Here is a 57,108-nt window from a genome sequence, read left to right as displayed (position 1 = left end):
GCGCTGTCCCAGCACCTGCAAGTCCAGCGTCAATACGAGCGCGCCGCACTTGGCCGCCTTGGCGCGGTCGATCAGGCGGTTGATGAATTCGCGGTCTTTCATCACGTACAGCTGGAACCAGAACGGTTTCGTCGTGTTCGCCGCCACGTCCTCGATCGAGCAGATGCTCATGGTCGACAGGGTGAACGGCACGCCGAATTTTTCAGCGGCCTGGGCCGCGAGAATTTCGCCATCCGCATGCTGCATGCCCGTCAAGCCCGTGGGCGACAGGGCCACCGGCATGGAAACGGCCTGTCCGACCATGGTCGAAGCCAGGCTGCGGTTTTCCAGGTTGACGGCCACGCGCTGGCGGAACTTGATCTTGGCGAAATCGCTGTTGTTGGCGCGGTACGTCGATTCCGTCCAGGAACCGGAATCGGCGTAGTCGTAAAACATGCGCGGCACCCGTTTCTGGGCCAGCACGCGCAAGTCTTCGATGCAGGTGATGATACTCATGCGTTTCCTCGGTCGATGGCAAGTCGAACCATGATCGTGCATTTACCCGCAATTGTCTATCCGGCAGGCAAGACTGGCGGACAGAACGTGGCTTACCAGTCGCGCGCGCCAAGGATCCGCTCGCCCAGCGCAGTCAAACGCGCCTGCGGATAGCACAGCTTTTCCTTTTCCTCGGGGTCGCCGGGAAACGCATAACCTTGTGGCGCGCTGCGCTCGCGCCAGCTTTGCACCCGCCAGTCGCGCAAGGCCTGGTTGTCTTGCTGGGCTGGCGTGAAGGAAATATATTGCGCCAGGCGCACCTGGTCCGTGGACGTGTTCGGGCGGATGCCGTGCGCCAGCAGGCTGTTGAAGATCAACAGTTCTCCCTTCTTCATGGCGATGAATTGCATCGGGTACGGCACCGTCGCCAGGTCCGGCTGCCACGGATTGCGGTCGAGCGGCACCGTCTTGCGCCACGCGAGCAAATTGTTGAACAGTTCCGGATAGCATTGAAAACCGCCGCTCTCGGGCGAGGTGTCGGACAGGGCCAGCACGCCCTGCACGTTGACGGGCAGCGGGTCGAGCGTGGTGTCCGCATCCCAGTGGATGAAACCGCTAAACTTGCGTTTGCCATGGTTCGGCGTGTTCAGGTTGGCGCGGTCGATGGTCACCCACAAATCCTGACGGTCCCAGATGTCGACGAAGGCGTCATAGACGCGTTGGGTCTGGCGGTTGTCCCACAGGGTCTGGTGGTGATAGGCCTCGACCATGCCGGAGCCGTTGAGTTCCTTCATCGCATGGTCGCGCAACTGGTCCCGGTTCCAGGTGGCGGGATCATGCTGGTCGAGTCCCTGGAACTCCCACAGGAAATCTGTTGTGCGCCGCACTTGCTCGGGCGACACGGCATCTTTGACGATGACGTAGCCGTAGGTTTGCCAGTGTAAAAAATCGCTGTCGGACAGCACGCGCAGGGGCAGCTGTTTCTCGATGTCGCGCAACTGGGTTTGCTCTGTATAGGCCACGGACGGGTTGCCGGGACGGTCTTCGCCGTATTGATATTTGTCTTGCATCGCTGTCTCCTGTGTTGGTGTGAGACAGATTGTGCGATGGCACGGCCCCGTAAAATGCGCGCCGGGTGGCCAATACTGATACTATCCTGACTATTCCTACGCTTCAAACGTCACAATGACGCCTTTATTCGAACAAGTCACGATACCGACGGGCCACTCCTGGGGCTTGCTGTGGCGCGAACTCGACACCATTCCCTTCATCTGGCATTACCACCCGCAGTTCGAACTGACCCTCACAGTGAATGCCCGGGGACAACGCTACATCGGCGACCACCTGGGCGACTTCGAGCCGGGCGACCTGGTGCTGCTGGGGCCGAATTTGCCGCATACGTGGTCGGCCAGCGAGCGCATCGACGGCGCGCAGCCGATGCTGGCCGTCGTCGTATGGTTTTCGCTGGAATGGGTGGAACGGCTGGCGGCCTGTTTTCCCGAGTTGCACGGCTTGCGGCAACTGGCGGCCCGCGCCGGTCCCGCCCTGCATTTTTCAGCGGACATGAGCGCGCGCAGCGCAGATAAACTGCTGCAACTGAACGCCCTGCCCGTACCGCAGCGCTTGCCGCTGCTGCTCGACGTGCTGCTGGATCTGGCCGGCGATACGGGCGCGCGGCCGCTGGCCTCGATGGCGCAGGCGCCGCTGCCCGATGGGCAGCACAAGCGCATGGCCAGCGTGTTTGATTTCATGCACGCGCATTTCCGGGAAGAGATCGCACTGGAAACCCTGGCGCCGAAGGCGGCACTGTCGCTGGGCGCGTTTCACCGCTGTTTCAAGCGCCACGCGCATTGCACGCCGGGCGAGTACCTGGCGCGGCTGCGCATCGGCCGCGCCTGCCAACAGCTGATCGAGAGCAATCTCGCCATCGCCGTCATCGCGCAAGAGGCGGGCTACCGCAACCTCGCGCATTTCAACCGCCAGTTCCGCGCCGCCAGGCACGTCACGCCGCGCGCGTTTCGCCGGCAATACCGGCACGGCGCCACGGGCGCAACATAAATCCATTCGGAAACGAAAAAGGGGATCAGATTTTATAATCTGACCCCCGATATTCTGGTGCGGCTGGCAGGAATTGAACCCACGACCCCTTGGTTCGTAGCCAAGTACTCTATCCAGCTGAGCTACAGCCGCCTAAGACAAGATTATAGCAGGGCTTTGCGGAATGGCAAAGGGCGTGGCGGCACTATTTCACAATTGACGCCCTCCCCTGTTTTTCAGCGGCCGACCCACCCCGCTCACTTGCATCTTTCATCACATTTATTTTCTGACTGCGGCGCAAAACCGACAGGTTTATTTCTTCTTAGACATTATCAATGCATCCATGAAAAATCAATTGCAATTCATGGAAAATTTTGAGAATGTTTACTGGCAGTAATTCCAAAAAAAATACCAAGGGGATGTCATGAAAAAGAATTTGCATCAATTATTGCCGCTGGCTGCCGCCTGCGCCGCCACCTTCCTTCTTGCCGCCTGTGGCGGCGGCGGCACCCCCGCCGACCCGGCGCCGCCCATTCCTCCCGTCGTACCGGCACCGGCAACGACGGTCAGCGGCACGGCCGCCGTCGGCGCGCCCGTCGCGGGCAGCGTCGTGGCCATCGATAGCAAGGGCAAAGTGTCGGTGGCGGTCAACACCGGCGCCGGTGGCGCCTTTACGGTCGACGTGGCCGGCATGACGGCGCCGTTTTTCCTCAGCATCACCGGCACGTCCGGCGGCAAGCAAGTGACGCTCAACTCCATCGCCACCGCGGCGGGGCAAACCGTCAACATCACGCCGCTGACCGACCTGATCGTCTCCACGGCGTCGGGCCAGCCCGGCGGCACGGCCCTGGCCGCCGTCTGCGCCCCCGTCGCCAATACGGTCTCGGCCGCCTGCACCACGGCGCTGGCCACGGCGGCGACCCAGCAACGGCTCGATGCGGCCGTGGCCGCCGTCGTCGCCATGATCAAACCGATCAATACCGGCAATACCAATCCGTTGACGGGCGCCTTTGTTGCCAACGGCACGGGCATGGACGCCGTGCTGGACCAGATCCTCGTCGCGCCCGCGGAAGCGCAAGGCGCCATGGCGACGGTCACCCTGATCGCCACCAACAGCGCGCTGGGCAGCGTGACCTTGCCCGCCGCCGTCGGCGGCGCGTCGACGATACCGGCGGCGACGCCACCATCGGACGCCGACCTGGTCAAGGCGACGGCCGCAGCCAGTGTCTTGCCGGAAATCCGCGCCTGCATGGCCTCGCTCAGCGCGCTGTATCCGAAGACGGGCTTCGTCGTGCCGTCGACGACGGCTGTGTCGCCGTTCATCGACAGTTCGTTCAGCATGGGGGCGGCGGTGGGCAAGGCGGAAATCCTGGCCGCCCTGACCAGCCCGGACCAGGCCGCCCATGCGGGGCTGACGATCGAAGCACTGGGCTTGGCCAGCGTCAGCATGCAGCCTTTGAGCACGGATGAAATTGCCACGCTGACGTCCTCGTCCAGCACTTCGACGACGCGTGTTGCCGACTTCATCGGCAATCGCCTGGGCGCCGGGGCGACGGCCATCGCCTTCACCGCAGGCAAGCCGAGCAGCGCATGGGTGCAGTTGCGCATCGGCGGCGACGCGGGCATGCTCAACTGGAAACTGCTCAAGACCAGCGACACCAGCGGCTGCGCCGGCGGCTGGAAACTGGCCGGCAGCGGCCACCTGGACATGCACATGAATGCGCGCATCCAGCGCAGCGTCGATACTGCGGGCACGGCCAGCTTTGCGCGCGAATGGGCCGCGCACGTCGAGCTCGACACCGTGCTGCAGGAAAATCCGGCCATCAACAAGATCGATGTGCGGGGACCGGGCCTGACGACGTTCGGCGACTTCCAGATACCGGGCACGGCCGGCAGCAAATTGCAGCTGATCCTGCCGGCGACCGGCTACACGCACATGCGGGTGGCCGACAGCAATGGCGCCGCCAGTACTTTCTACCATAACGCGGAAGCCATTCAAAGCTGCAAGGACCTGGCTGGCCTGCCCGCCAACACGCCGGGCCTGGGCGCCGGCACGGCTTGCATCGACGAGACGAAAGTCGCGCCTGGCAAGGTGTATGTCTGGACCCTGAAAACGCCGAATGGCCCCGTCAGCGCCTTCCCGTTCCAGATCAATGCCGTGCCGCTGTCGAAAGCCTTTGCCAGGGCCAACCAGGCCAGCCTGTTCGCCACGCTCACCGGCATCACGCCGGCGAAACTGTCGTCCCTCCCCGCCTCTACCCTGCTCGACGGCGTGGTGACCTTCAACTACACGCAGTCCGCCACCTACGGTTCCAAAATGGATAATTGCGGCCTGTCCCTGTTCAATGGCGCCACGCCGGTGCTGAACGCGGAACAAAATGCAGTTGGACAAGAAACCTCGTGCACCTTCACGACCTCGGGGCTAAATTCCCTGGCATCGAATGTGGCGGACCCGGCGCAGACGGGTGCCTCGCTGTTCAAGTTCACGGGCCCCGTGACGAATGGCGGACTGTGGCTGACCACCATCGTCCTGGGCAACCAGGCGTCGTCGGGCCAGCCGTATCCGAATTGACGCCCCTTTGGCAGACTGAAACACGCCGCGCTGCTGGCGGCGTGTTTCAAGCGACCGTTTGGCCGAACGAAAAAAAACCCGGAAAGTTACCTTTCCGGGTTTTTTCTTTACTGCTGATACTGGTGCGGCTGGCAGGAATTGAACCCACGACCCCTTGGTTCGTAGCCAAGTACTCTATCCAGCTGAGCTACAGCCGCAAACTCTGACACACTTCGCCGGACGGCGCGAAGCTTGAAACTTTCATCAAAACGAAGCGAACTCCGTTTTGGCAATACTGGTGCGGCTGGCAGGAATTGAACCCACGACCCCTTGGTTCGTAGCCAAGTACTCTATCCAGCTGAGCTACAGCCGCAAAACTTCTACAACAGTCCATGAACAACATGGAGGTGAAACTTGTTACAACAAAACCAGGCAAAGTCTGATTTTCAGTATTCTGGTGCGGCTGGCAGGAATTGAACCCACGACCCCTTGGTTCGTAGCCAAGTACTCTATCCAGCTGAGCTACAGCCGCGCAGGCAAACATTATAGCGTATTCATTTCGCTTTGAAAAGTTCGATTTTTCAATCGCTTAGCTGATTTTTGCAGAATACCGCCCCGCACCATCAGCCACCTTTTCACTGCCGAAAAGCCTACGCCTTTCATCGATGGACACAGCTGCTTTCACAGTGGCACCCAGCGCATCGAGAAGTTGCTGTCTCGAAAGAAGCGGGATTATAGGGACTGCCTTCCCGCCTGTCCAGTGCTATCTGCAGGCGGCACGCAAGCGTGCGGTGGCGCCGCGCCGCTTGGGGCTACAATACCAGTCAGACAGGGGCGCTTGTGTCTCCTCTCATGCATGACGGCAGGCAATTCCATCATGACCCATTTAACTGAGCTTAGCGACGGCGGCCCGGCGGGGCAACAGCCCGCGCGGCAGACTCACCGTTGCAGGATTTCCGATGGCTAAGCATGACCGCAAGCAAGATCTGCTCCCCCCATCAGCGCCGCTGAGCCTATCCGACGAGCGCCTGGCCAACTTGCTGGAGGGTATTACCGACGGCTTTTGCCTGCTCGACCACGACTGGACCATCCGCTACATCAATACGCGCGGCGCCGACATGCTCGCACCGCAGCGTGCGCCCGGCGGCGAGCTGGCGGGCAGCAGCCTGTGGCAAGCCTGCCCCCACTTGCAGGGCACGGAACTGGAAGTGCAGTACCGGCGCAGCATGGCGCAGCAGCACAGCTGCAGTTTCGAGCTGCTGTATCCGCCGCCGGGGCGCTGGCTGGAAGTGCGCATCTTCCCGTCCAGCGAAGGCTTGACCACGTATATCCAGGACATCAGCCAGCGCAAGGCGGCAGAGGAAAGCTTGCGCCACAGCGAAGAAGACTTGCGCGCGCTGGCCAACTCCATCCCGCAACTGGCCTGGATCGCCAGCTTCGACGGCACCATCGCCTGGTACAACCAGCGCTGGCACGACTACACGGGCACCAGCGCCGAACAGATGGCGGGCGACGGCTGGAGCATCGCCTATGACGCGCGCTACCTGCCGCCCATGTTGCAAGCCTGGAAGACCGCCTTGCGCGATGGCACGCCGTTCGAAATGGAGTTCCCCATCCGCGGCGCGGACGGCCAGTACCGCTGGTTCCTGACGCGCGCCAATCCCGTGCGCGACCGGGGCGGCCAACTGCTGCGCTGGTTTGGCACGAGCACCGACGTCGACCAGGTCAAGCGCGCGCAGGAAGCCTTGCGCGACGAGACGCGCGTGCTGGAATTGCTCAACAACACAGGCGCGGCCCTGGCCAGCACCCTGGACTTGCCGGCCCTGCTGCAGGAAACCGTCGATGCGGCCACGCGCATCAGCGGCGCGCGCTTCGGCGTCTTTTATTATGACGAGGCGGGCGAGGCCCTCCCCTCGGCGCGCGCCGTCAACGGCCTCAGCCTGCGCCAGGCCGACACCGTCGCCGCGGAACTGCGCCAGGGACCGGCCATGCGCGAGAACGACCTGCTGGCCGCACCCGACGCCAGCGCCGATGGCGCGCCGCCGTTGCGCAGCTGCCTGAGCCTGCCCGTCAGTTCGCGCTCGGGCCTGTTGCTGGGGCGCTTGCTGCTCGGCCATCCGCAGGCGGGCATGTTCAGCGCGCGCAGCGAACGCATCGTCTCGGCCATCGCCGCGCAGGCCGCCGTCGCGCTCGACAATACGCGCCTGTACGCGGCCGCCACGCGCGCCGCCGAAGAGCGCAAGGTGCTGCTCGACAGCGAACGCGAGGCGCGCGCCGAAGCCGAGCGCACGAACCAGCTGAAAGACGATTTTCTCGCCACCCTGTCGCATGAACTGCGCACGCCGCTGTCGGCCATCCTGGGCTGGGCCCAGGTGCTGCGGCGCGGCACGCGCGACCAGGCCGACCTGCACCGCGGCCTGCAAAGCATCGAACGCAATGCGCGCGCACAGGCGCAACTGATCGAGGACTTGCTCGACATGAGCCGCATCACCTCCGACAAGGTGTTGCTCGACCTGCAGCCCCTCGCGCCCGCCAGCGTCATCGCCTCGGCCATCGAAACCCTGCGCCCGGCGGCCGACGCCAAGCACATCGCCATCCACAGCAGCATCGCCAGCGATGCGGGCAGCATCATGGGCGACCCCGGCCGTATCCAGCAAGTGATCTGGAACCTGCTGTCGAATGCCCTGAAGTTCACGCCGCAAGGGGGGCGGGTCGATATCGGCGTGCGCCGCGAGGCGAGCCGCCTGGCCATCACGGTGGCCGACAACGGCGTGGGCATCAAGAAAGACTTCCTGCCCCACGTCTTCGACCGCTTCCGCCAGGCCGACGCCTCCACCACGCGCCGGCACGGCGGCCTGGGGCTGGGACTGGCGATCGTCAAGCACCTGGTGGAACAGCATGGCGGCACGGTCACGGCCAGCAGCGCCGGCGACATGCAGGGCGCCAGCTTTACCGTGCGCCTGCCCCTGGGCGCGCCCGCCGCCGCGCGCCAGGCGGGCGGCGCCCCGTCCGCCAGCCCCGACTTGCGCGGCGTCAGGGTGCTGCTGGTCGATGACGAAGCCGATGCGCGCGAACTGACGGAACGCATCCTGCGCGACCACCACGCCGAAGTGCATGGCGCCGCCAGCGTGGCACAGGCGCTGCAACTGCTGGAGCAGGTGCGCCCGCATGTGCTGGTCAGCGACATCGGCATGCCCGATGCCGACGGTTTCGACCTGCTGGCGCAAATCCGCGCGCACGCTTCCCCTGACGCCGCCCGCCTGCCCGTGCTGGCGCTGACGGCATTCGCGCAACCGCAGGATCGCCAGCGGGCGCTGGCCAGCGGCTTCCAGGCCTGGGTCTCGAAACCGCTGGACCCGGCAGAGCTGCTGACGACCGTGGCGCAACTGGCCGCGACGCCCGTCACGGCCCCACTCTTGAAAAGATAATGCAAAGAAATACACACTGCAGAATAAAATGACTATTTTCGTGGGTTGGCCTTCCTACTTTCAGACGCGGCACTGTCCTACAAGCAACTAAGCTGAAATTTGCTACACTGAAATGCAGAAGCACCCCCTGCACGGCAGGCAGGAGACAGGCAGCCTTGGCTGCCATCAGTGGCAGAAGCGAGTTCAAGCGCTGTTGTGCGCCGTATCATGTTGCAAGGCGCTACTATCTTTCCCACCGCCGTCAGCCGATCATCAGCGGTAGAAGCCAGCGTTGCATAGACCGTATTAACCGAGACCCTACATGCCCAGCCAAGATGAGATTTTGAAAGCCAAAATTTTGGTCGTCGACGATTCGCCCGACAATGTCGACCTGATGCTGGAAATCCTGCGCGATGCGGGCTATACCAATGTCACGGCCACCATGCGTCCGGCCCAGGTCTGCCCCCTGCACCGGGAGCATTGCTACGACCTGATCTTGCTGGACCTGCAAATGCCGGAATTGAATGGCTTCCAGGTCATGAAAGGCTTGAAGGAAATCGAGCACGGCGGCTACCTGCCCGTGCTGGCCCTGACGGCGCAGCCGAGTTTCAAGATCGCCGCCCTGGAAGCGGGGGCGCGCGACTTCATCAGCAAACCGTTCGACCTGATGGAAGTGCACAAGCGCATCCACAACATGCTGGAAGTGCGCCTGCTGTACAAGGAACTGGCGCAATACAGCAAGCAGCAGCAGGAACTGGCGCTGCACGACCCGCTGACGGGCTTGCCGAACCGGCGCCTGCTGGAAGACCGCATCGAACACACGCTGCAGCAATCGGCCCGCAGCCGCGGCAAGTCGGCCATCCTGTACCTGGACCTGGATGGCTTCAAGGCCATCAACGACAGTTACGGCCACGGCTATGGCGATGACATCCTGAAAATGGTGGCGGCCCGCCTGGTGGGCGCATCGCGCAAGGAAGACACGGTGGCGCGCATCGGCGGCGACGAATTCGTCATCGTGCTGGGCAACCTGGCCGGCAAGGGCGATGCGCGCGAACCGGCCGCCAAGCTGATCGAAGTCATTTCCGAACCGTATTTCATCAACGACCTGACCTTGCGCCTGTCGACCAGCATCGGCATCGCCATCTACCCGGACGACGCCAGCACCGTCGAATCCCTGCTGGGCGCGGCCGACACGGCCCTGTATGAAGCCAAGCGCGCCGGCAAGAACCGCTTTTGCTGTTCGCCCCACGAAGTGATCGCGTCGCAGGTCAACATGCAAAAGAGCAGCATCCCCTCGATCGCCTGAACGTACTTTCCGCGCGGCACATAAAAAAACCGGCTGGACATCATGTCCAGCCGGTTTTTTATTACAGAGACACTTTATTTCTTGCTAGCCGTCACTTCATGCTGGCCCGCATGCTGGTGGTCCGTTTGCGCATTCACGGTGTCCGGCGCCACTTCGATGCGCGTGATGCCCGCATCGACGGAGATCGGGTCGCTGGCGGGGAAAGTCATTTCGACGGCATCGTCGAGCAACTCTTCCTTGGCCCGCTCTTCGCCGCTCATGCCCTCTTCATCGGCCAGGATGGCCAGCGCGCTGGCCCATTTGACGAAATTGAGGTTGGACAGTTCGCGCACGGTGGTCACGCCGAACGCCTGCTGCAAGGCCTTGGCATCCTTGGCGCTGACGCCGCGCAGGGCGCTGATGGGGGCGTTGACGATGTCGCGGAAGCTTTTGTCGAGGTATTCCTTGTCGACGATGGTTTCGATATTCATGGCATGTCCTTTCGTTTCGGTAAACGGGCCGGTGCTGCGCCCTGCGCCGCGGAGCGGCTATGTTGCATGGGGAGAATGCATGCCCCCACTATGGCAGCGCGCGGCGCCCCGGTATGTGCGCAGCCGTACGCAACGGCGGGAACGGTGCCCCTGGCGCCAACGATAATCTTGCCTATGATATAAAAATGATGGGAGGAGATTAAAATTGCCGAAAAGACAGAAATTTTCCATCCATGCGCCCTGCGATGAAATCCTCATGTATCATCCACCACTTGAATTTGGTCCACCTTTCACCATTCACGGGGCGCTATGTCCGCACAAACAGATCCGAACAAGGAAGCGGCCCAGGCCGATGCGGAACGCGCCGCCGATCTCAGCGAGTTGCTCGGTCATGTCAACACCAGCTGGGACAATGAACGGCGCGCCCTGTCGCGCCAGCTGCACGACAGCCTCGGCTCCTCGCTGACGGCGCTGACCATGCACTTGTCGCTGCTGACGCAAAAAATGCCGCAGGAAGCGGCCTTGCTCGACCGTGCGGCAACCATGAAGCAATTGCTGCTGAATGTGATCGAAACCAACCGGCAAATGCAGATGAAACTGTGGAATGACAAGCTGGAGTTTCTCGGCGTCAATGTCGCGCTGGGCGAACTGGCCGCGCAATTTGCCGACCAGCACAAGATCACCGTGCGCTGCAGCCTGCCCGACGATGAATTGATTTGCCCCCGCAACGTGGGCGTGGCCCTGTTGCGCACGCTGGAAGAAGCGCTCGGCAACATCGCCACGCACGCCAACGCCACAGAGGTGGACATCATCATCGACGACAACGACGAAGCACTGATGATGACCGTCAAGGATAACGGCGTGGGGCTGCCGGCCAGCGAACCCGTCGAAATGAACAAGCACGGCCTGCGCGCCGTGCGCGAGCGCGTGCATTACCTCGGCGGCAGCCTGAGCCTGACGGCCAATCCGCAAGGCGGCACGGCCCTGACCGTCGTCTTGCCGCGCATTAGCCCGAAAGAATAGTCCCTGCCAGGCCGCATAGTGCCAGGACACCGCCGGGCGCCCTGCCCCGCTGAACGATACGACGACAGGAGACCGCATGCAACGACTGATCCCCACCCTGCTGGCAGCGTTGCTGGCCACGAGCGCCGTCCAGGCCGCCAACAACACCGTGCCGCCGCCGGAAACCGTGGACAAGCTGGCCTGGCTGGCCGGCTGCTGGAACGTCGACGGCGCCGAACCCGGCTCCGGGGAACAATGGAGCACGGCCGCCGGCGGCACCCTGCTCGGCACCAGCCGCACCGTCAAGGGCGGCAAGACGACGGCCTTCGAATTCGTGCAGATCCGCCTGACGGAACCGGGGCAACTGGCCTACATCGTGCAGCCGTCGGGCCAGCCGCCCGTGATCTTCAACCTGCTGCGCCAGGACAAGCCGAATGAATTCATCTTCGCCAACCTGGACAATGACTTTCCGAGCCGTATCATCTACCGCCACGACAGCGAGCGCATCTTGCATGCCAGCATCACCGGCAGCTTGAAAGGCAAGCTCACCACCATCGATTTCCCCATGACGCGGGGCCGCTGCGAAGCGGCGCCGATTACGCGCAGCAAATAAAAAGGGGCCGCAAGGCCCCTTTCTGCGCTGACATCCACTTAATTAATGCAGCTTCACCTGCGGCGTGCTGCGCTTGATCAGGAAGCGGCCCATGGCCATGACGGCCGTGCGCACGCTGCCCAGCACGGCGTTGTGGTGCATCAGGTGCAGGCTGACATACATCATGCGCGCGACAAAGCCTTCGACGAACCAGCTCAGGCCCTTCAGCGAACCCATCAGGGTGCCCACCGAGGTGGTGCGGCCGAACGACACGAGCGAACCGTAGTCGAGGTACTCGTACGGCTTGCTTTGCGGCGGCTTGCCCTTCGCTTGCAGCAGGAAAGTTTTCAGCAGGTAATCGGCTTGCTGGTGGGCGGCCTGGGCGCGCGGCGGCACCAGCTTGCCGTCCGGCCCCATGCAGGCGGCGCAATCGCCGAGCGCGAAGATATTCGCATGACCCTGCACATTGAGCATGCCCGTCACTTCCAGCTGGCCGGCGCGGTTGGTCGGCAAGCCCAGGGTCGACAGAAATTCCGGCGCGCGGATACCGGCGGCCCACACGCAGATGTCGGCCGCATAGCTGGTGCCGCTGGCCACCGTCACCTTGTCCGCTTCGATCGTGGTGACGCGCGTATCGGTCACCACGCTGATGCCATGTTGATGCAGCAGTTTCGAGGCGGCGATGGAGACGCGCTCGGGCAGCGGCGCCAGGATGCGCGGCGCCCCTTCGAGCAGGGTGATGCGCACATCCTTGATGGCGTTGAGATTCTGAAAACCATACGCCGCATACACGCCGCTCGCTTCGCGCAATTCGGCCGCCAGCTCCACGCCCGTGGCGCCGCCGCCGATGATGACGATATCGACGCCGGGATGGCCCGCGTCGCCCTGGCGCTGCTCGGCCATGGCCAGCAGTTTCAGCAGGGTCAGACGGAAACGTTCGGCGTCTTCCGTGGCATTCAGGGAAATCGTGTTTTCCTTGGCGCCGGGCACGCCGAAGTAATTCGAGGTGCTGCCCACGGCCAGCACCAGCTGGTCATAGCTGACAGTGCGCTGCGGCAAGAGCTGTTCATCCTTGTCGGTGGCGATGGCGCCCACGGTGAGGCTGTTCGTGGCCGCATCGAGCGCGATCAGGGGGCCATAGACATAGGTAAAACCATTGTCATGCGCCAGCATCTGGTACGACAGGCCTTCCTGGTGAATATCCAGGGTGCCGGCCGCCACTTCATGCAGCGACGGCTTCCAGATATGGTACAGCCGGCTGTCGACCAGGATGACCTGGCCGGGGCCGAGCTTACGGCTGAGTTTGCAGGCCAGCTCCAGGCCGCCTGCTCCTCCCCCTACGATTACGATTTTACTGTGCAAAGATCCTCCTGCGTGTTAATCCCTGTGCCCGTTGCCGTTGCCATTGCCGTGACCATTGCCATTGCCTCGGCCCGGCTTGTCATCATGCTTGTCGCGCTTGTCGTCATGCTTGTCATAGTGCTTGTCATGCTTGTCGTCATGACGGCCGCGGTCGCCATAATCGGGACGGCCATGGTCGCCATGCTGCTGGCGGTAACGGGGCGCATATTGGTTGTTATACCAACTATCCTGGACGAAATAGACCTCTTGGTTACAGGCATTATACTTGCGGCAGTGCTTGGACCAGTTTTTCGCATGGCCGGGCGGCACGCGCAAATAGATGGGGCGGGCCGAATAGTATTGCGGGCGCTGCACGATGACGGGCTGCGCGTAGATCAATTGCGGCGCGGGATAGTCACCTATGTCGATGCGTCCGTAAAAGCCGGGCTGGCCGATGGTGACGGAAACTTGGGCAACGGCGGCGGTACCTGCCGACAGCAGGACGGCGGCGAGAATGAGGGTTTTCATGAGGACACTCCTTTTATCAGTTATGCGGCAATTGTAGACCTTGTGCAAGCCACTGTTTGTTCGCAAGGACACATAAGGAATGCCCTCGCAATTTCACCACAGCTTGCCCAAAGGCACTACCAAGCCGCTGAACAGCGACCAGTCCGGCGACGCCGCCGTCAAGCCGCGCGCCATGCCGATGTCGATGGCCAGCCGTGGCGTGGGACTGTAGGTGGCGGCCAGCAAGAGCTGCGCCGTGGCCGGCGCGCCGCGCAAACGCGTGCCCGACACTTCCGCCGTGGCGCCCCAGCGCGCGCTGACGGGCGTGGAAAAGGAGGTTGCCCAGCCCGTTTGCACCCGGCCCGTGCCGGGGTCGGAGGCGCCCAGGCGCGTGGCGTTCAGGTTGGCGTCCATGTGCACGGCGCCCAGGTCACGGCTGAAAATGCCGTTCAGCGACACGTCGCTCTTGCCGCTGCCGATGCTGTCCTTGGCCGTCGGCAACTTCCAGCCCAGTTCCAGGCCCAGCGCCGTGGCGCTGTCGAGCAAAAAGGCGCGCTTGAGCACGACGGTCGTGTCGCCCACGCCCGTCTCGCGCCGGCCCGTGTCATCGCGCGCGCGCACGAATCCCTCGCCTGCGAGCAGCACGCCCCATTCGGGCGTGAACGCCAGTTTAAACGTGTATGGCAGGCTGGCGCGGCGCGTATCGTCCGTTTTGGACAGCAAGCCGCCGGCCTCGAATTCCAGCTGGCCCGGCACGGGCAGCTGGGCGGGACTGGCCACGGAAGGCCGGTAAGGCAGGACGGGATCGTCCTCCTGCGCCTGCGCCAATGGCGCCAGGGACAGCAGGGAAAAACACAGCAACGGCAAGCGGAGAGAAGACATGGAAGACCCGGAAGTGGCAAATGCGCAATGGCGACAGCCTACCACCAAGCCCGGGTGTGCGTGTTGCGCCGATCCTGCCGCGTTCAGGCCAGGCGCCGCACGCCCTGCCTGGCGGCGGGCGCCGGCCGGCGCAGCGGCGTGACGTTGCTGGCCGGCGCCACGGTCAGCTGTTGCGCCTGGGCATGCAGGCGGAACACGCCCACCAGTTCCGTCAGGATCTGCGCCTGGTCTTGCAGCGATTCGGCCGCCGCGGCCGCCTCTTCCACCAGGGCCGCGTTCTGCTGCGTCACCTGGTCCATTTGCAAGACGGCCTCGTTGACTTGCTCGATGCCGGCGCTCTGTTCGGCGCTGGCGGCCGTGATTTCCTGCATGATGTCGGCCACCTGGCGCACGCTGGTGACGACTTCATCCATCGTCTTGCCCGCGTCATGCACGAGCCTGGAGCCGATTTCCACCTGCTCGACGGAGTCGCCGATCAGGGTCTTGATTTCCTTGGCGGCACTGGCCGAGCGCTGCGCCAGGTTGCGCACTTCGGACGCCACGACGGCGAAACCGCGCCCCTCCTCGCCCGCCCTGGCCGCTTCCACGGCCGCGTTCAAGGCGAGGATGTTAGTCTGGAAGGCGATGCTGTCGATGACGCTGATGATGTCGACGATCTTGCGCGAGGAGGCATTGATCGATTCCATCGTCTGCACCACCCGCCCCACCACGGCGCCGCCCTTGCCGGCCACATCGGAAGCGGCGCCGGCCAGCGCATTGGCCTGGCGCGCGTTATCCGCATTCTGCCGCACGGCCGACGTCAGCTGCTCCATCGAGGATGCCGTTTCTTCCAGCGAACTGGCCTGTTCTTCCGTGCGCGACGACAGGTCGAGGTTGCCCTGGGCGATTTCGCTCGAGGCCGTATGGATGGTGTCCGTGCCCGAACGCACCTGGCTGACGATGCCCACCAGCTTGTCGCGCATGGCTTTCATGGCGAACAACAGGCTGGCGTTGTCATGGCTGGCCGTGCGGATATCGACGGTCAGGTCGCCCTCGGCGATGGCGCCCGCGATCTTGACGGCATACGCCGGTTCGCCACCGAGCTGGCGCGTCAGTCCGCGCGTGATCAGCGCGCCCAGCGCCAGGCCGGCCACCATGCTGCCCAGCACCAGCGCGATCATGAAGCTGCGGCTGGCCTGATACACGCCCGATGCCTGCATGGCCGCCGCCTTGGCGCGCTCTTCTTTTTACAGCGACAATTTATCGAGCATGCCGTCGAGTTCGTCCGCATGCTGCCGCGTCTTGTTGAGCAACTCGACCAGTTGCGCGCTGTGCTGGGCCAGCGGCTCGGCCGCGGCCAGCGCCAGCGCCTGCTGCATGGTGGCGATATAGTCCACTTCGACGGCGGCAAAACGGGCAAACAGTTCCTTGGCGGCCGACGTGACGAACAGCGGCTGGGCCTTGGCCAGGTAGCTTTTATTTAATTCGAGGAATTTGGCGATGTCGGCCTGGCGCGTGGCGCGCTCCTCGGCCGTGGTAGCCAGCAAGAAATTACTACGGGCACGGCCCACCTTGATCAGGGCGATGTTGGCTTCCTTGATATGCGACAGGCCCAGCAATTCGCTGTTGTACATCTGCCCCGCCATGGTGTCGATCTTGCCCATGTTGAAGATGCCGATGCCGGCCACGATGGCCCCCATCAGTGCGACACAAAAAAACGCCGCGATCAGGCGCGTGCCCACCTTCATCTGACTCAACATGATTCCCCCATAGTCCGGCCACCAGTGCTCGAAGAAGCAGCTGAATGTCTTGAATATAGAGAAAATAGCGGGGTAGAAATACGCGCATTGTCACTAAACGATAATAGCTTGATTTATAACAACAAGCACCAGGGCTTGCCGTGCTAGGCAAGCCCTTAATATTAATTTAAAAATAATAATATTATTGAGACATTAATGATCGTGCCTGAGCGGCTTGCGCACCGTCATCTCGACCCCTCCCTTGGCCGCCGGCGCCGGCGGGCCGGCGCGGCGCACCGCTTCCGGCAAGGCGCCCGTCCATTCATACGCCACGCTGCCGGCCGGGTGCTTGTACCAGCCCGGATCGCGGTAATCGCCCGCTTTCTGCTCCTTGCGCACCTTCACCGTGGTAAACATGCCGCCCATGCCGATGGCGCCGAACGGGCCGTCGCCGGCCATCATCGGCAAGGTGTTGTCGGGAATCGGCATCTGCATCTCGCCCATGTCGGCCATGCCCCGTTCGCCCATCACCATGTAGCCGGGTACGAGCTGGTTGATCTTCGCCGCCACGCCCTGGTGGTCGACGCCGATCATGGTGGGTACGTCATGCCCCATGGCATTCATCGTATGGTGCGATTTGTGGCAGTGGAAAGCCCAGTCGCCGAGGTCCGTGGCCGTGAATTCCACGGCGCGCATCTGCCCCACGGCGATATCGGTCGTCACTTCGGGCCAGCGCGATTCGGGGCGCGTCCAGCCGCCATCCGTGCCCGTCACCTCGAATTCATGGCCATGCATATGGATCGGGTGGTTCGTCATGGTCAGGTTGCCCACGCGCACGCGCACCTTGTCGCCCTGGCGCACGACCATCGGGTCGATGCCGGGGAAGACGCGGCTGTTGAAAGTGAACAGATTAAAATCCGTCATGGTCATGATCTTCGGCGTGTAGCTGCCGGGATCGATGTCGTAGTTGCTGAGCAGGAAGACGAAATCGCGGTCCACCTTCATGAAATGCGGGTCTTTCGGGTGCGTCACCCAGAACCCCATCATGCCCATGGCCATCTGCGTCATTTCATCGGCATGCGGGTGATACATGAAGGTGCCGGGGCGCCTGGCAACAAACTCGTACACGAAGGTCTTGCCGGGAGGAATACCTGGCTGGGTCAGGCCCGTGACGCCATCCATGCCGTTGGGCAAACGCTGGCCATGCCAGTGCACGCTCGTGTGTTCCGGCAATTTATTCGTGACAAAGATGCGCACCCTGTCACCCTCCACCACTTCGATGGTGGGACCGGGCGACTGGCCGTTGTAGCCCCACAGGTTCGCTTGCATGCCGGGCGCCAGTTCGCGCACGACGGGTTCGGCCACCAGGTGGAATTCCTTGACGTTGTTGTTCATGCGCCAGGGCAAGGACCAGCCATTCAGGGTGACGACGGGGTTATACGGCCGGCCGTTCGGCGGCGGTGGCGGCGCTTTCGTTTCCGCACCGGCCATGCTGACGGCTTCCGGCAATGACGCCGCCCCCACGCGGCTCACCGCGGCGGCACTCAGGGCGACGGCGCCCGCATTCATGAAAAAGTTTCTACGTGTAATCATCATTATTCCTTGTTGGCAGGACCGCTGCCATTGATGGCGCCTTGCAGCTCAGTTTGCGCGATCCAGAAATCGCGCTGGGTCTCGATGGCGCTGTTCACGCTGGCGACTTGCTCGCGCGCGTCGGCCAGCAGCTCGAACACGCTGGCCAGCATGCCGTTGTAACGCAGCAATACTTCATGCGAAATCGTCTTGCGTAGCGGCACGACTTCATCGCGGTAGTGGCGCGCCAGGTCGTAGGCCGTGCGGTAGCTCGAATACGCCTCGCGCACTTCCGAGCGGGCCCGCACCGCCGTGCCCGCCGTGCGCTGCAGCGACTGCTCGTACAGCGCTTGCGCCCTGGCATTGCGCGCCGCGCCCCAGTCGAACAGCGGCAATTCCAGCGACACTTCATAGCCGTTTTCGCGCGGCGCCTCGCTGCTCTTGTTGGTGTAGCCGACGTCGAGCACGTTAATAAAACCCGTCACCTTGCTCAGGCCCAGCGCGTCGGCCGTGGCATGCGCGTCGAGTTTCGCTCTTTGCACGTCGAGGCGCTGCTCCATCGCCTGCGCCTCGATATTGCCCGCTTCCACCGCCTGGGCCGGCAAGTCGGGCAGACGCGACGGTAAAGTAAAGCTGGCCTGCTTGCCCCACAGGCCCAGCAAGCGCGTCAGGTGCTCACGCGTCACCAATGCCTGGTGCCGCGCGCGGGCCAGGTCGCCGACGGCGTCCGCGTAAAACACTTGCTGGCGCGCCTGGTCGAGGCGGCTCCAGTTGCCCGCCTGCCGCAAGCGCGTGGCCAGTTCGGCGCCCGCCTCGGCCGACAGCAGCGCCCGCTGCATGAACTGTTCCGTCTGCACGGCGGCAACCGCATTGAAATACGCGCGGCGCGTCTCAAGCGCCAGTTGCACGGCACTGCTGGCGGCCTGCAGCTTGGCTTGCTCGAAACGGCCCCGCTCGATGTTGACGCGCAGCGGCATGGTGAGTAGTCCCGCCAGGTCGAAGCTGACGCCGCGGTCGATTTCATTGCCATGGCTGCCGTGCGAGCGGCCGAACGACAGGCCGGGATTGCGCAAGCGCCCCGCCTGCACCAGGTCCGCCTCGGACGCGCCCAGTTCGGCCAGCGCCACTTTCATGCCGTGGTTGTTCATCAGGGCGATGCGCACGGCGCTGTCGGCGTCCAGGGGCTGGGCCAGCAAAGAGGCCAGTTTTTCCTCGCCGCCCTGGTCCGTCAATGCCGCGGGGGCTCCCGTGCGCACGTCGGCCAGCGTGGACACCGTCCGCATGCCGCCATCCTCGCTGAAACTGGCGCAGCCACTGAGCAGCAGGACGGCCGCCAGCGCCAGCGGCGTGAGGCAAGTTGATTTTGTGAAACGGGCCATCTCAATGTCCTTCATGCTGGTGTTGCGGGGACGGCTGGGCGGCCGGTTTGGCATCAGGCTTGGGACCGGGCTTATGCATCGGCATGGTATGGCCCTCCATCTTGTGGCCTTCCATCTTCATCATGCCCATGTGGCCGCCGGCCTTGCCGACTTTGTCGTTGACGGCGCGCCAGGCCTGGTCGGGCGTGGCGTTTTCCTCGGCGGCGGGACGGTAGCCGGCGAAGGCGGAGCGATAGGTGGTGGCCGGCACGGATGCTTGCGCCTCTTGCGGGGCGGACGGGGACTGCGCTGCGGCGGCCAGCGGCAGTACAGCCAGCACGAAGCTGAACAGGTGTTTCATGGTATTCCTTGATTGACAGGGGATAGCGCGGCAGGTGCGCGACTGGAACGCTGGCGCGGCCGCTGCAACGTGCAAGGACGTGCGACGGCCGCACCGCCAGGTTCAACGGGCGGTCAGGCGGAGTGCGTGCTTCTCGGGGGACGTTCGGGACCAGGCGGGATATGCCCGGCGAACAGGGAGTCGGGCGCCAGCGCCGGAGGCGGCGCGCGCAGGGTCAAGGCGTGCAAGGCGGGCATGCCGGGCGGCGCCGTGGCGCCCACGGTACATGCGCCATGGTTGCTGCAATCGTGACCATGCTGGGTGGCGCCGCCATCGTCCATGGCCATGGTCATCGGCTGCTCCTGCATCCGCATGTCGGCCATGTCATGGCACTGGGGCGCCTGCGCTGCCACAACGGTGACCGCTGCCGCCAGCTCGTCCACGCAGCAGCTGCGCATGGCCGACGCAAAGCCCTGCAAGGGCAGCGAGACGGCCAGCAGCCAGAGCAGCGAGCGGGCGAGTGAGCGGAAAAAGGCGCGGTTCATGGCACAACTATAAACCTTCCCACATGAGGAAGGTCAAGCCCCTATTTGCGCACGTAGCCGTGCGTCAGCCAGATGACGTACGCGCCATAATATCCCTGCCCTTCGAACAGGGCCTGGCCATCGGCAAAAGTCACTTTCCGCACTTCATTGATGGTGAAATACGCGCGGCCATCGGCCGCCTCGACGTCGCCCCAATGGCGCGCGCGCGGTGGCAGGTAGCCGCTGGCGCGCCCGATGGCGGCCAGCAGGTCGCCGATCATGAAGTCGACCAACATGTCGACCAGCAGCGGCCGGCGCCCCGCCAGCATGGCCGTGATGTCGGGGTAGCCCGCTTCCTTGAGTTCGGGCAAGTCGCTTTCCTCGTCCTGCAAGTCGTCTTCGCGGCAAGTCTGGATAAAACTGTTGAACGGTTCGTCGAGCAGGCCCGCCAGCGCCGCTTCCGGCACGCTCAGGCGGAACGGGTGCAGCGGCAGCGCGCTGTGCTGGCCATAGTTGAGTTCGCGGCAGCCGAGGAAGGCCAGCGGGTGCCGTTGGCCACCGACCTCGCAGCGGATGCCCGATACCTGCGATACCTGCGCCATCAGCTGCCCATCCCCGCCGCCCGCATCAGCAGGCGCATCACCCACGCGGCCAGGCCCAGGGTGGCCACGCTGGCCAGCCAGATGCCGGCCAGCCATGCCAGTCGTTTCCGCCATGATTGTTGTACCTGTTCAAATTGTTTCATCAGTGATACCCATCTTCCGGGTGGACTTTGCCACGAAACACATAATATGACCACACCGTATACATCAGGATGATGGGGATGATGAACAGCGCCCCCACCAGGGTAAAACCCTGGCTTTGCGGTGGCGACGACGCCTCCCAGATCGATACCGACGGCGGGATGATGTTGGGCCACACGCTGATGCCCAGGCCCGTGTAGCCGAGGAAGACCAGGGCCAGGGTGCACAGGAAAGGCGCCGTCTGCCGCCCGCGCCGCAGGGAGCGCAGCAACAGCCAGCCCACGCCCGCCACCAGCAGCGGCACGGGCAGGAAGCAGAACAGTTGCGGCAGCGCAAACCAGCGCGCGGCGATGGCCGGATCGACCAGGGGCGTCCAGACGCTGATGATGGCGATCACGCCCAGCAGCAGCCACACGAGCGTGCGCGTGATGCGTCCCGCGCGCGCCTGCAGGCCGCCGTCCGTCTTCATGATCAGCCAGGTGCTGCCCAGCAAGGCATACGCCACCACCAGCCCCACACCCGTGAACAGCGAGAACGGCGTGAGCCAGTCCAGCGCGCCGCCCGCATAGCTGCGATTCACCACCGGCATGCCCTGGATGTAGGCGCCCAGGGTCACGCCCTGGAAAAAGGCGGCCGCCACCGAGCCGCCGATAAACGCCTTGTCCCACACATGGCGCTCATGCTCGCGCGCCTTGAAGCGGAACTCGAAGGCCACGCCGCGGAAGATCAGGCCCATCAGCATGAAGCTGAGCGGCAGGTAGCAGGCGCTGAGCACCACGGAATAGGCGAGCGGAAAGGCCGCCAGCATGCCCGCACCGCCCAGCACCAGCCAGGTTTCATTGCCATCCCAGACGGGCGCGACCGTATTCATCATCACGTCGCGCTCGCTCTTCTCCCGGAAAAACGGGTACAGGATGCCGATGCCCAGGTCGAAGCCATCCATCACCACATACATCATGATGCTGAACAGGATAATAATGGCCCACAGTAGTGGCAGATCAATGCCCATGCGAATGTCCTCCTTGTGCCGCAGACAGTGGCCGAGCGGGTGTACGCTCCTGGCCCGGTCCGCCGTGCTCGACGCGCTCGCCCTCATGCGGCTGCGGCCCCACGCGGATCAGGCGCAGCAGGTAGCCGATGCCCGTGCCGAAGACGGCAAAATAAATGACGATGAACAGCAGCAGGGTGATGCCCAGTTGCGTGGCGCCGTGCGCCGAGACGGCGTCTTGCGTGCGCAGCAAGCCGTACACGGTCCACGGCTGACGGCCGATCTCCGTCGTGTACCAGCCGGCCAGCATGGCCACCAGCCCGCTGGGCCCCATCCACAGGGCGCAGCGCAGGAAGAGGCGCGAGCGCCACAGGGTGCCGCGCCAGCGCAGCCACGCACTCCAGATGCCCAGCGCGATCATCAGCATGCCCAGGCCCGCCATCAGGCGAAACGACCAGAACACGACGGCGGAAGGGGGCCGGTCGCGCGGAGCGAAATCCTTCAGCGCGGGGATCGTGCCATTCCAGTCGTGCGCGAGGATCAGGCCACCCAGGCGGGGGATTTCCACCTTGTACAGAGTTTCCTCGCGCGCCATGTCGGGCCAGCCGAACAGGATCAGCGGCGTGCCCTCGTTGCCGGTGTTTTCCCAGTGGCCTTCCATGGCGGCGATCTTCGCCGGCTGGTGCTCCAGCGTGTTCAAGCCGTGCAGGTCGCCGATCACGGCCTGGATGGGCGCGACGATCAGCAGCATCGACAAGCCCATCGTCATCATCTTGCGGATGGCCGCATTGTCATTACCGCGCAGCAAATGCCAGGCGGCCGACGCCACCACCAGCAAGGCCGTGGCGAGAAAGGCGGCCACGCTCATGTGCAGCAGCCGATACGGGAACGATGGGTTGAAGATGACGGCCAGCCAGTCGACGGGCACGATGCGCCCGTCGATGATGGCATGGCCCTGCGGCGTCTGCATCCAGCTGTTCGAGGCGATGATCCAGGTGGCCGAGATCAAGGTGCCCAGCGCCACCATGGCCGTGGCGAACATGTGCAAGCCTGGCCCCACGCGGTGCCAGCCGAACAGCATCACGCCGAGGAAGCCCGCTTCCAGGAAGAAGGCCGTCAGCACTTCATAGGCCAGCAGCGGGCCCGTGATGCTGCCCGCGTAATCGGAAAAGAAACTCCAGTTGGTGCCGAACTGGTAAGCCATGACGAGGCCGGAAACGACGCCCATGCCGAAATTGACGGCGAAAATCTTCGACCAGAAGTGGTACAGGTCGCGGTACACGCCATCCTGCGTGCGCAGCCACGCCGCCTCCAGCACCGTCAGGTAGCTGGCCAGGCCGATGGTGATGGCAGGAAAAATGATGTGGAACGAGATGGTGAAGCCGAACTGGACGCGCGCCAGTTCCAATGCAGTAAGCCCTAACATGTGTTGCCTTCCCGACGTGTGACGTCTGTTTTACCCAGGCCTCCAATCTAGGCTTTACGGGCAAAACATAACAGACTCAGAAATCGGAGAAAACATAGGATCAGTTTGACGTTTGCCGAATGACAAGGTCAATCTGATCCGGCGCAAAAACGCCTCAGACAGGCTCGGCGAGGCCCACGCGGTTGCGTCCATTTTCCTTGGCCACGTACAGGGCCGCGTCGGCCGCCAGCAGCACGGCGTCCGCACCGAGCACCTTGCCCGCCCCCTGTTCCGACGACACGACGCCCAGCGACACCGTGACGGGACCGGCGCCGGGGATCTTGGCGGCGGCCACCCGGGCGCGCAGGCGCTCGGCCACCTGCAGCGCCACGTCGAGGTCGGCCTCGGGCAGCAGCATGATGAATTCATCGCCGCCATTGCGGCACAGCACGTCGGCATCGCGCGAGCAGGCGCGCATCAGTTGCGCCAGGTGCAGGATGACTTCATCGCCCACCGCATGGCCCCACTGGTCGTTGACTTGCTTGAAATGGTCGATGTCGATGGCGATGACGGAAAACGGCCGCGCCTGCGCCTGCCAGGCATCCAGCGCCGCCGCCATGCCGCGCCGGTTCGACAGGCCCGTCAGCGGGTCCGTCTGCACGTCGAATTTCAGCTTGCCGATCTTTTTCTGCAGCAAGGACATTCCCACCAGCAAGGCGCGCTTGATCTGCGCCGCTTCCAGATACCAGGCGCGGATGCCGCCGATGCGCTCGGACATGCCGGGCGCGTCCATGCGGCTGGCGCTTTCGGCCAGCTGCACCAGGGGCCGTGAAATGAGGCGCGCCAGCCACCAGATGAACGGCAGGCTGAGCAAGGCAATGGGCAAGGAATACCACAAGGTGTTGAGCATCAGCTGGTTCAGCGGCGCCAAAGTGGCGGCCGTGGGCCGCTGGGCCACGATGCCCCAGCCCGTTGACGGCAGCACGGCATAGCCGGCCAGCATGTCCGTGCCCCGGCTGTTGACGGTGCTCCCGCTGCCGCTTTCCTGGCGCAGGATGGCGTCGATCACGGTATTCTTGCCGGCCACTTCGCCGACCCGCGAAGGATCGGGGTGGTACAGCAGGCGCCGGCTCTGGTCGACCACATAGAGATACGAACCATCGCGGTAGTAATGCTGTCCCAGCAAGGTGAACAGGATGTTTTTCTGCTTCAGGTAAATCGACCCGCCCACATAGCCCAGATAGCGTCCGCCGTGATCGAACACGGGATGGGAAATGAAGACCACCAGGTTGCCCACCGACGACATATACGGCCGGGTGATCAGCGGGCGGCGTTCGCGCAGCGCCAGGCGCGCCCCTTCCGAGACCAGCTGGCTGTTCTGCAGGGCCAGCGTCTCGGGCGACACGCCCAGCACCTTGCCCTGCGCATCGACGATCAGGACGGAATTGAAGCTGTTGGTCTGCCCGCGCAAGCGTTCAGCTTCCATCTTGAGGGCGGCCGGGTCGGCAAAATGCCGGGGCAACTGGCCGGCGCTGTAGGCCAGTTGCTGGCGCGCCGCCAGCAGGAAGTTTTCCGTGCTGCTGGCCAGCTTCAGCGCATACGCGTAGTTCGCCTCCAGGGTCGTATCGATCAGCAACTGGCGCTGCACCTGATACGTGGCATAAAAGCTGTTACCCAGGGAGAGCACGGCGCTGGCAAACGCCACCAGCACGATCAGACGGCGCAGATTGATGCGCAACAGAGGTTGCGCCACAGGTTGAAGCGGCATGGAAGAGACGGGGCAGCGTAGGATTGCGCCTGAAAAAAAAGCCCATTATACATGTCCATACAGCAACAAAGTGCCATGAACAACGGTTTATTGCCCCAGTTGTCCCCGTCCGACAAGCCTGGGCCATTCAGGCATGCACGGCGTGCTTGCGTACCCAGTCCGCGTAGCGCTGCATCCAGCCCTGGAAGAAACCGAGGCTGGCCGGACCGATGCCGCCATGCTCGTCGAACAGGCCATCCTTGGCCTGGATAAACATCTCTGGCTGGCCCAGCAGTGGCACGTCCAGGTAAGCGAGCACATTGCGCAAATGCTGCTGCGCCAGCGCCGTGCCCGTGGCACCGACGGACACGCCCAGCACGGCGCCCGGCTTGCCGCCCCACACGCTCTGGCCATACGGACGCGAGCCGTGATCGAGGGCGTTTTTCAGCACGCCGGGGATCGAGCGGTTGTATTCGGGAGTGAGAAAGAGCAAGGCTTGCGATGTGGAAATGTCCGATTTGAGGCGCAGCACCTGCTCCGCCTGCGCGCCATCGTCATCCTGGTTGTACAGCGGCAAGTCACCGATGTCGATATGCTTAAAAGAAAACTCGGGCGGCGCCAGCTTGACGATGGCGTCGGCCAGCTTGCGGTTGAAGGAATCCTTGCGCAGGCTGCCGACGATGATTGCGACTTGATATTGGCTCATGAAAATCCCCGATGATGGTTAAGAAAAAGCCCTGAGGTGCGATGCACGTCAGGGCTATCTTGCCACACAATCATCGCTTTCGCGCTGCTTAGCGTGCCAGGCCTCGGTATTCGCGATAGTAGCGCCCGCCCAGGTTCGTCAATACCTCGTAGCCGATGGTATTGGCCATGGCCGCCACGGCGTCGACCGGGTGTTCGGCGCAGATCAGGTCGACCAGGCTACCCGGCGCGACGCGCTCCTGTGCGATGGCGCTGACGTCCAGCGTAATCGAATCCATCGAGATGGCGCCGATCTGCGGCACTTTCACGCCATCGACGATGGCCAGGCCCTGGTTGCTCATGCTGCGCAGCCAGCCATCGGCATAGCCGACGGAAATCGTCGCCACCTGGCGCGGCTCGCTGGCCGTGTAGCGGCGGCTGTAGCCCACATGGTCGCCGGCGGCGATGGTGCGCGTCTGCATGACCTTGCCTTGCAGCCGGACCACGGAGCGCAGCGGATTCGGCTCGCCGCCCTGCGGCCCGATGCCGTACAGGGCCGCACCAGGACGCACCAGATCGAAGTGAAAATCGGGCGACAGGAAAATACCCGAGGAATTGGCCAGGCTGGCGCGGTACTGCGGCAAACGGGCGCGGATGGCGATGAAACGGGCCAGCTGCTCGCCATTCATCGGGTTGGCGCGCTCGTCGGCGCACGCCAGGTGGCTCATGATGTAGCGCACCTTGATGCCGTCGAGAAAGTGGTCATCCAGCAGCCAGGCGTCGATTTCCTGCGGCGACAGGCCCATGCGCGACATGCCCGTATCCACCTGCACGATGGCGTCCAGGGTTTTCCCCAATGCCTTGGCGTGCGCGCGCCAGCCCGCCACCTGCGGCTCGCTGTTGAGCACGGGCGTCAGGCCATGGGCCGTGAATTCGCCTTCCGTATCGACGGGCGGGCCGTGCAGCACGAAGATGGCCGCGTCGGGCGCCACGTGCGGGCGCAGGCTGATGCCCTCTTCCAGGTGGGCGACGAAGAAATGGCGGCAACCCTCTTCATACAGGGCCGCGCCCACTTGCGCGGCACCCAGGCCATACGCGTCGGATTTGACGACGGCGGAACAGGCGGCCGGGTGCGCCTTGTCGCGCAACAAGCGGTAGTTGGCGCGCACGGCATCGAGGTCCACCGTCAGGATGGCGCCGCTACGTTCCTTGGCAGGCATGCTGGCCGCCATCTCAGGCTCCCGCGTATTGCAGTTTGCCGCCGCGCTGCGCGCCGCTGTAGCGGCTGACGGACAGGTCGTCGGCCAAAATCGCCGGCTGTTTCGACGACATCAGGTCGGCCAGCAATTGCGCCGAACCGCAGGACATGGTCCAGCCCAGGGTGCCGTGGCCCGTGTTGAGGAACAGGTTGCGCAGCGGCGTGCGGCCGACGATCGGCGTGCCGTCCGGCGTCATCGGGCGCAAACCTGTCCAGAACGTGGCTTCCGCCGTGTTGCCGCCGCCGGGGAACAGGTCGTTGACGACCATTTCCAGGGTTTCGCGGCGGCGCGGGTTCAGGTTCAGGTTGTAGCCGGCGATTTCCGCCATGCCGCCCACGCGGATGCGGTCGTCGAAACGCGTCACGGCGATCTTGTAGGTTTCATCGAGGATGGTCGACACGGGCGCCTTGGCCGCATTGACGATAGGCACGGTGATCGAATAGCCCTTCAATGGATACACGGGAATGTCGAGCAATGGCTTCATGAAGCCCGTCGAGTAGGAACCGAGGGCCACCACATAGGAATCGGCCTTGACGACTTCCGCGCCGCATTGCACGCCAGCGATTTCATCGCCCTGCGTCAGCAAGGCATCGATGGACACGCCATAGCGGAACTTCACACCCAGCGCCTCGGCCATTTCCGACAGGCGCGTGGTAAACAGCTGGCAATCGCCCGTTTCATCGTTGGGCAGGCGCAAGCCGCCGAACAGCTTGCCCTTGACCGCTTCCAGGGCCGGCTCGGCGCGCGACAGCTCGTTGCGCTGCAACACTTCGTACGGCACGCCCGCATCCTTGAGCACTTCGATATCCTTGGCGGCGTCGTTGTATTGTTTTTCAGTGCGGAACAATTGCATCGTGCCTTGCTGGCGGCCTTCATACGTGATGCCGGCCTCGGCGCGCAGCACCTTGAAGCAGTCGCGGCTGTATTCGGCCAGACGCACCATGCGTTCCTTGTTCACGGCATACGCTTCCGGTGTGCAATTACGCAACATCTGCCACATCCATTTCAGCTGGGCGGCGCTGCCGTCGAGCGAGATGGCCAGCGGCGCGTGGCGCTGCATCATCCACTTCACGGCTTTCAGGGGAATGCCGGGCGCGGCCCATGGCGAAGCGTAGCCGGGCGAGATTTGCCCCGCATTCGCGAAGCTGGTTTCCAGTGCCGGGCCCGGCTGGCGGTCGATGACGGTCACCTCATGTCCTGCCTTGGCCAGATAGTAAGCACTGGTGACGCCGATGACGCCGCTACCCAGAATCACGATACGCATAGTTTCCTCATTATATTTTTTAGGCTATTGCCAGATTAACCGCTATCATATTGGGAAAGAGCCAGTATTTGTTCACGTATAAATCGAGATATTCAGCAATAAATCATGAGAATCCTTAAAGAATCGGCACGTGGCCTCGACAAGCTGGACCGCCACATCCTGCGCATCCTGCAGCAGGATGGCCGCATCTCGATGAAAGACCTGGGCGAACAGGTGGGCCTGTCGATCACGCCCTGCATCGAGCGGGTCAAGCGCATGGAGCGCGACGGCGTCATCACGGGCTACCACGCCAAGGTGAACCCGGCCGCGCTGGGCGCCAAGCTGCTCGTCTTTGTAGAGATTACTCTCAATCAAAAGTCGGCGTCCGCCTTCGAGCAATTCCGCCGCGAAGTGCTGCAGATTCCCGAGGTGCAGGAATGCCATCTGGTATCGGGCGACTTCGATTACCTGATCAAGGCGCGCATCCATGAAATGGCCGAGTACCGCAAACTGCTGGGCGACATGCTGCTGCAGCTGCCGGGCGCCGCGCAATCGAAAAGCTATGTGGTGATGGAAGAAATCAAGGAAACCCTGGCGCTCTCGACCGACGTGCTGCAGAGCCGCTAAAGGTAGCGCCAGGCGGCACCAAAGGCATCATCTTGTGCGCCTTTGTATAATCTTGTAGCACATTCGTGGCGACCCACGCACACTCCCGACATGACATCACGCCCGTCCCCTCTGAGATCGGAAGCAGTGATGCACACTGGGAGTCCCTATGAACACATTGATAAAACTGGCAGCTTCCTGCCTCGCGGGCCTGGCCGTGGCCATGTGCACCGCCAGTGAATACAAGGTCAACCGCGCGCCCGACAATGGCGCCATCTATCAGAACATCAAGGTCGGCAAGACCACTCGCCTCGACCTCGACGCGGCCCTGGGCAACGCCACCGTCGTCAGCTTCGATCCCGGCTATGAAGTCTGGGTCTACAAGAACCAGTTGCAAGCGCCCAGGGTGACACGACTGCTCCCCCTGCTGGGCGAAAAAGGCACGCGCGAAGTGGCCGTCATGTTCGATCAGGCGGGTGTCGTCAAGAAATTCCGCATCCACGAGCCGCGCAAGTAGGTCGCGCAGCGAACGGGCGCCGCCTGCCACGCTGGCTGGCTATACTGGCTGCTGGCTACCGCCGCCCACCGCTCACCTACCCAGCAAGGAGTTCCCATGCGCCTGCCCCTGATTGCTCCGAAAGACCTGACGCCCGAACAGAAGCCGCTGTATGACGATATGCGCAAAGGCATCACCAGCAATTTCAACGACTTCATCGCCGTGCGCGAAGACGGCGCCCTGATGTGGCCATGGAATCCGTGGCTGCACGAACCGGCCATCGGCAAGGCCATCTGGGACCTGACCCTGGCCATGACGGCCAACGCCACGTTGCCCGACAACGTGCGCCAGATTGCCATCCTGGTGGTCGGTGCGCGCTACAACGCCGCCTATGAAATCTACGCCCACATCGCCGTCGCGGAGCGCGAAGGCATGTCGGCCGAGCGCCTGGCCACGCTGGTGGCCGACGTCAAGCCCGGCGACCTCGACAAGCACGAGAGCATCGCCTACGACCTGGCCTACGCGCTCAGCCGCGCCGGCACGCTGCCGGAGCCGGTGTACCGGCTGGAGCTGGCCACCTTTGGCCAGCACGGCACCAACGAGCTGATTTACCTGGTGGGCCTGTACGCGCTGGTCTCGACCACCCTGAACGGCTTCAACGTGCCGGTGCCGGAACGCGACTGAAGGGCCTTGCCCCTGCCCATGTGCCGCGATGGGGAGCGCCGGTGGAAGCGCTCTTGCTCTACACTGGCGTTTTATCCTCTGCAACTTCCATGCAACTACCCGCAAGCCTCGCCCACATCTCGGTCGAACCAGACTGGCAACACACGACTGCGTATCCACCGCTCGGTTTCACCCCGTTCTTTGAAGGCGCACTGGGCAATGGCGACACGTTCGGCCTGTACTGGCCCATCGGGCGCGAAGCGTACGAACCGATCGTCGTCGAAACGTGGCACGACGAGTGGCGCCTCCAGCCGCACTTTTCCAGCCTGGCGGCGTTTTTGCAAGCCTACGCGGCAGCGGAGGACGAGTATGTCGGCACGCCATCGCTGGCCGACGACCCGACTTCGCCGCGCGCCGCCTATCTGGAAGCCAAGGAACAGATCGCGCAGCGCAACCCGGACGCGGCCATCGCGCTGCTGGAAGCGGCGCTGGCCATCGTGCCCGAATATACGGACGCGCTGGTGCTGCTGCATGGCCAGTACGTGCGCGCGGGCAGAATCGGGGAAGCCGTCAAGGTGGCCATCGATGCCATCATTTCACCACCGTCGTTTGGCGGCCCGCCATTCAAGGCCTTGCAATGGCTGCGCACGCAGCCGGTGCCGGACGGGGAACTCGACCCCATCTGGCGCGCCTGCGGGCAATTATCGTTCAACTTTGGCGGCAGCAAGGAAAATGCCGATTATCCCGTGCTGCTGGCCGCCATCGCCACCTATGTGGAGCAGGGCAAGCACCTTCGCGCCTCGCCCCTGATGCAGACGTATGCCGAACTGATGAGCGCGGAAACCATCTCGTTCCAGCAACGCTATGGCTTCGAGCCGGCCGCCTTCATCGCGCGGCAGATCGCCGTCAGTGCGCGGCTCCCGCACGGCAGCCGCGCCCCGGCAGCGCCATCGCTGCCCGGCAAGGACTAGTTGCTGCCGGCACAGCTTGCCCTCCTGGCTGACGACATCAGCGCCACATTATTTGACATATTTGTCATATTTGTTTTTCCCATACTGCCAGCCACACTTGTATCCATAAAGAAACATATACGGCCATTCAGCATTCTCATCCATGAGAACAAGAAAAATTCGGCATCTGGCACAGAAAAATCTCAAATACTATTTGACTAATTTATTGAATATTTGTTTAATTAGGTATATTTAATTTATTTGTTTTTTCGGATGCCGAGGCAAGCCTGACTGACACGTGACGCAAACAGTCAGGCGCCGTTGTGCCGGCGCGCGCGCCGGTCTGAGAACATGGAGATCGCAATGAACCACCGAATGACGGAAGCTGACCAGGCAAAGCAAGGCATGGCGGGTGTTGGCCTGGCGGCCGCGCTGGGCAAGATGCAAGGCCTGTTGCAATTCGATTTGCACGGCCGCGTGAGCAACGCCAACCAGATCGCGCTCGATCTGTTCGGCTATCAGCGCGACGAACTGCTGGGCCAGCCCCACCAGTTGCTATGCACGGTCACGCGCGACCGGCAGCAGGAGGAGCGGGAATTCTGGCGCCTGCTGGCCGAGGGCCAGTCACAGTGCGGCGATTTTCGGCGCGTGGACAGGCAAGGACGGGAACTCTGGATACAGGCGCGCTATGTCCCGCTATCGCACGATGGTGGACAAGCCGACCACGTCATCGTGCTCATCGACGACATCACGGCCAATATGCGCTCGCGCCTGGATTTTTCGGGCAAGATCCAGGCCATTGAGCGGGTCCAGGCCGTGATTGAATTTGATCTGCAGGGCCGCGTGTTGCGCGCCAACGACAACTTTCTGCGCACCTTCGGCTACCAGGAACAGGAACTGCTCGGCCAGCACCACCGCATGTTCTGCACTGCGGAAGATGTGCAGGCCAGCAGCTACCGGCAATTATGGGAAGGCCTGGAACGCGGTCAATTCCAGTCCGGCGAGTTCCGCAGGATTGACAAACTGGGCCGCGAAGTCTGGATACAGGCGTCCTACAACCCCATCCTGGATATCGATGGCCGGCCGCTAAAGGTGATCAAGTTTGCCACCGATATTACCGCCGCCAAGCGCCTCAGCTCCGAGACGGCCGGCAAGATCGATGCCATCGCCCGCTCGCAAGCGGTGATCGAATTCGACATGCGGGGCATCATCCTGACGGCCAACAGCAATTTCCTGCGGGCAGTCGGCTACACGCTGGAAGAAGTACAGGGACAGCACCACAGCATGTTTTGCGATGACATGCTGGTGCAGAGCGAGGCTTACCGTAACTTCTGGGCCGATCTCGGCGAAGGCAAATTCAAGAGCGCCCGTTTTCACCGGCTTGCCAAGCATGGCGCCGCCATCTGGCTGCAGGCTACCTACAATCCGATTCTCGACACCAACGGCCGTGCCTTCAAGGTCGTCAAATTCGCCATGGACATCACGCAGCAAGTCGAGCGCGAACAGACCGTCAGCAGTCGCGTCGCCGGCATCGGCGATGTCATGCAGGAGCTCGCCGGCGCCATCGACAGCATCGGCCAGGGCGCCGCGCATGCGAACACCATCGCACAGCAAACGGAACAGCATGCCCGGCAGGGGCGCGTACTGCTGGGCCAATCCATCGATTCCATCCTGGAGATCCAGAAATCGTCGCAGGACGTACATGAAATCGTCAGCACGATCAGCGATATCGCGATCCAGACCAACCTGCTGGCCTTCAATGCCGCCGTCGAGGCGGCCCGCGCCGGGGAACATGGCCGCGGTTTCGCCATCGTGGCGGATGAAGTACGCAAACTGGCCGAAAAATCCGGCGACGCGGCCCGCAACATCGCGCGCCTGATCGATAGCACCATCAGCCGCGTCGATCAAAGCGGCACCCTGTCGGAACAGGTGCGTCAATCGTTCGAACAGATCCGTGATTCCGTCCATAACACGACACAATCGATCGGCCAGATCGACCAGGCCACGGCGGCCCAGGTCGACTCCAGCAGGCACGTGGCGCAACTGCTGACCGAGCTGCAAGCGACAACCGCCGCGGAGCACTGAGCATGGCGGCCCCGGTAGCGGCGGCACAGGATTACGTGCGGGTAAGGATAGGCGCGCTGCAGGTGGGCATTGCATCTTCCTGTGTACGCCAGGCGCTGGCGCGTCCCGCCGGCGTGCTTCCCGTGCCAGGCGCGACAGGTGCCCTGGCCGGCGTTTTCTCGCATCAGGGCCAGCTGATTCCCCTGATCGACTTGCGCCCCTGGCTCCACATGGCGGCCGATACGCCCTGCGCTTACGTGCTGTTGCTGGTGACGGACGGCCTCCTGGCCGGGCTCGCCGTCGATGCCGTCTCCAGCGCGCAGAAGATTCATCCTGAGCACATTGAGCAGGTGTACCACGACGACGAACCTGACCACTTCTTCCGTTACGTCGCGCGCCCCACTGGCGATGATGAACTGCTGAACTTGCTGGAGCCGCAGCGCCTGATGCTGCGGGCACAAGCCTGGACCCGCACGGCGGATATGCAAGCAGGGGTCGATGCGCCACCCGACCTGGCCCGCACCGGCCCTGCCATATCGCTGGCCCTGTTCGAACTGGCAGGACGCGTGCTGGCACTGCCCTCGACGCTGGTGGCCGAAGTCCTGCCCTGCCCGCCAATGGACACGGCATTCGGCTGGAATGGACCATTGGCCGGGGTAGCCGGCTGGCGCGGTCGCCAGGTGTATGTCCTCAATGGCGCCGTTTTCAGCGGTGCCTTGCCGGTACCGCCAACGCCGCCGCCCCTGCTGGCGGTGCTGGAACGCGACGGCCTCTGCCTGGGGCTACGCATCGACAAGACGCTGGCCGTGCGCGACATCGATTGCAGCCAGCTCCTGCACGGGACGGACGGGCCTTGCAGCCACCCACTGGTGGCCGCCACCATCACGGCGGAATCCGGCCCGCCACAACTGCTGCTCGATGACGCGGCCTTGCTGGCGCTATGTCCACAAACATCGCGGGAAACGCGCGCGCAAGTGCAGGCGCTGGCGCAAGACAGGCGCAGCAGCGATGCCTACATCGTCTGCGATGCGGGCGAAGAACTGGCATTGCCGATGGCCGCCATCGTCACCATCGTGTCCCTGCCTGCCGACATGCACGCCCCCTCGCCCGACGACCCGGCCGCGCCGTCTGGCAGCTTTACCTGGCAAGGACGCACGCTGCCATTGATCGCGCTCGGCCCCCAGGGTGCGCCAACGGCGCGCATTGTCGTCATCGAGCACGCGACACGGCACTTTGGCTTGCTGGTGCGTAATCTCGTCACCCTGGTACCCGCCTACGCGGCGACAAAAACCAGCTTCAGCCAGTTCGGCGGGCAAGCGCAGACGATGATTACACTCGATTCACCGGAAGGAAAAACCAGCTACCGCGTATGGGAACCAGAGGAACTGGCTGGCGTCACAAGCCATGCGCGTTGATCTCAGCGCTCCACGCACGCCTGTTTCTCGCGGAACAGCTTGCGGTACGCCGACGGCGACGTCTGCAAGCTGGCGCGGAAATGCTGGCGCAGCGACAGGGCCGTGCCGAAACCGGCCTCTTGCGCCACAACATCGATCGAGGCCGCGCTTTTTTCCAGCATGCCTTGCGCATGCGCAAGACGCTGGTTCAGCAGCCATTGCTTGAACGACGTGCCCATGGCCTGGCGGAAGTGGCGCGTAAAATTGCGCCGGCTCATGGCGGCCCGTTCGGCCAGCGCGTCGATGCTGTGTGCCTGGTCCAGCCTGGCCGTCACGCCAGCCAGCACCTCGGCAAAGCGCCCTTCGCTGCCGGACACGGGCAGCGGGCGCTCGATGAACTGCGCCTGTCCGCCCTGGCGGTGCGGCGCCACCAGCAGCCGGCGCGCCACGCGGTTGGCCACCTCGGCGCCGGCCAGCTGGCGCAGCAGGTACAGGCAGCAATCGAGACCGGCCGCCACGCCGGCCGACGTCAGCACGCCGCCATCGTCCACGTACAGCACTTCCCGGTCCACCCTGACCTTCGGATAGCGGGCCGCGAGGCGCTCGGCCATGCCCCAGTGCGTGGCGGCGCGCTTGCCATCCAACAAGCCCGCCTGCGCCAGGGGAAACGCGCCCAGGCACAGGCCCACCATGCGCGCGCCGCGCCCGCTGGTCGCCTGCAGCGCCGCGACCAGGGACGGCGCGGCATCGCGGCAATCGTCGTGCCAGGCCGGCATGATGACGATATCGGCGCCCTCCAGCCCTTCCAGTCCACACTCGGGCGTGATGGAAAAGCCGGCCGCCGTGCGCAAGGGCGCGGGATCGGCCGCACAGACGCGCACGTGGAAAGGCGGCAGGTCGGCCTCGTCCGTCTGGGCGCCAAACACGAGGCAAGGCACGGACAAGTGAAATGGCATCATGCCGTCGAAGGCGATCACGGCCACGCTCAAGGGGGAAGAAGAAGGAATAGTAGGCATGGCCCGATTTTATCGTAGATAGGCCTTCGGGCCACTTTTTGTTTGTGCCGCGCGGCTTGAAAATGGCTGTATCGGGGAAGTCCTTCCTCTTTCAACCATTCAGGAGTCACGCATGTCCAACACTACCGCACCACGCCGCGCCCTGCTCGTCATCGATGTACAAAATGAATACTTCACGGGCGACATGCCCATCGAATATCCGTCCGTCGAGATTTCCCTGCCGAACATCGTCACCGCCATGGCCGCCGCCCGCGCCGCCGGCATGCCCGTGATCGTCGTCCAGCACGATGCGCCGGAAGCTTCCCCCATCTTTGCAAAAGGCAGCGACGGCTGGCAGTTGCATCCGCAAGTGGCCGCGTTTGCCGCCGACCACCGCATCAACAAAAGCATGGGCAGCGCGTTTGCGGGCACGGACTTGCGCGCCTGGCTGGAAAACCACAGTATCGATACCCTGACGGTGACCGGCTACATGACGCACAACTGCGACGCCGCCACCATCTACCACGCCGCGCACGACGGCTTGCAAGTCGAATTCCTGCAGGACGCCAGCGGCACCCTGCCCTACGCGAATGCGGGCGGCATGGCCAGCGCCGAGGAAATCCACCGCGTCTTCAGTACCGTGTTCCACTCGAATTTCGCCGCCGTCGCCAGCACGCAAGCGTGGCTCGACGCCGTGCGCGATGGCAAGCCGTTGGAAAAGGACAATATCTATCTGTCGAACCAGCGCGCGCGACAAGCGGCTGGCGCCGCCTGAGTACGGAGATTAAAAGCGCCGATGCCAGTCATCGGCGTCGCAGCGGCCGACGACGAGGGCCATCTGATCCCACCAGCCATTATCGCTGCAGCCGTGGATCGGCAGAACCGGCTGGAATATCAATTTATTATCCGGATAAAAATTTTCTTGCGGTATTCTATTATCATCACAATCAACTAGGAATATGACATGGGCCGACGCTCTGGATTGGAAGGTTTCATCCGTGCCACGAGCAGAGCTATCGCAGCTGCCGAGAGGGAGCAAGCAAGGCAAGCACGAGGCGCAGCCACGATACGGCGGGTTCATGAACGCAACGAACGCATGGCTGCTGCGCAATCGATGCGCGATACAAAGGCGGCAGAAAAGCAGGCAAAGATCGACTATCTGGATTTAAGGCAGCAGGAGGTCGCTGACATGAATGAAGAGATTGAGGATTGCCTCGCTGGTTTGCGCGGAGTGCTGGCCCACACCCTTGATGTTGACGATACGATTAGTTTCGACAGTCTTCGGCCAACAGAAAAATTTGCCCCGTTTGAAATATCTCCCCGTTTATTCAGTACCTCCGCTCCAGACGAAGTTCTGCATCACCCGCCTCCTTCATGGTCAGCACTCATGCCCCATATCGCAAAGCGCCATGAACTTAAAGTAAAAAAATCAGAAGAAAACTACCACAGGCAGTTAATCGCTTTCAGCATCCAGGAAATCGCCAAGAACTTTTTCAAGGATCAGGAACGCCGTGAATACGATGCACGAAAAATGGCCTTCTATGCTGGCCAGGCCGAACGAAATAGTGCAATTGATCAGTTCAAGACAGAGTATTTCTCACACGACCGCGATGCCGTGGTCACCTATTGCGACATGGTGCTATCCAGATCAGAATACCCACTGAACGACTTTCCCCAGGAATTTCGCGTCGCCTACGACGATTTGACTGACACACTGGCTGTCGAATATGAGTTACCCTTGATTTCCATCGTGCCCACGACAAGCGAATTTCGCTACGTCAAAAGCAAGGACAGCATCGAATCAAAGATCCGCAAGCCATCGGAAATTCAGGACATTTACCGGCAGCTGATCGCTGAAATCGCCCTGCGCACCATGCATGAACTGTTTGAAGCGGATCAGGCATCAGCAATCAAAGTACTCGCCTTTACGGGAATTATTGATACCCATGACCCCGCGACGGGCCATGACATCCGAGTACCCGTCATTTCGGTGCGTGCGGCGCGTGACACGTTTATTGCCATTAATTTGCAGCGGGCGGATCCCGTCGCATGCCTGCGTACTTTGGGCGCCCATGTTTCATCCCGTCCCGAGGAACTGCTGGCGGTCAGGCCGATCATCGAATTCAATATGGTCGACAAGCGTTTCATTGTGCAGGACGATGCCTTGAACGAGTTGGAAAATCGCTCAAACCTGCTTGAACTAAGCCCAACCCAATTTGAAGTCCTGGTCGCCAATTTGTTCAGCAAAATGGGACTCGAAACCAAACTCACCCGCAGTTCCCGCGACGGCGGTGTTGACGCTGTAGCGTTTGATATCCGTCCCGTGTTGGGTGGCAAGGTAGTCATTCAAGCCAAGCGATATAAGGATGCGGTTGGCGTGAGCGCCGTTCGCGATCTGTATGGAACCATGTTGAACGAAGGCGCGAGCAAAGGCATATTGGTCACGACCAGTCGTTATGGTCCCGACGCCTATGCCTTTTCATCCAATAAACCGATTGAACTGATAGACGGCTCAGCTTTGCTGTATCTGTTGCGCGAGCACGCCGATGTGAATGCCAGGATTGTCCCGCTGAGCTAGGTTGTAGCTTTACCTGGCTATTCACCGAGCCTGCAGAACTGACACTTGCAGGAGTGAGCGCGTATGATGCCTCCACTACAAGTTTCACCATCAACAATGCGAAAAATCATACTCTTGAGCTTGAGCGCTCTTGCTGTTTTCCTGCTGGCCACGACAGCGCTGGTACTGGCGGGGCTCAACGACAAGCTGGCGCCCGCCGACGTGATCGTCGTGCCCGGCAATACGATCCTGCCCGACGGCACGCCCAGCCCCCGGCTGAAGGCGCGGCTCGATGCGGCGCTGACGCAATTCCAGGCTGGACTGGCACCGCGCATCCTCGTCAGCGGAGCCACGGGCAAGGAAGGCTTCGACGAGGCCGCATCGATGGCCCGCTATCTGCTCAAGCGCGGCGTGCCTGCCAGCGCCATCATTGAGGATCATCAAGGCTGGACCACGGACGCCACGGCCCGCAATGCAGCGGCATTGATGCGCGCGCACGGCTGGAAGTCAGCCATGGTCGCCACGCAATATTTTCACGTGCCCCGCTTCCGGCTGGCTTTGGAGCGGGCCGGCATCACCGTCAGCGGCCAGGTGCACGCGCCCTACTTCGAGCTGCGCGACCTGTATTCCGTGCCGCGCGAAACGGTGGGCTATGCCGTGTATTTCATGCGCCATTGATCCCGGTTCTTACAACGTCTGACAAAACCGTAGCGAGCGGCAGTGATTTGTGGCTAAGAAGCGCAACCGTGCTTAGCACGGGGCCGCCGAGGTGGTGAGCATCGCAGGCCGCAAAGCGCGACGCGCAGTAGGTTTGGTCAGATGTTCTTACTCGCTCCAGTCGCGCGAACGTTCCACGGCGCGCTGCCACTTGTGCAGCCGCGTCAGGCGTTCGTCGGCCGCCATGGCCGGTTCGAAACGGCGCCCCACCTGCCACTGGGCGGCGATTTCTTCTTGCGAGGCCCAGAAGCCCACGGCCAGGCCCGCCAGGTAGGCGGCGCCCAGGGCCGTCGTTTCCGTCACCACGGGGCGCACCACGGGCACGTTCAGAATGTCGGCCTGGAACTGCATCAGCATGTCGTTGCGGGCCGCGCCGCCGTCCACGCGCAGCTCGCTCAAGGCGATGCCCGCGTCGTCCTGCATGGCGGACAGCACGTCCACGTTCTGGTAAGCCACGCCCTCCAATGCCGCGCGCGCGATGTGCGCCTTGCCCGTGCCGCGCGTGATGCCGATCAGGGTGCCGCGCGCATACGGGTCCCAGTACGGCGCGCCGAGTCCCGCGAACGCGGGCACGAAGACCAGGCCGCCCGAATCGGGCACGCTGGTGGCCAGCGCTTCCACTTCGGACGAGTCGCGGATGATGCCCAGCCCATCGCGCATCCACTGCACGGCCGCGCCCGCGATGAAGGCGCTGCCTTCGAGCAAATAATCGGTTTGCTTGGCATCCGCACCCAGGCTCCAGCCCACCGTCGTCAACAGCCGGTTTTTCGATGGCAAGGGGCGCTTGCCCACGTTCATCAGCATGAAGCAGCCCGTACCGTAGGTATTTTTCGCCATGCCCGGCTTCAGACACACCTGGCCAAAGGTGGCCGCCTGCTGGTCGCCCGCGATGCCGGCGATCGGCACGGACACGCCCAGCAAGTCCACGCGCGTGTGCGCGGCCACGCCGCTCGATGGCACGACGTCGGGCAGCAGCGAGGCGGGAATGTCGAGCAGCGCCAGCAGATCCGTGTCCCACTGCAGGGTGTGGATATTGAACAGCATGGTGCGCGCCGCGTTGCTCGTGTCCGTCAAGTGGGCGCCGCTCATCTTGTAGATCAGCCAGCTGTCGATGGTGCCGAAGGCCAGCGCTCCCCGCTCGGCGCGCGCGCGGGCGCCGGGCACGTTGTCGAGCAGCCATTTGAGTTTGGTCGCGGAAAAATAGGCGTCCAGCACGAGTCCCGTCTTTTGCTGGATCAAGTCCGCCTTGCCCTGTTCCACCAGTTGCTCGCAATAGGCGGCATTTCTCCGGTCTTGCCAGACGATGGCGTTGGCGACGGGCTCGCCCGTGGCGCGATCCCACAGCACCGTCGTTTCGCGCTGGTTGGTCACGCCGATGGCAGCCACGTCGGAAACCGAAACACCGCTGTCGCGCAGCACCTGGCGCAGCACGCCCTCTTGCGAGGCCCAGATTTCATTCGCGTCATGCTCGACCCAGCCCGGCTGGGGGAAAATCTGGCGAAATTCGCGCTGCGCGCTGGCGTGCGGCCGGCCCGCATGGTCGAACAGGATGGCGCGCGAACTGGTGGTGCCCTGATCTAAAGCAAGTATGTATTTGGTCATGGTCGCTACTACGGCTATACAGTGAAAAAAGGGCACGGACAAGCGCCCGTGCCCCGGGACAGCGCAAGCAGTTTACCTTACCTTGCCTTCTTTCCAAGCCTGCAATAATTTATCGTAGGCAATCGTTTCACCCTTCGGCTTTTCATTCGCCAGCTTTTTCCATGGAGCATGCTGGTCCGACAGATACTGGTTCGGGTCGCCTTTCGGATTGAGCTTGGGCGCGCACGCCTTCATGCCGGCCCGCTGCAGGCGCGCCATGACCTGGTCCATTTCCTCGGCCAGGTTATCCATGGCGGCTTGCGGCGTTTTTTCCGCCGTGATGGCCGTGGCCACGTTCTTCCACCACAGCTGCGCCAGCTTCGGATAGTCGGGCACGTTGTTGCCCGTCGGCGTCCACGCCACGCGGGCTGGGCTGCGGTAGAACTCGATCAAGCCGCCGTATTCGTTGGCGTGCTTCGTGAAATAATCGTGGCGGATGTCGGAATCGCGGATGAAAGTCAGGCCGACGATGGATTTCTTCAGCGACACGGTTTTCGAGGTGACGAATTGCGCGTACAGCCAGGCGGCGGCCTTGCGGTCGTCCGGCGTGGACTTGAACAGGAACCAGGAACCCACGTCCTGGTAGCCGTTCTGCATGCCCTCTTTCCAGTACGGGCCGTGCGGCGACGGCGCCATGCGCCATTTCGGCGTGCCGTCCTTGTTGACCACTGGCAAGCCCGGCTTCGTCATGCCGGCCGTAAATGCCGTGTACCAGAAGATTTGCTGGGCGATTTCTCCCTGCGCCGGCACGGGGCCCGCTTCCGAGAAATTCATGCCGTTCGCCTGCGGCGGCGCGTACTTCTTCATCCAGTCGATGTATTTCGTCAGCGCATACACAGCCGCCGGGGAATTGGTGGCGCCGCCGCGTGAAACGGACGCGCCCACGGGCGTGCACTTGTCGGCTGCCACCTTGATACCCCACTCGTCGACGGGCAAGCCATTCGGGATGCCCTTGTCGGCCGCGCCGGCCATCGACAGCCAGGCATCGGTGAAGCGCCAGCCCAGGGATGGATCTTTCTTGCCGTAATCCATGTGGCCATAGACTTTCTTGCCATCCAGTTCCTTCACGTCATTCGTGAAGAAATCGGCGATATCTTCATACGCGGACCAGTTTTGCGGCACGCCCAGCTCGTAGCCATACTTGGCCTTGAACTTGGCTTGCAAATCCTTGCGCGCGAACCAATCGGCGCGGAACCAGTACAGGTTGGCGAATTGCTGGTCGGGCAACTGGTACACCTTGCCATCGGGCGCCGTGGTAAAGCTGATGCCGATGAAATCTTTCAAGTCCAGGCCGGGATTGGTGAATTCCTTGCCCTTGGCGGCCATGTAGTCGGACAGCGGTTCCACGGCGCCATAGCGGTAATGCGTGCCGATCAGGTCGGAATCGGAAATCCAGCCGTCATAGATGCTCTTGCCGGACTGCATCGACGTTTGCAGCTTTTCCACCACGTCGCCTTCCTGGATGATGTCGTGGCGCACCTTGATGCCCGTGATTTCCTCGAACGCCTTGGCCAGGGTCTTCGATTCGTAGACGTGGGTGTCGATGGTTTCCGAGACCACGGAAATTTCCTTGATGCCCTTAGCTTTCAGCTTGGCCGCCGCATCGATGAACCATTTCATTTCAGCCAGTTGCTGCTGCTTGCTCAGGCTCGATGGCTGGAATTCCTTGTCGATCCAGGTTTGCGCCTGTTTGGCGTCGGCCAGGGCCGCATTCGACACGAGCATGGCCACCGCCGCGAAGACCGTGAACTTCAATTTCATCGTGAATCTCCTTATCGTTTTTACCGGCCGCCTGCTGGCGGCACGGCCTCCATCAACACCGGCAAGCCGGTCATCCCCAACGCATTACAATTAGCAGTAAAACAAAACTGATCGCGGCCCCGATCGCCTGCTGCATCTCCGTAAACCCCGCCCAGGCCAGGTTGACATACGCCGCCGTGAGCAAGCCGATGAACAGGCGGTCGCCGCGCGTGGTGGGCATGGGCAAAAAACCCTTGCGCGCTATGCTGGGCGAGCGGATTTGCCACACCGTCATGCCAGCGAGCATCAAGCCGATGCAAATGAAAAAAATGGCTACTTCCGGCGTCCACGCCATCCAGCCGAACAGGCTCGCTGTGCTATCGGTATTGTTTTCCATGTCAGACCCTCCCCATCGCGAAACCCTTGGCGATGTAATGCCGCACGAACCAGATCACCAGCGCGCCGGGCACGATGGTCAGCACGCCCGCCGCCGCCAGCACGCCCCAGTCCATGCCGGCCGCCGACACCGTGCGCGTCATGGTGGCGGCGATGGGCTTGGCGTTGACGGACGTCAAGGTGCGCGCCAGCAGCAATTCCACCCAGCTGAACATGAAACAGAAGAAGGCCGTCACGCCCACGCCCGACTTGATCATCGGCAAGAAGATGCGGAGGAAGAAGCGGGGAAAGCTGTAGCCGTCGATATACGCCGTCTCGTCGATTTCCTTCGGCACGCCGGACATGAAACCTTCCAAAATCCACACGGCCAGCGGCACGTTGAAGACCATGTGCGCCAGCGCCACGGCCAGATGCGTATCCATCAGGCCCACCGTCGAATACAGCTGGAAGAACGGTACAAGGAAAACGGCGGGCGGCGTCATGCGGTTGGTCAAGAGCCAGAAGAATAAATGTTTATCTCCGACAAAGTTGTAGCGGGAAAAGGCATACGCGGCCGGCAAGGCCACCGTGACCGACATCACCATGTTCAGCGCCACGTAGATCATGGAATTGAGGTAGCCGCTGTACCACGATGGGTCCGTAAAGATGGTCTTGTAGTTGGCAAACGTCAATTGCTGGGGCCACAAGCTCAAGACCCCCACGATTTCCTCGTTGGTCTTGAGCGACATATTGAGCATCCAGTAAATGGGCAGCAATGAACCCAGCAGGAAGACGATCAGGATGGTGGCACTGATTTTCTTGTGCATCATTTCTGGTCTCCCGTGCCGACGCGCTGCATCCACGTGTACAGCACAAAGCAGAACAGCAGGATGATCAGGAAATAGATCAGGGAGAACGCCGAAGCCGGCCCCAGGTCGAACTGGCCGACGGCCTTTTGCGTCAGGTATTGCGACAAAAAGGTGGTGGCATTGCCGGGACCGCCACCTGTCAGCACGAACGGTTCCGTGTAGATCATGAAACTGTCCATGAAGCGCAGCAAGACGGCGATCATCAGCACATTGCGCAGTTTCGGCAGCTGGATGTAGCGGAACACGGCCAGGCGCGAGGCGCCGTCGATGCGCGCCGCCTGGTAATACGCGTCGGGAATGGCGCGCAAGCCCGCATAGCACAGCAGCACCACCAGCGGCGTCCAGTGCCAGATATCCATCACCATCACCGTCAGCCACGCGTCGAGCGAGTTGCCGTTGTAATTGTAATCAAAACCCAATTGGTTCAGGGTGTAGCCCATCAGGCCGATGTCGCCGCGGCCAAAGATTTGCCAGATGGTGCCCACCACGTTCCAGGGTATCAGCAAGGGCAGCGCGATCAGCACCAGGGCCAGCGACGCCTTCCAGCCATCGGCCGGCATGCACAGGGCGATCAAAATACCCAGCGGAATCTGGATCGCCAGCACGGAGCCGGAAAACAGCAGCTGGCGCAGCAAGGCGCTGTGCAAGTCGCCGTCGAGCATGACCATGCGGAACCATTCGGTGCCGACGAATACCTTTTGCGTGGGACTCAGGATATCTTGCACGGAATAGTTCACCACGGTCATCAGGGGCAGGATGGCGGAAAAAGCCACGCACAGCACCACGGGCAGGATCAATAGCCAGGCGCGGCGGTTATTATCGGTTTTACCGTTATGTATCATCAGGCCACCCGCTTATCGTTGACATAGAACAAGGTGCGTTGCGGCGGAAAGCGCAGCCGCACGGCATTCCCCGCGACGGCGTCGATGGCGCGCAGCTTGGCCGCCACCGTCGCGCCACCCAGCTGGAATTCCGCCAGGTAATGCGTACCCATGTTGCGCACGGCCTTCACCGTGGCGTCCAGGCAATGTTCGCCACCCGCGCCCGCCGGCAGGCATTCGACGAATTCCGGCCGCACGCCCAGCGTGATTTTCCCTTGCGCGCCAGCCAGGGCCGCGCGGGTGGCGGCGGACACGGCCAGCGGCTGGCCCGCCACCCTCGCCCCGCCATCGTCCAGAGTGCAATCGAGCAAGTTCATGCCCGGATTGCCGATGAAATAGCCGACAAACGTGTGCTCGGGTTCCTCAAACAGCGCTTGCGCGCTACCCGTCTGCACCACTTCGCCCTGCGTCATGACGACCACCTGGTCGGCAAAGGTCAAGGCTTCCACCTGGTCGTGCGTGACGTAGATCAACGATAACTTCAATTCGTGATGAATTTCCTTGAGTTTTCTGCGCAGCAGCCATTTCAAATGCGGGTCGATCACCGTCAGCGGTTCATCGAACAGCACGGCCGCCACGTCCGGGCGCACGAGCCCCCGTCCCAGCGAAATCTTTTGCTTGGCGTCCACGGACAAGCCGCTGGCGCGCAGCTTCAGGTCGCCCGTCAGTTCCAGCATCTGCGCCACCTGCTGCACGCGCTTTTTCACCTCGCTCTCTTTCCAGCCGCGATTGCGCAGCGGAAACGCCAGGTTGTCGTGCACGGTCATGGTGTCGTAGATGACGGGGAACTGGAACACTTGCGCGATATTGCGTGCTTCCGTGGGCAGCTGCGTCACGTCCTTGCCGTCGAACAGCACCTTGCCATGCGACGGTTTCACCAGGCCGGAGATAATATTGAGCAAGGTCGTCTTGCCGCAGCCGGACGGCCCCAGCAAGGCATACGCGCCGCCGTCATGCCACGCCATGCTCATGGGCCGCAGCGCATAGTCGGCGGGGGACGTCGGGTTCGGTTTGTAGGCGTGGGCCAGGTCGAGCAGTTCGATGCGCGCCATGTCACACTCCTCCTTGCACAGGGGCGAACAATAGCCCGCCATCGTCGGCGAAGATCAGCAAGGCATGCGGCTGGCAATACACGGTGCAGGCGCTGCCGATCTCCAGGTTGTGCACGCCACCGAGTTGCGCCACCAGGGCCAGTTCGCCGCGGCGCGCATGCACATAGGTTTCCGAGCCGCTGATTTCGGCCAGGTCCACCGTCGCCGCGATGGCCACGTCGCCCTCGGACTGGGGAGACAGATGCAGGCTGTGCGCGCGCACGCCGAGGATCACGTCCTTGCGGCCCGCCAGGCGGGCACGCTGCTCGCCGCTCAGGTGAATCGCCAGGCCGTCCGCCGCCCGCGCCACGCCCTGCGCATCGACGCGCGCGGGAATCAGGTTGATCGGTGGGTCGCTGAAGGTGCGCGCCACATCGATGGAATTGGGCGCGTTGAAGACGTCCAGGGTCGGCCCCTGCTGCAGCAGGCGTCCCTCGTGCAGCACGGCCACGTGGCCGCCCAGCTGCAGCGCTTCCAGCGGTTCCGTGGTGGCGTACACGACCGTCGTGCCGCCGCTGGAAAACAGTTCCGTCAATTCGCGGCGCAATTCCTCGCGCAGTTTGTAGTCGAGGTTCACCAATGGCTCGTCGAGCAGCAGCAGCGAGGCATCCTTGATCAGCGCGCGCCCCAGCGCCGTGCGCTGCTGCTGGCCGCCCGACAGTTCGCCCGGCGTGCGCTGCAAATACGGCGTGATATGCAGGCGCTCGGCCAGCGCCAGCACTTTAGTCCGGATCTGCTCCTCCGGCACCTTGCGCAAGCGCAAGGGCGAAGCGATATTGTCGTAGACGGTAAAAGCCGGATAGTTGATGAATTGCTGGTACACCATGGCCAGGTTGCGGCGGCTGACGGGCACGCCCGTCACGTCGACGCCGTCGGCCGTGACGGTGCCCCCGCTGGGCTTGTCCAGGCCCGCCATCACGCGCATCAGGGTCGTCTTGCCGGCACGCGTGGTGCCCAGCAAGACGTTGATGGCGCCCGGCACCAGCGCCAGCGACATCGGATACAAATAATCGTCAGCCCCCTGCTTCCTGCTGATCTTGTCCAGTACCAGTTGCACGCGCGTCTCCCCAGTGATGGTTTCCTGTTCTTCGCCGCACCCTCTGCGGGGCGCGGTCGCCTACGTATTCCGCTTACGACGACAACGGGTGCTGCGACAGCCAGAAATCAAGCCGGGATGCCGTCTCGCGCGGCAGGTGCAGGCCCAGCTTGGAGCGCCGCCACAGGATGTCGGCCGCGCTGACGGCCCATTCATGGCGCCGAACATAATCGACTTCCGCGGCGTACAGGCCGGCGGCGATTGCCTCGCCCATGGCCGCCACGTCTGTCCGCCCGGCCAGCAGCACGTGGATGCGCGTGCCGTAGGCGCGTGCATAGCGCGCCACCAGCGGCGCCGGCAGCCACGCATAGTCGCGCTGCAAGCCTTGCACGAACTGGCCGAACTCGCGCACGGAGCGGTTCTGCGGCGTGCTGCCGAACACGTCGCCGCCGGGCAGACAAGCCTGTTCCGTCCAGGCCCGCCGCCTCTTGCCTGGCTCGGGCACCAGCAACGGTTCGAGCAAATCCAGCGCTTCCTCGGCCAGCTTGCGAAACGTGGTGATCTTGCCGCCGAAGATACTCAGCAGCGGCGCGCCTTCCCGGTCCAGCTCGAAGCGGTAATCGCGCGTGACGGCCTTGGCGTCGGCCGCCGCGTCTTCCACCAGCGGGCGCACGCCCGCATACGTCCAGACCACGTCGGCAGGATTGACGGGCTTGCTGAAATAGTAACTGGAAAGCTCGCACAAGTAACGGATTTCCGCGTCATCGATTTCCACCTTGCCGCGCTCGCCCTGGTAGTCGAGGTCGGTGGTGCCGATCAGGGTGAAATCATGCTCATACGGAATGGCAAACACGATGCGTCCATCGGGATGCTGGAAGATGTAGGCATGATCATGCTCAAACAAGCGCCTGACCACGATATGGCTGCCCTTGATCAAACGCAAATGCCGGCCCTGTCCGCCGGGCGCCGCCTGTTGCAGGAACTCGGCCGTCCACGGCCCTGCCGCATTGACGACGCTGCGCGCGCGCACGGCCAGTTCGCGCCCGTCGCCTTGCCGCAAGGTGGCCAGCCAGGAAGCGTCCGCAGCCGCGCCGTCGCGCCGCAAGGCCGTGCAGCGCGTCTGCGTCAGGATGGTCGCGCCCTTGTCCGCCGCGTCGATGGCGTTCAGCACCACCAGGCGCGCATCGTCGACCCAGCCGTCGGAATACACGAAGCCGCGCTTGAACCGGGGTTGTAACGGTTGTCCTGCCGCGTGGCGCGTCAGGTCGATGCCGCGCGAGGCGGGCAGGATTTCGCGCTTCGCCAGCATGTCGTAGAGGAACAGGCCGGCGCGTATCAGCCAGGCGGGGCGCTGGCCCTTGGCGTGCGGCATGACGAAACGCAAGGGCCACATGATGTGCGGCGCCGAGCGCAGCAGCACTTCGCGCTCGATCAGCGCCTTGCGCACGAGGCCGAATTCATAGTATTCAAGGTAGCGCAGGCCGCCGTGTATCAGCTTGGTGGACGCGGACGAGGTGTGGGCGGCGAGGTCGTCTTTTTCGCACAGCACCACGGACAAGCCCCGGCCCGCCGCGTCGCGCGCGATGCCGGCGCCGTTGATGCCGCCGCCCACCACCAGTACGTCGCATGCCATCGCCGGCTCCGGCACTGCGTCGATTCCCTGCTGCATTGAGGCCATCGGGACTCCATCGTTATCAAGGACAAGCGACCAAGAAAGACTAGGCACACCCGGCGACTGTGGTTAAGATCAATACGGATGTCATACGAATGCAATATGGATAAGATTACGTCATAAATCGAACTCATAGCAACATGTTTTCACCCACATTTGTTCGATTTTGTTCGCTTATGCAATTTTAAAGAGACACGCCCATGAATTTGAATCCCCGCCAGCGCCGCTTGCTTGAAGTGGTGCGCCAGAAAGTCACCATGTCGGTCGAGGAGTTGGCCCAGCAACTCGACGTCACGCCGCAAACCGTGCGGCGCGACGTCAAGCAGATGGAAGAAGCGCGCCTGCTGGCCCGCTATCACGGCGGCGTGGGCTTGCCCTCGTCCGTGGAAAACATCGATTACAGCCAGCGCCAGGTCTTCAACAGCGACGCCAAGCGGCGCATCGCCGCCGCCGTGGCGGCGCAAGTGCCGCATGGCTGTTCGCTCCTGATCAATATCGGCACCACCACCGAAGAAGTGGCGCGCGCGCTGGGACAGCACACGGGCTTGCACGTGGTGACGAACAACCTGAACGTGGCCGCCATCCTGGCCGACAACGCCGCCTGCGAAGTCATCGTGGCCGGCGGCGTGGTGCGCGGACGCGACCGTGGCATCGTGGGCGAAGCCACCATCGACTTCATCCGCCAGTTCAAGGTCGACATCGGCATCATCGGCATTTCCAGCATCGACGAAGACGGCAGCCTGCGCGACTTCGATGCGCGCGAAGTGAAGGTGGCGCAAGCCATCATCGAGCAGTCGCGCGAAGTGTGGCTGGTGGCTGACCAGCATAAATTCGGCCGCAAGGCGCTGGTGCGCCTGGCCGATCTGGCGCAAATCGATATCTTGTTTACGGATGCGCCGCCGCCGGCCCGCTTTGCCCAGGTCTTGCGCGATGCCAACGTGAAAGTGCACGTGGCCACCTGACGGCGACTCTCCCACTGGCCGTGACAGTCAGCATCACCGGGCAAGACCTGGCCTCCCCGGCTCAGTGCACGATGGCAAGCTTGCCGAAGTGGCGACCGCCGGCAGCCAGCTGCGCATACGCTTCGGCCGTGTCGTCGAGGCTGAACACGCGGTCGATGACGGGCACGATGCCATGCGCGCCGATGGCCTGGACCGCCTGCGCCAGGTCGGCCACGCAACCGGTGTTGTTGCCGACGATGCGCAAGGCCTTGACGATGACGGGCAGCAAATCGATGCTGGCGGCCGTGCCGCCGACAAAGCCCACCGTGAAGACCGTGCCGCCCACCGCCGCCGCGTTGAGCGAGCGCACGATGGTGGCGCCACCCACGGTCTCGACCACCAGGTCGGCGCCCCGCCCGCCGGTCAGTTTCAGCACTTCGGCGTCCCAGGCGGGCGTGGCCCGGTAGTTGATCAGGTAATCGGCGCCCAGCTGGCGCGCACGTTCCAGTTTTTCATCGCTGGACGACGCCAGGATCACCGTGGCGCCCGACGCCTTGGCGAACTGCAAGGCAAACAGGCTGACGCCGCCCGTTCCCAACAGCAACACCACGGATCCGGGGCGCACTGGCGCGGAACGCACGGCATTCCAGGCCGTCGTCGCCGCGATGGGCAGCGCCGCGCCCTGGACGAAATCGAGGTGAGCCGGCAAGGCGACCAGGCTGGCGGCGGGGACGGCCACGTACTCGGCCAGCGAGCCCGGCAAGGTGACGCCGCGCATCGCGCCGACATTGTGCGGCGTGATGGCGCCGCCCTGCCAGTGCGGCATGAAATGGGGGATGACGCGGTCGCCCACGGCCAGGCCGCTGACGCCTTCGCCCAGCGCCGCCACTTCGCCCGCGCCGTCGGCGACGGGGATCAGCGGAAAGGCCGCGCCGGCAAAGTTGCCCGTCGCAATGGCCACATCGAGGAAGTTCAGCGTGGCGGCGCGCAGGCGCAGCAGCACCTCGCCCCGGCCGGCCTGCGGCTCGGGCAGCTCGGTCGGGCGAAACGCGGTGAGGGAAGGAGCGGTCAGTTGGATGGATTGCATGGTCTGTTCTCGGGCAATGTGTCAGGGTGGCCGCGCGCTGGCGGAACAAACAGCAGTGTCATTTAAAATCATTAATAGATAAACTATGGTTTGATTCAATGATTTAACACCGAGGATTGCCAATGGATTTGCTCGACAGCATGAAGGTGTACGTACTGGCCGTGGAAAAAGGCAGCCTGAGCGCTGCCGCGGCCGCCTGCGGGATCTCCGCGACGATGGCCGGCAACCACCTGCGGACGCTGGAAAAACGCCTGGGCATGCAATTGCTCCAGCGCACCACCCGGCGCCAGCACCTGACCGCCTTCGGCGAGGATTACTACGCGCGCTGCAAGGAAATCCTCAGGCTGGTGGCCGAAACCGACGTCCAGGCGCAAAACCGACGTCCAGGCGCAAAACCTGCAACTGGCGCCCGCCGGCAAGCTGCGCATCACGGCGCCCCTCACCTTCGGCGCGGAAGCGCTGATGCCCGCCATGGCCGCGTACCTGGAGCGCTATCCCGAAGTGAGCATCGATGTGGTCCTGAGCGACCGCGTGGTCGACCTGGTGGAGGAAGGTTTCGAAGCCGCCATCCGTATCGGCCAGCTGCCCGAATCGTCGCTGATCGCCAGGCCGCTGGCGCCCTACCGGCTGATGATCTGCGCCTCGCCCGACTACCTGGCGCGCAAGGGAACGCCGCGCCAACCGGCCGACCTGAGCCAGCACGAATGCCTGTCCTTCTCGCCCGCCGCCCTGGCGCACTGGCGCCTGACGGGCCAGCAGGACGACGTCTGCAGCGTGCCCGTCTCGGGTCGATTGCAAGTCAACCACGGCCAGGCGCTGCGCGTCGCCGCATTGCATGGCATGGGCATCGTGCTGCAACCGGCATTCCTGCTGGAAACGGACGTGCAAGCGGGCCGCCTGGTCCAGCTATTCCCCACGCATGCGCTGCCCAGCCGCCCCTTGAGCGTGGTCTACCTGCCGGACCGCTATCGCTCGCCCAAGTTGCGCAGTTTCGTCGATTTTCTGGTGGAACGGTTCAGCTGAATAGCCCGGCAACAAGCCGCTGTCATTCGACATTCATTGCAGTTGAAATATTTATCAATTCGGCAAAATTCATGTTACCATTGATACAACATGAGTTATTTTTTTAATCTTCCTCTCCAGCAATACGATTACCCGCTTGATATTGCTTTTTATCTATCCAGAGCAAGGAAATGAGGAAAAACTCTTTGCCGGTCAGTGATTTCCTGTGAAAACAGTGTTAAAACTACCTCAAGCACGATGATTGTTCCCCAACAAACCACTCGACAGCAAGCGTGAAGGCCTTGACCATGCCGGTAACGCCGCCCAGTGAAGGAAAAGAAATGAGCCATAATTTTGAAACGGCCGCCTCGCCGCAAGCCGCCCATTCCAACAGCGTTCCCGTCAGCGAGCTGGAAGCCCATCTCGGCTACTGGCTGCGTTTCGTCTCCAACCACGTTTCCCACAGCTTCCAGAAAAAAGCGGAAGCCAACGGCGTGACGGTGTCCGAATGGGTGGTGCTGCGCGAAATGTTCCGCCTGGGCTGCACCTCGCCCACGGTGCTGGCGCAAGTGTCCGGCATGAGCAAGGGCGCCGTCTCGAAGCTGATCGACCGCCTGGAAAGCAAGGGCATGGTCAGCAAGTCCATCCTGCTGGCCGACCGCCGCCAGCATTCGATCGAACTGACCACGGAAGGCGAAGCGCTGGTGCCCGTGCTGGCCGAGATGGCCGACCAGAACGACGAGGAATTCTTCGGCAAGCTACCGCGCCAGCTGCGCGACGACCTGCTCGAGGCGATGAAGGAAGTGGCGCGCACGCATCAGCTCAAGAGCGCGCCCCTGAATTAAGGCGGCTTGCGGCAAGGGTGGCATGGTGGCACGGGCGCTTCGGCTATGATGCTGGCCTGACCGTTTTCCAGGAACACGCATGGCCCTGCACATCGAAACCCCTCTGCTCAACTCGCGCGCCCTGAGCCTGCACAGCGAACGCGCCATCTGGCTCAAGCTCGAAGCCTTGCAGCCGCCCGGCTCCTTCAAGATCCGCGGCATCGGCCTCGCCTGCGAAGAATACGCGCGGCGCGGCGCCAGCCGTTTCATCTCTTCTTCCGGCGGCAATGCCGGCATCGCCGTCGCCTATGCGGGGCGCCAGCTGGGCATTCCCGTCATCGTCGTGGTGCCGGAAACGACCAGCGCGCGGGCCAGGGCCCTGATCGCCCAGGAAGGCGCCGAAGTCATCGTGCACGGCGCCGCCTGGCAAGAGGCGAACGCGCTGGCGCAATCCATGCTCACGCCGCAAGACGCTTTTTTGCATCCGTTCGACGACCCGCTGCTGTGGCAGGGCCACGCGGGCATGATCGATGAAGTGGCCAGCGCTGGCCTGAAACCGGACGCGGTGGTGCTGTCGGTGGGCGGCGGCGGCCTGCTGGCCGGCGTGGCCGAAGGCTTGCAGCGCAACGGCTGGGACGACGTGGCCCTGGTGGCCGTGGAAACCGAAGGCGCGGCCTCGCTGGCCGCCGCCGTGGCCGCGCGCGACCACGTGGCCCTGCCCGCCGTGAGCAGCATCGCCACTTCGCTGGCCGCGCGCCAGGTGTGCGCGCAAGCCTACGCCATCAGCCAGACGCGCCTGCTGCACAGCGTGGTGGTGTCGGACAAGGCCGCCGTCGATGCCTGCCAGCGCTTCATTGGCGACCAGCGCCTGGTGGTGGAGCCGGCCTGCGGCGCGGCGCTGGCCGCCGTCTACGGCAAGGTGCCGGAACTGGCGCCTTATCGCAATGTGCTGGTCATCGTCTGCGGCGGCGTCACGGCCACCACGCGGCAGCTCGACCACTGGACTGCCACTCTGTAATAGCTACGGCGCAGCCTCAAGCAGCGCCACGCCATCGCGGCCCTGCCCCTTGGCGGCATACAGGGCCTGGTCGGCCAGGTCCAGCAGCTGCGCCGGCGTCAGCGCGCCTTCGCGGAAGATGGCGATGCCGACGCTGGTCGTCACCGGCAGCGGGCCGCCGGCCAGCTCAAACGGCTGGCGGATGGCGTCAATGATCTTTGCGCCGATCTGGCCCACTTCTGCCGCGCTGTTCACGCCTTCGAAAATGATCACGAATTCATCGCCGGCCAGGCGTGCCACCATGTCGCTGGCGCGCACGCTGCGCACCAGGCGCGCGGCGAATTCCTTCAGCACCTCGTCGCCCGTTTTGTGTCCCAGGCTGTCGTTGATGGCCTTGAAACGGTCGATATCGAGATAGGCCAGCGCCATCGGCGCGCGCGCAGCCCGCGTGCGCTGCATGCTTTGCGCCAGCTGTTCGTCGAAGCGGCGCCGGTTGGCGATGCCCGTCAGCGTGTCGGTGGCGGCGGCAAACTGCAGCGCCGTATGCACCGCCTTGGTCTTGGTGATTTCGTGGACCAGGCCATACACGCCTTCCACCGCGCCGCTCTCGCCCACATCGGGCACATAGCTGGTCTGGAAGGCACGCCGGCCCGCCTCCCCCTCGCCGTCGATGGTGAATTCATATTCGACCTCCTCGCCCGAGAAGGCGCGCCGCAGGTAGGCTTCGCGCAATTGATACGCTTCTTCGCCCAGCACGTCGCGTATCGACTGCATCATGCTTTCCTTGCGCGACCGGCCGAACCATTTTTCAAACGTGGCGTTGATGAACTGGTAGCGATGCTCGCGGTCGATGTAGACGATCACCACAGGGACATGGTCCGTCAGCAGCTTCAGGCGCCGTTCGCTGTCGCGCGTCTGCGCCTCGGCGATTTCGCGCTCGGCCACCAGCGAGTAGAAATCGCGGCTCAAGTCGCCGATTTCATCGCGCCGCTCGATCTGCAGCGCCTCGATACCCAGGCGCTGGCGGCGGATCTGGTGCACCTGGCGACGCATGCGCTCCAAAGGCTGCAACAGGCGCAGCACCACGCGCCAGCCGGCCAGTCCCGCCAGCACCGCCAGCAACACGGCGGCCAGCAGGATCTTGCTGCGGATGGCGTGCAGTGGCGCGAACGCGTCGCTCATGGGATAGACGGACGCCAGTATCCAGCCCGTGGCGGCAATGCGGTGGTAGGCGAACAAGGCATCGACGCCTTGCGTGGTGGTGCCCGTGAGCCAGCCCTCGAAGCCCTGCATGGCGCGCCGCGTCGGTTCGCTGATGGGGCCATGCGCGTCGATATGCTGCATGATGCGCGACTTGTCGGGATGCTCGACGATGACGCCTTCATTCGTCATGATGTACAGATAGCCGCCCGGGCCCGGCCTGAGCGCGCCCAGGCGCCCCAGGAAATCGGGCTGGCGCAGGTTCACGCTGGCCGCCAGCACATAACGCACGGCGCCCTGCGCGTCGAACACGGGCTGCGTCACCACCACGATGGGCATGCCGGAAATGCTGCCGTTAAGCGGCGCGGAAATCACCGAACGCCGGGTCGCCAGCGTCTGGTCGAAATACGGGCGGCCTGTCAGGTTCATCCCCGCCTGCGGCTTGAAGGGGCCCACGCTGGCCAGCAGGGAGCCATCGGCGGCCACCACGCCGGCCGTATAAAACTCCTTGCCCAGCACCGTTTGCGCAGCCAGGAAGCGCTGCAGGCCGGCGCCATCGTGCGCGCCGCTGGCCGCCAGGCTGTCGGCGATGGCGCGCAGCACATTGCGCCTGGCGTCGAGTTCTTCATCGATGAAAACGGCGGCGCTGGCCAGCGATACATACTGCTGGCGTCCCGTCACGTCGCGCATGCCGCGCTCGGCCACGCTCAGGGTGGCCAGCGCCAGCGAGGCGACGGCCGCCAGCACGAGCAGGAAGACGACCACGCTCATGCGCGCCTTCAGGCTGGCGGGCAAGCGGCGGCGCAAGCGTTTGCGCCAGGTCGTCATGGCCGCTGCCGCAGGTGCCGGCAGATGCGCTCAACCGACTCGTCCAGCGCCAGGGTGCCCGCGTCCAGGGTCAGCGCGGCCGCCAGCGGCGCCTCGTAAGGCGCGGAAACGCCCGTGAATTGCCCGATCTGCCCCGCGCGCGCCTGCGCATACAGGCCTTTCGGATCGCGCGCCTCGCACACGGCCAGCGGCGTGCTGACATGGACTTCGATGAAATACGCCGCGCCGATGATGTCGGCGGCCATGGCGCGGTCGGCGCGGTACGGCGAAATGAAGGCGGCGATGACGGTCAAGCCCGCCCCGTTCATCAGGCGCGCCACTTCGGCCGTGCGGCGGATGTTTTCATGCCGGTCTTGCGGCGTAAAACCCAGGTCGCGGTTCAGGCCATGGCGCAGCTGGTCGCCGTCGAGCAGCGCCACGGCGCGGCCCTGCGCCTTCAGCGCTTGCGCCAGCGCCAGCGCGATGCTGGTCTTGCCGGCGCCGCTCAAGCCCGTCAGCCAGACCGTGGGGTGTTGTGCTGCTGTCATCACACTGCCTCTCTGTTATAGAGCTGGCAATATAACAAAGCCGTGCCGGAAAGGACAGATTATCAGGCCGCGCTGCGCGCCTCAAGCAGCAACTGTCGTATCTCGGGCACGCAGGAACCGCAATTGCCACCCGCCTTGACGCAGGCCGTCACCTGCGCCGTCGTCGTCAGCTCCTGCTCCACGATGGCGGCGCAGATGGTGTTGCGTCCCACGCCAAAGCACGAGCACACGGTGGGACCGGCGTCGACGCCCTTGCCGATGGGCTGGCCCAGCAGCACGCCGGCGCGGTCCGCCGCATCCATTTGCGCGTGCGCAAACAGGCCCGCCAGCCAGCTGCGCGACGGCAGGTCGGGACGCGGCGAGACGTACACGCATTGCGCGATGCACCCTTCATCCAGATGCACGGCGCGGTACACGCCGGCGCTGGCGTCCGCGTAATCGAGCCAGTCGGCCTTGTCGTCCGTGACGCCGAGCAGCGCGCGCGCCCAGCCGCCCAGGTCCCCGATGCGCTGGCGGCCCGCCAGTTCATAGCGCAGGAATTGCTCGCCCTGGATGCGCGTCCAGTGCGCCACGCCGTCCAGGTTCAAGGATGTGCGGCTCAGCACAAACGCATGCCAGTGCACGCGGAACTGCTCGATGCGCACAGGGGTGTGCTTGAATTCGGGTTCTCCCGAGACGGGATCGACGACCGGGTTGACGACGGCGCCCACGCGCGCGTCGGAGGCATTCGCGTCGCTCCAGTGAATCGGCACGAAGACCTGGCCGCGCGCGATGCCGCCGCCATGCACGACGCGCGCCACCATCGCGCCCCAGGCGCTGGAAATGCGCGCCAGCTCGCCTTCGCGCACGCTGTACAGCAGCGCATCCTGCGGATGGAGGTCGATGAACGCTTCGGCGACGTGACCGGACAATTTCGCCGCCTTGCCCGTGCGCGTCATCGTATGCCACTGGTCGCGCACCCGGCCCGTGTTCAGGATCAGCGGATACTCTGCGTCGGGAGCATTGCGCGGCGCGCGCGGCGGCGTGGGCACGAAGCGCGCGCGCCCGTCCGCATAGGCGAAGCGGCCGTCGCCGAACAGGCGCGCCCTGCCCTGCGGCCACTGCTGCGGCGCCAGCGCGTCGTATTGCGCCGCATCCAGCTTGTCCAGGCCCGCCAGGTTGAACAGGCGCGCCGTTTCCGCCCCGTTGCGGAAGGTGGACAGGCGCGCGTGTTCGGCAAAAATCGTTTGCGGCGAGGTGAAATCGAAGCCGGCATAGCCCATGCGCGTGGCCACCTCGCACAGCACCTGCCAGTCGGCGCGCGCCTCGCCGGGCACCGGCAGGAAGGCGCGCTGGCGCGAGATGCGGCGTTCCGAATTGGTCACCGTGCCATCCTTCTCGCCCCAGCCCAGCGCGGGCAGCAGCACGTCGGCATGCGCGTTCGTGTCCGATTCGGCGCTGATGTCCGACACCACCACCAGCTCGCACTTGGCCAGCGCGCGGCGCACCTGGTCCGCGTCCGGCATGCTCACCAGCGGATTGGTGGCAATGATCCACACGGCTTTGACCTTGCCCGCTTCGATCGCGTGGAACAGTTCCACCGCTTTCAGGCCCGGCTTGTTCGCCATGCGCGGCGAGTCCCAGAAGGTTTGCACCGTGTCGCGGTGCAGCGGATTATCCAGTTCCAGGTGCGCCGCCAGCATGTTGGCCAGGCCGCCCACTTCGCGCCCGCCCATGGCGTTCGGCTGGCCCGTCAGCGAAAACGGCCCCATGCCGGGCTGGCCGATGCGCCCCGTCGCCAGGTGGCAGTTGATGATGCTGTTGAC

Annotated in this window: 52 protein-coding genes, 4 tRNA genes and 1 pseudogene (2 of these 57 only partly in view); 20 read left to right on the top strand and 37 right to left on the bottom strand. The window is 63.4% G+C overall.

Annotated features, from left to right (window positions below; genetic code table 11):
* Positions 1-495 carry the 5' end (the start) of an alpha-hydroxy acid oxidase gene (locus KY494_RS28005; RefSeq protein ID WP_219889108.1) on the bottom strand. 651 nt of this gene lie to the left of the window's left edge, so only the first 495 of its 1,146 coding nucleotides appear in the window; the start codon lies at positions 493-495; the stop codon falls past the left edge of the window.
* Positions 496-587: 92 nt separating this feature from the next.
* Positions 588-1,544 carry a phytanoyl-CoA dioxygenase family protein gene (locus KY494_RS28000; protein WP_219889107.1) on the bottom strand — a complete coding sequence of 319 codons (957 nt, stop codon included), beginning with the start codon at positions 1,542-1,544 and terminating at the stop codon, positions 588-590.
* Between the two features lie 115 nt (positions 1,545-1,659).
* Here KY494_RS28000 and KY494_RS27995 point away from each other — a divergent pair, with 115 nt between their 5' ends.
* Entirely contained in the window at positions 1,660-2,532 is an 873-nt protein-coding gene (locus tag KY494_RS27995; RefSeq protein WP_219889105.1) for an AraC family transcriptional regulator, read from the top strand.
* 55 nt (positions 2,533-2,587) lie between these two features.
* Here the strand turns inward: KY494_RS27995 and KY494_RS27990 are convergent.
* Positions 2,588-2,664: transfer RNA gene (locus tag KY494_RS27990), tRNA-Arg, on the bottom strand.
* Positions 2,665-2,935: 271 nt separating this feature from the next.
* Here KY494_RS27990 and KY494_RS27985 point away from each other — a divergent pair.
* Positions 2,936-5,083 (top strand): hypothetical protein, encoded by a 2,148-nt coding sequence (locus KY494_RS27985; protein ID WP_219889103.1) that lies wholly within the window; start codon positions 2,936-2,938, stop codon positions 5,081-5,083.
* Between the two features lie 120 nt (positions 5,084-5,203).
* On the opposite strand, the gene KY494_RS27980 is transcribed toward KY494_RS27985, so the two are convergent.
* The 3 genes from KY494_RS27980 to KY494_RS27970 all read right to left on the bottom strand — a co-directional run bounded on the left by KY494_RS27980 (position 5,204) and on the right by KY494_RS27970 (position 5,594).
* A tRNA-Arg gene (locus KY494_RS27980) sits at positions 5,204-5,280 on the bottom strand.
* Between the two features lie 78 nt (positions 5,281-5,358).
* A tRNA-Arg gene (locus tag KY494_RS27975) sits at positions 5,359-5,435 on the bottom strand.
* An 82-nt stretch (positions 5,436-5,517) separates the two neighbouring features.
* Positions 5,518-5,594 (bottom strand) — tRNA-Arg (locus tag KY494_RS27970).
* A 427-nt stretch (positions 5,595-6,021) separates the two neighbouring features.
* Between KY494_RS27970 and KY494_RS27965 the strand changes: the two genes are divergently transcribed.
* Positions 6,022-8,490 carry an ATP-binding protein gene (locus KY494_RS27965; protein WP_219889102.1) on the top strand — a complete coding sequence of 823 codons (2,469 nt, stop codon included), beginning with the start codon at positions 6,022-6,024 and terminating at the stop codon, positions 8,488-8,490.
* 301 nt (positions 8,491-8,791) lie between these two features.
* Positions 8,792-9,775, top strand: coding sequence for a diguanylate cyclase domain-containing protein (locus KY494_RS27960; protein ID WP_219134612.1), 984 nt, complete (start codon positions 8,792-8,794; stop codon positions 9,773-9,775).
* Positions 9,776-9,849: 74 nt separating this feature from the next.
* Here the strand turns inward: KY494_RS27960 and KY494_RS27955 are convergent, their stop codons facing one another.
* Positions 9,850-10,245 carry a hypothetical protein gene (locus KY494_RS27955; protein WP_219889100.1) on the bottom strand — a complete coding sequence of 132 codons (396 nt, stop codon included), beginning with the start codon at positions 10,243-10,245 and terminating at the stop codon, positions 9,850-9,852.
* A gap of 309 nt (positions 10,246-10,554) precedes the next feature.
* Between KY494_RS27955 and KY494_RS27950 the strand changes: the two genes are divergently transcribed.
* Positions 10,555-11,268: a sensor histidine kinase gene (locus KY494_RS27950; RefSeq protein ID WP_219134610.1), complete on the top strand. Its 714-nt coding sequence runs from the start codon at positions 10,555-10,557 to the stop codon at positions 11,266-11,268.
* Positions 11,269-11,344: 76 nt separating this feature from the next.
* Entirely contained in the window at positions 11,345-11,860 is a 516-nt protein-coding gene (locus KY494_RS27945) for a DUF6265 family protein (RefSeq protein WP_219889099.1), read from the top strand.
* A gap of 42 nt (positions 11,861-11,902) precedes the next feature.
* On the opposite strand, the gene KY494_RS27940 is transcribed toward KY494_RS27945, so the two are convergent.
* The 17 genes from KY494_RS27940 to KY494_RS27860 form a co-directional block, all read right to left on the bottom strand.
* The gene (locus KY494_RS27940; RefSeq protein ID WP_219134608.1) at positions 11,903-13,201 is read right to left on the bottom strand and encodes an NAD(P)/FAD-dependent oxidoreductase; all 1,299 of its coding nucleotides are present in this window, start codon (positions 13,199-13,201) and stop codon (positions 11,903-11,905) included.
* Between the two features lie 15 nt (positions 13,202-13,216).
* Positions 13,217-13,708: a hypothetical protein gene (locus KY494_RS27935; protein WP_219134607.1), complete on the bottom strand. Its 492-nt coding sequence runs from the start codon at positions 13,706-13,708 to the stop codon at positions 13,217-13,219.
* Positions 13,709-13,801: 93 nt separating this feature from the next.
* A complete protein-coding gene (locus KY494_RS27930) occupies positions 13,802-14,569 on the bottom strand; it encodes a transporter (protein WP_258194516.1) in 768 nt (255 codons plus the stop codon).
* An 83-nt stretch (positions 14,570-14,652) separates the two neighbouring features.
* Positions 14,653-15,768, bottom strand: coding sequence for a methyl-accepting chemotaxis protein (locus KY494_RS27925; protein ID WP_219889098.1), 1,116 nt, complete (start codon positions 15,766-15,768; stop codon positions 14,653-14,655).
* 27 nt (positions 15,769-15,795) lie between these two features.
* A complete protein-coding gene (locus KY494_RS27920; protein WP_219889096.1) occupies positions 15,796-16,308 on the bottom strand; it encodes an MCP four helix bundle domain-containing protein in 513 nt (170 codons plus the stop codon).
* 192 nt (positions 16,309-16,500) lie between these two features.
* Entirely contained in the window at positions 16,501-17,880 is a 1,380-nt protein-coding gene (locus KY494_RS27915) for a multicopper oxidase family protein (RefSeq protein WP_219889094.1), read from the bottom strand.
* Positions 17,881-17,882: 2 nt separating this feature from the next.
* Positions 17,883-19,238, bottom strand: a complete 1,356-nt coding sequence (locus KY494_RS27910; protein ID WP_258194514.1) for a TolC family protein — start codon at positions 19,236-19,238, stop codon at positions 17,883-17,885.
* 1 nt (position 19,239) lies between these two features.
* Positions 19,240-19,578, bottom strand: coding sequence for a hypothetical protein (locus KY494_RS27905; RefSeq protein ID WP_219889091.1), 339 nt, complete (start codon positions 19,576-19,578; stop codon positions 19,240-19,242).
* Between the two features lie 113 nt (positions 19,579-19,691).
* A complete protein-coding gene (locus KY494_RS27900; RefSeq protein WP_219889090.1) occupies positions 19,692-20,102 on the bottom strand; it encodes a hypothetical protein in 411 nt (136 codons plus the stop codon).
* Between the two features lie 41 nt (positions 20,103-20,143).
* Complete coding sequence (locus tag KY494_RS27895) at positions 20,144-20,683, bottom strand: hypothetical protein (RefSeq protein ID WP_219889088.1); 540 nt, start codon at positions 20,681-20,683, stop codon at positions 20,144-20,146.
* Positions 20,683-20,826 (bottom strand): DUF2474 domain-containing protein, encoded by a 144-nt coding sequence (locus KY494_RS27890; RefSeq protein WP_219889086.1) that lies wholly within the window; start codon positions 20,824-20,826, stop codon positions 20,683-20,685. Before KY494_RS27890 ends, KY494_RS27895 begins: the two co-directional genes overlap by 1 nt.
* Positions 20,826-21,833, bottom strand: coding sequence for a cytochrome d ubiquinol oxidase subunit II (gene cydB, locus KY494_RS27885; protein ID WP_219889084.1), 1,008 nt, complete (start codon positions 21,831-21,833; stop codon positions 20,826-20,828). The genes KY494_RS27890 and cydB overlap by 1 nt, the downstream gene beginning before the upstream one ends.
* Positions 21,823-23,238, bottom strand: a complete 1,416-nt coding sequence (locus KY494_RS27880; protein WP_219889083.1) for a cytochrome ubiquinol oxidase subunit I — start codon at positions 23,236-23,238, stop codon at positions 21,823-21,825. The genes cydB and KY494_RS27880 overlap by 11 nt, the downstream gene beginning before the upstream one ends.
* A 154-nt stretch (positions 23,239-23,392) precedes the next feature.
* Positions 23,393-24,985: a sensor domain-containing diguanylate cyclase gene (locus KY494_RS27875; RefSeq protein ID WP_219134597.1), complete on the bottom strand. Its 1,593-nt coding sequence runs from the start codon at positions 24,983-24,985 to the stop codon at positions 23,393-23,395.
* 127 nt (positions 24,986-25,112) lie between these two features.
* Positions 25,113-25,670: an NADPH-dependent FMN reductase gene (locus tag KY494_RS27870; protein WP_219134596.1), complete on the bottom strand. Its 558-nt coding sequence runs from the start codon at positions 25,668-25,670 to the stop codon at positions 25,113-25,115.
* 88 nt (positions 25,671-25,758) lie between these two features.
* Positions 25,759-26,880 (bottom strand): alanine racemase, encoded by a 1,122-nt coding sequence (gene alr, locus KY494_RS27865; protein WP_219889081.1) that lies wholly within the window; start codon positions 26,878-26,880, stop codon positions 25,759-25,761.
* Between the two features lies 1 nt (position 26,881).
* Complete coding sequence (locus KY494_RS27860; RefSeq protein WP_219134594.1) at positions 26,882-28,171, bottom strand: D-amino acid dehydrogenase; 1,290 nt, start codon at positions 28,169-28,171, stop codon at positions 26,882-26,884.
* 105 nt (positions 28,172-28,276) lie between these two features.
* Between KY494_RS27860 and KY494_RS27855 the strand changes: the two genes are divergently transcribed.
* From KY494_RS27855 to KY494_RS27830, 6 genes are all read left to right on the top strand, one after another.
* A complete protein-coding gene (locus tag KY494_RS27855; RefSeq protein WP_034754979.1) occupies positions 28,277-28,777 on the top strand; it encodes an Lrp/AsnC ligand binding domain-containing protein in 501 nt (166 codons plus the stop codon).
* Between the two features lie 148 nt (positions 28,778-28,925).
* Positions 28,926-29,273 (top strand): hypothetical protein, encoded by a 348-nt coding sequence (locus KY494_RS27850; RefSeq protein ID WP_219134593.1) that lies wholly within the window; start codon positions 28,926-28,928, stop codon positions 29,271-29,273.
* Between the two features lie 96 nt (positions 29,274-29,369).
* Positions 29,370-29,936, top strand: a complete 567-nt coding sequence (locus KY494_RS27845; protein WP_219889080.1) for a carboxymuconolactone decarboxylase family protein — start codon at positions 29,370-29,372, stop codon at positions 29,934-29,936.
* Positions 29,937-30,025: 89 nt separating this feature from the next.
* Positions 30,026-30,886, top strand: coding sequence for a tetratricopeptide repeat protein (locus KY494_RS27840; RefSeq protein ID WP_219889078.1), 861 nt, complete (start codon positions 30,026-30,028; stop codon positions 30,884-30,886).
* 342 nt (positions 30,887-31,228) lie between these two features.
* Entirely contained in the window at positions 31,229-32,950 is a 1,722-nt protein-coding gene (locus KY494_RS27835) for a PAS domain-containing methyl-accepting chemotaxis protein (RefSeq protein WP_219889074.1), read from the top strand.
* A gap of 2 nt (positions 32,951-32,952) precedes the next feature.
* Entirely contained in the window at positions 32,953-34,344 is a 1,392-nt protein-coding gene (locus KY494_RS27830; RefSeq protein WP_219889071.1) for a chemotaxis protein CheW, read from the top strand.
* 2 nt (positions 34,345-34,346) lie between these two features.
* On the opposite strand, the gene KY494_RS27825 is transcribed toward KY494_RS27830, so the two are convergent.
* The gene (locus KY494_RS27825; protein ID WP_219889069.1) at positions 34,347-35,339 is read right to left on the bottom strand and encodes a GlxA family transcriptional regulator; all 993 of its coding nucleotides are present in this window, start codon (positions 35,337-35,339) and stop codon (positions 34,347-34,349) included.
* 112 nt (positions 35,340-35,451) lie between these two features.
* Between KY494_RS27825 and KY494_RS27820 the strand changes: the two genes are divergently transcribed.
* From KY494_RS27820 to KY494_RS27810, 3 genes are all read left to right on the top strand, one after another.
* Complete coding sequence (locus KY494_RS27820; protein ID WP_219889067.1) at positions 35,452-36,093, top strand: cysteine hydrolase family protein; 642 nt, start codon at positions 35,452-35,454, stop codon at positions 36,091-36,093.
* Positions 36,094-36,282: 189 nt separating this feature from the next.
* Positions 36,283-37,896 carry a restriction endonuclease gene (locus KY494_RS27815; protein ID WP_219889065.1) on the top strand — a complete coding sequence of 538 codons (1,614 nt, stop codon included), beginning with the start codon at positions 36,283-36,285 and terminating at the stop codon, positions 37,894-37,896.
* Between the two features lie 114 nt (positions 37,897-38,010).
* Positions 38,011-38,553: a YdcF family protein gene (locus KY494_RS27810; protein ID WP_258194513.1), complete on the top strand. Its 543-nt coding sequence runs from the start codon at positions 38,011-38,013 to the stop codon at positions 38,551-38,553.
* Positions 38,554-38,700: 147 nt separating this feature from the next.
* Here KY494_RS27810 and glpK read toward each other — a convergent pair whose 3' ends face one another.
* From glpK to glpD, 8 genes are all read right to left on the bottom strand, one after another.
* Positions 38,701-40,194, bottom strand: a complete 1,494-nt coding sequence (gene glpK, locus KY494_RS27805; RefSeq protein ID WP_219889058.1) for a glycerol kinase GlpK — start codon at positions 40,192-40,194, stop codon at positions 38,701-38,703.
* Between the two features lie 72 nt (positions 40,195-40,266).
* A complete protein-coding gene (locus KY494_RS27800; protein ID WP_219889056.1) occupies positions 40,267-41,994 on the bottom strand; it encodes an ABC transporter substrate-binding protein in 1,728 nt (575 codons plus the stop codon).
* A gap of 70 nt (positions 41,995-42,064) precedes the next feature.
* Positions 42,065-42,340, bottom strand: a complete 276-nt coding sequence (locus KY494_RS27795) for a DUF2160 domain-containing protein (protein ID WP_219134716.1) — start codon at positions 42,338-42,340, stop codon at positions 42,065-42,067.
* Positions 42,341-42,371: 31 nt separating this feature from the next.
* Positions 42,372-43,178: a carbohydrate ABC transporter permease gene (locus KY494_RS27790; protein ID WP_374197281.1), complete on the bottom strand. Its 807-nt coding sequence runs from the start codon at positions 43,176-43,178 to the stop codon at positions 42,372-42,374.
* Positions 43,175-44,059: a carbohydrate ABC transporter permease gene (locus KY494_RS27785; protein WP_219889052.1), complete on the bottom strand. Its 885-nt coding sequence runs from the start codon at positions 44,057-44,059 to the stop codon at positions 43,175-43,177. Before KY494_RS27785 ends, KY494_RS27790 begins: the two co-directional genes overlap by 4 nt.
* Entirely contained in the window at positions 44,059-45,150 is a 1,092-nt protein-coding gene (locus tag KY494_RS27780) for an ABC transporter ATP-binding protein (RefSeq protein ID WP_219889050.1), read from the bottom strand. Before KY494_RS27780 ends, KY494_RS27785 begins: the two co-directional genes overlap by 1 nt.
* 1 nt (position 45,151) lies before the next feature.
* Positions 45,152-46,246 (bottom strand): ABC transporter ATP-binding protein, encoded by a 1,095-nt coding sequence (locus KY494_RS27775; RefSeq protein WP_219889048.1) that lies wholly within the window; start codon positions 46,244-46,246, stop codon positions 45,152-45,154.
* A 73-nt stretch (positions 46,247-46,319) separates the two neighbouring features.
* The gene (gene glpD, locus KY494_RS27770; protein ID WP_375143429.1) at positions 46,320-47,903 is read right to left on the bottom strand and encodes a glycerol-3-phosphate dehydrogenase; all 1,584 of its coding nucleotides are present in this window, start codon (positions 47,901-47,903) and stop codon (positions 46,320-46,322) included.
* Positions 47,904-48,097: 194 nt separating this feature from the next.
* Between glpD and KY494_RS27765 the strand changes: the two genes are divergently transcribed.
* Positions 48,098-48,859 (top strand): DeoR/GlpR family DNA-binding transcription regulator, encoded by a 762-nt coding sequence (locus KY494_RS27765; RefSeq protein ID WP_219134581.1) that lies wholly within the window; start codon positions 48,098-48,100, stop codon positions 48,857-48,859.
* A 61-nt stretch (positions 48,860-48,920) separates the two neighbouring features.
* On the opposite strand, the gene KY494_RS27760 is transcribed toward KY494_RS27765, so the two are convergent.
* A complete protein-coding gene (locus tag KY494_RS27760) occupies positions 48,921-49,925 on the bottom strand; it encodes an NAD(P)-dependent alcohol dehydrogenase (RefSeq protein ID WP_219889046.1) in 1,005 nt (334 codons plus the stop codon).
* Positions 49,926-50,047: 122 nt separating this feature from the next.
* Between KY494_RS27760 and KY494_RS30080 the strand changes: the two are divergent.
* The 4 genes and pseudogenes from KY494_RS30080 to KY494_RS27745 all read left to right on the top strand — a co-directional run.
* A pseudogene (locus tag KY494_RS30080) lies at positions 50,048-50,176 on the top strand (LysR family transcriptional regulator); the annotation flags it as partial.
* A 211-nt stretch (positions 50,177-50,387) separates the two neighbouring features.
* Complete coding sequence (locus KY494_RS30075) at positions 50,388-50,948, top strand: LysR substrate-binding domain-containing protein (protein ID WP_308836405.1); 561 nt, start codon at positions 50,388-50,390, stop codon at positions 50,946-50,948.
* 320 nt (positions 50,949-51,268) lie between these two features.
* Positions 51,269-51,772 carry a MarR family winged helix-turn-helix transcriptional regulator gene (locus KY494_RS27750; RefSeq protein WP_219889044.1) on the top strand — a complete coding sequence of 168 codons (504 nt, stop codon included), beginning with the start codon at positions 51,269-51,271 and terminating at the stop codon, positions 51,770-51,772.
* Between the two features lie 79 nt (positions 51,773-51,851).
* A complete protein-coding gene (locus KY494_RS27745; RefSeq protein WP_219889042.1) occupies positions 51,852-52,769 on the top strand; it encodes a pyridoxal-phosphate dependent enzyme in 918 nt (305 codons plus the stop codon).
* A gap of 3 nt (positions 52,770-52,772) precedes the next feature.
* Here KY494_RS27745 and KY494_RS27740 read toward each other — a convergent pair whose 3' ends face one another.
* The 3 genes from KY494_RS27740 to KY494_RS27730 form a co-directional block, all read right to left on the bottom strand.
* Complete coding sequence (locus KY494_RS27740) at positions 52,773-54,776, bottom strand: diguanylate cyclase domain-containing protein (RefSeq protein WP_219889040.1); 2,004 nt, start codon at positions 54,774-54,776, stop codon at positions 52,773-52,775.
* The gene (gene cysC, locus KY494_RS27735; RefSeq protein ID WP_219134575.1) at positions 54,773-55,303 is read right to left on the bottom strand and encodes an adenylyl-sulfate kinase; all 531 of its coding nucleotides are present in this window, start codon (positions 55,301-55,303) and stop codon (positions 54,773-54,775) included. Before cysC ends, KY494_RS27740 begins: the two co-directional genes overlap by 4 nt.
* A 62-nt stretch (positions 55,304-55,365) precedes the next feature.
* Positions 55,366-57,108: the 3' portion of a nitrate reductase gene (locus tag KY494_RS27730; protein ID WP_219889036.1), read on the bottom strand. Its footprint extends 927 nt past the window's final position; only the last 1,743 of its 2,670 coding nucleotides appear in the window; its start codon lies off the right edge, out of view; its stop codon occupies positions 55,366-55,368.

This window comes from Janthinobacterium sp. PAMC25594, from assembly GCF_019443505.1.
Taxonomy (GTDB): Bacteria; Pseudomonadota; Gammaproteobacteria; order Burkholderiales; family Burkholderiaceae_D; genus Janthinobacterium.
This window is presented reverse-complemented; position numbering and strand designations above follow the sequence as displayed.

What these genes read in the sequence shown, in the direction of transcription:
- KY494_RS28000 (WP_219889107.1), bottom strand. Translation starts at nt 1,544, where the DNA reads ATGCAAGACAAATATCAATACGGCGAAGACCGTCCCGGCAACCCGTCC.
- KY494_RS27995 (WP_219889105.1), top strand. Translation starts at nt 1,660, where the DNA reads ATGACGCCTTTATTCGAACAAGTCACGATACCGACGGGCCACTCCTGG.
- KY494_RS27985 (WP_219889103.1), top strand. Translation starts at nt 2,936, where the DNA reads ATGAAAAAGAATTTGCATCAATTATTGCCGCTGGCTGCCGCCTGCGCC.
- KY494_RS27965 (WP_219889102.1), top strand. Translation starts at nt 6,022, where the DNA reads ATGGCTAAGCATGACCGCAAGCAAGATCTGCTCCCCCCATCAGCGCCG.
- KY494_RS27960 (WP_219134612.1), top strand. Translation starts at nt 8,792, where the DNA reads ATGCCCAGCCAAGATGAGATTTTGAAAGCCAAAATTTTGGTCGTCGAC.
- KY494_RS27955 (WP_219889100.1), bottom strand. Translation starts at nt 10,245, where the DNA reads ATGAATATCGAAACCATCGTCGACAAGGAATACCTCGACAAAAGCTTC.
- KY494_RS27950 (WP_219134610.1), top strand. Translation starts at nt 10,555, where the DNA reads ATGTCCGCACAAACAGATCCGAACAAGGAAGCGGCCCAGGCCGATGCG.
- KY494_RS27945 (WP_219889099.1), top strand. Translation starts at nt 11,345, where the DNA reads ATGCAACGACTGATCCCCACCCTGCTGGCAGCGTTGCTGGCCACGAGC.
- KY494_RS27935 (WP_219134607.1), bottom strand. Translation starts at nt 13,708, where the DNA reads ATGAAAACCCTCATTCTCGCCGCCGTCCTGCTGTCGGCAGGTACCGCC.
- KY494_RS27930 (WP_258194516.1), bottom strand. Translation starts at nt 14,569, where the DNA reads ATGTCTTCTCTCCGCTTGCCGTTGCTGTGTTTTTCCCTGCTGTCCCTG.
- KY494_RS27925 (WP_219889098.1), bottom strand. Translation starts at nt 15,768, where the DNA reads ATGCAGGCATCGGGCGTGTATCAGGCCAGCCGCAGCTTCATGATCGCG.
- KY494_RS27920 (WP_219889096.1), bottom strand. Translation starts at nt 16,308, where the DNA reads ATGTTGAGTCAGATGAAGGTGGGCACGCGCCTGATCGCGGCGTTTTTT.
- KY494_RS27915 (WP_219889094.1), bottom strand. Translation starts at nt 17,880, where the DNA reads ATGATTACACGTAGAAACTTTTTCATGAATGCGGGCGCCGTCGCCCTG.
- KY494_RS27910 (WP_258194514.1), bottom strand. Translation starts at nt 19,238, where the DNA reads ATGGCCCGTTTCACAAAATCAACTTGCCTCACGCCGCTGGCGCTGGCG.
- KY494_RS27905 (WP_219889091.1), bottom strand. Translation starts at nt 19,578, where the DNA reads ATGAAACACCTGTTCAGCTTCGTGCTGGCTGTACTGCCGCTGGCCGCC.
- KY494_RS27900 (WP_219889090.1), bottom strand. Translation starts at nt 20,102, where the DNA reads ATGAACCGCGCCTTTTTCCGCTCACTCGCCCGCTCGCTGCTCTGGCTG.
- KY494_RS27895 (WP_219889088.1), bottom strand. Translation starts at nt 20,683, where the DNA reads ATGGCGCAGGTATCGCAGGTATCGGGCATCCGCTGCGAGGTCGGTGGC.
- KY494_RS27890 (WP_219889086.1), bottom strand. Translation starts at nt 20,826, where the DNA reads ATGAAACAATTTGAACAGGTACAACAATCATGGCGGAAACGACTGGCA.
- cydB (WP_219889084.1), bottom strand. Translation starts at nt 21,833, where the DNA reads ATGGGCATTGATCTGCCACTACTGTGGGCCATTATTATCCTGTTCAGC.
- KY494_RS27880 (WP_219889083.1), bottom strand. Translation starts at nt 23,238, where the DNA reads ATGTTAGGGCTTACTGCATTGGAACTGGCGCGCGTCCAGTTCGGCTTC.
- KY494_RS27875 (WP_219134597.1), bottom strand. Translation starts at nt 24,985, where the DNA reads ATGCCGCTTCAACCTGTGGCGCAACCTCTGTTGCGCATCAATCTGCGC.
- KY494_RS27870 (WP_219134596.1), bottom strand. Translation starts at nt 25,670, where the DNA reads ATGAGCCAATATCAAGTCGCAATCATCGTCGGCAGCCTGCGCAAGGAT.
- alr (WP_219889081.1), bottom strand. Translation starts at nt 26,880, where the DNA reads ATGGCGGCCAGCATGCCTGCCAAGGAACGTAGCGGCGCCATCCTGACG.
- KY494_RS27860 (WP_219134594.1), bottom strand. Translation starts at nt 28,171, where the DNA reads ATGCGTATCGTGATTCTGGGTAGCGGCGTCATCGGCGTCACCAGTGCT.
- KY494_RS27855 (WP_034754979.1), top strand. Translation starts at nt 28,277, where the DNA reads ATGAGAATCCTTAAAGAATCGGCACGTGGCCTCGACAAGCTGGACCGC.
- KY494_RS27850 (WP_219134593.1), top strand. Translation starts at nt 28,926, where the DNA reads ATGAACACATTGATAAAACTGGCAGCTTCCTGCCTCGCGGGCCTGGCC.
- KY494_RS27845 (WP_219889080.1), top strand. Translation starts at nt 29,370, where the DNA reads ATGCGCCTGCCCCTGATTGCTCCGAAAGACCTGACGCCCGAACAGAAG.
- KY494_RS27840 (WP_219889078.1), top strand. Translation starts at nt 30,026, where the DNA reads ATGCAACTACCCGCAAGCCTCGCCCACATCTCGGTCGAACCAGACTGG.
- KY494_RS27835 (WP_219889074.1), top strand. Translation starts at nt 31,229, where the DNA reads ATGAACCACCGAATGACGGAAGCTGACCAGGCAAAGCAAGGCATGGCG.
- KY494_RS27830 (WP_219889071.1), top strand. Translation starts at nt 32,953, where the DNA reads ATGGCGGCCCCGGTAGCGGCGGCACAGGATTACGTGCGGGTAAGGATA.
- KY494_RS27825 (WP_219889069.1), bottom strand. Translation starts at nt 35,339, where the DNA reads ATGCCTACTATTCCTTCTTCTTCCCCCTTGAGCGTGGCCGTGATCGCC.
- KY494_RS27820 (WP_219889067.1), top strand. Translation starts at nt 35,452, where the DNA reads ATGTCCAACACTACCGCACCACGCCGCGCCCTGCTCGTCATCGATGTA.
- KY494_RS27815 (WP_219889065.1), top strand. Translation starts at nt 36,283, where the DNA reads ATGGGCCGACGCTCTGGATTGGAAGGTTTCATCCGTGCCACGAGCAGA.
- glpK (WP_219889058.1), bottom strand. Translation starts at nt 40,194, where the DNA reads ATGACCAAATACATACTTGCTTTAGATCAGGGCACCACCAGTTCGCGC.
- KY494_RS27800 (WP_219889056.1), bottom strand. Translation starts at nt 41,994, where the DNA reads ATGAAATTGAAGTTCACGGTCTTCGCGGCGGTGGCCATGCTCGTGTCG.
- KY494_RS27790 (WP_374197281.1), bottom strand. Translation starts at nt 43,178, where the DNA reads ATGATGCACAAGAAAATCAGTGCCACCATCCTGATCGTCTTCCTGCTG.
- KY494_RS27785 (WP_219889052.1), bottom strand. Translation starts at nt 44,059, where the DNA reads ATGATACATAACGGTAAAACCGATAATAACCGCCGCGCCTGGCTATTG.
- KY494_RS27780 (WP_219889050.1), bottom strand. Translation starts at nt 45,150, where the DNA reads ATGGCGCGCATCGAACTGCTCGACCTGGCCCACGCCTACAAACCGAAC.
- glpD (WP_375143429.1), bottom strand. Translation starts at nt 47,903, where the DNA reads ATGGCCTCAATGCAGCAGGGAATCGACGCAGTGCCGGAGCCGGCGATG.
- KY494_RS27765 (WP_219134581.1), top strand. Translation starts at nt 48,098, where the DNA reads ATGAATTTGAATCCCCGCCAGCGCCGCTTGCTTGAAGTGGTGCGCCAG.
- KY494_RS27760 (WP_219889046.1), bottom strand. Translation starts at nt 49,925, where the DNA reads ATGCAATCCATCCAACTGACCGCTCCTTCCCTCACCGCGTTTCGCCCG.
- KY494_RS30075 (WP_308836405.1), top strand. Translation starts at nt 50,388, where the DNA reads ATGCCCGCCATGGCCGCGTACCTGGAGCGCTATCCCGAAGTGAGCATC.
- KY494_RS27750 (WP_219889044.1), top strand. Translation starts at nt 51,269, where the DNA reads ATGAGCCATAATTTTGAAACGGCCGCCTCGCCGCAAGCCGCCCATTCC.
- KY494_RS27745 (WP_219889042.1), top strand. Translation starts at nt 51,852, where the DNA reads ATGGCCCTGCACATCGAAACCCCTCTGCTCAACTCGCGCGCCCTGAGC.
- KY494_RS27740 (WP_219889040.1), bottom strand. Translation starts at nt 54,776, where the DNA reads ATGACGACCTGGCGCAAACGCTTGCGCCGCCGCTTGCCCGCCAGCCTG.
- cysC (WP_219134575.1), bottom strand. Translation starts at nt 55,303, where the DNA reads ATGACAGCAGCACAACACCCCACGGTCTGGCTGACGGGCTTGAGCGGC.